The organism is Nonomuraea sediminis (assembly GCF_018531495.1).
GTDB classification, from domain to species: Bacteria; Actinomycetota; Actinomycetes; order Streptosporangiales; family Streptosporangiaceae; genus Nonomuraea; species Nonomuraea sediminis.
The window spans coordinates 57672-113346 of the sequence record NZ_JAHDTI010000016.1 but is presented as its reverse complement, the minus strand read 5'-3'; the positions used below and the strand labels follow the sequence as shown (position 1 = coordinate 113346).

Annotated in this window: 51 protein-coding genes (2 of these 51 only partly in view); 27 read left to right on the top strand and 24 right to left on the bottom strand. The window is 71.4% G+C overall.

Features of this window, described 5'->3' with window-relative positions:
- Positions 1-498, bottom strand: partial view of an HAD family hydrolase gene (locus KIK09_RS47535; protein WP_214326173.1) — the 5' portion only. Its footprint begins 150 nt before the window's first position; only the first 498 of its 648 coding nucleotides appear in the window; the start codon lies at positions 496-498; its stop codon lies off the left edge, out of view.
- An 11-nt stretch (positions 499-509) separates the two neighbouring features.
- Positions 510-1094 (bottom strand): PadR family transcriptional regulator, encoded by a 585-nt coding sequence (locus tag KIK09_RS47530; RefSeq protein WP_214326172.1) that lies wholly within the window; start codon positions 1092-1094, stop codon positions 510-512.
- A gap of 65 nt (positions 1095-1159) precedes the next feature.
- On the opposite strand from KIK09_RS47530, the gene KIK09_RS47525 reads away from it, so the two are divergent.
- Positions 1160-1597, top strand: a complete 438-nt coding sequence (locus KIK09_RS47525) for a hypothetical protein (protein WP_214326171.1) — start codon at positions 1160-1162, stop codon at positions 1595-1597.
- A gap of 13 nt (positions 1598-1610) precedes the next feature.
- Complete coding sequence (locus KIK09_RS47520; protein ID WP_214326170.1) at positions 1611-3155, top strand: FAD-dependent monooxygenase; 1545 nt, start codon at positions 1611-1613, stop codon at positions 3153-3155.
- A 39-nt stretch (positions 3156-3194) separates the two neighbouring features.
- Here KIK09_RS47520 and KIK09_RS47515 read toward each other — a convergent pair whose 3' ends face one another.
- From KIK09_RS47515 to KIK09_RS47505, 3 genes are read right to left on the bottom strand one after another with little or no spacing between them, the layout of a single operon-like run.
- On the bottom strand, positions 3195-3389 hold the full coding sequence (locus tag KIK09_RS47515) for a hypothetical protein (RefSeq protein WP_214326169.1): 195 nt from the start codon (positions 3387-3389) through the stop codon (positions 3195-3197).
- Positions 3390-3393: 4 nt separating this feature from the next.
- Positions 3394-4206, bottom strand: a complete 813-nt coding sequence (locus tag KIK09_RS47510; RefSeq protein ID WP_214326168.1) for an NAD(P)H-binding protein — start codon at positions 4204-4206, stop codon at positions 3394-3396.
- 19 nt (positions 4207-4225) lie between these two features.
- The gene (locus tag KIK09_RS47505) at positions 4226-5569 is read right to left on the bottom strand and encodes an MFS transporter (protein WP_308164730.1); all 1344 of its coding nucleotides are present in this window, start codon (positions 5567-5569) and stop codon (positions 4226-4228) included.
- Between the two features lie 89 nt (positions 5570-5658).
- Between KIK09_RS47505 and KIK09_RS47500 the strand changes: the two genes are divergently transcribed.
- Positions 5659-6117 (top strand): MarR family winged helix-turn-helix transcriptional regulator, encoded by a 459-nt coding sequence (locus tag KIK09_RS47500; RefSeq protein WP_214326166.1) that lies wholly within the window; start codon positions 5659-5661, stop codon positions 6115-6117.
- Positions 6118-6156: 39 nt separating this feature from the next.
- Here the strand turns inward: KIK09_RS47500 and iolD are convergent, their stop codons facing one another.
- Genes iolD through iolC form a run of 4 tightly spaced genes read right to left on the bottom strand, consistent with a single transcriptional unit; the run spans position 6157 to position 10655 of the window.
- Complete coding sequence (gene iolD / locus KIK09_RS47495) at positions 6157-7989, bottom strand: 3D-(3,5/4)-trihydroxycyclohexane-1,2-dione acylhydrolase (decyclizing) (protein ID WP_214326165.1); 1833 nt, start codon at positions 7987-7989, stop codon at positions 6157-6159.
- Entirely contained in the window at positions 7986-8813 is an 828-nt protein-coding gene (gene iolB / locus KIK09_RS47490) for a 5-deoxy-glucuronate isomerase (RefSeq protein WP_214326164.1), read from the bottom strand. The genes iolD and iolB overlap by 4 nt, the downstream gene beginning before the upstream one ends.
- The gene (locus KIK09_RS47485; RefSeq protein WP_250574940.1) at positions 8810-9718 is read right to left on the bottom strand and encodes a Cgl0159 family (beta/alpha)8-fold protein; all 909 of its coding nucleotides are present in this window, start codon (positions 9716-9718) and stop codon (positions 8810-8812) included. Before KIK09_RS47485 ends, iolB begins: the two co-directional genes overlap by 4 nt.
- A complete protein-coding gene (iolC, locus tag KIK09_RS47480; RefSeq protein WP_214326163.1) occupies positions 9708-10655 on the bottom strand; it encodes a 5-dehydro-2-deoxygluconokinase in 948 nt (315 codons plus the stop codon). Before iolC ends, KIK09_RS47485 begins: the two co-directional genes overlap by 11 nt.
- Positions 10656-10870: 215 nt before the next feature.
- On the opposite strand from iolC, the gene KIK09_RS47475 reads away from it, so the two are divergent.
- Genes KIK09_RS47475 through KIK09_RS60380 form a run of 8 tightly spaced genes read left to right on the top strand, consistent with a single transcriptional unit; the run spans position 10871 to position 20885 of the window.
- Entirely contained in the window at positions 10871-12250 is a 1380-nt protein-coding gene (locus tag KIK09_RS47475; RefSeq protein WP_214326162.1) for an extracellular solute-binding protein, read from the top strand.
- On the top strand, positions 12225-13142 hold the full coding sequence (locus tag KIK09_RS47470) for a carbohydrate ABC transporter permease (RefSeq protein WP_214326161.1): 918 nt from the start codon (positions 12225-12227) through the stop codon (positions 13140-13142). Before KIK09_RS47475 ends, KIK09_RS47470 begins: the two co-directional genes overlap by 26 nt.
- On the top strand, positions 13139-14002 hold the full coding sequence (locus tag KIK09_RS47465) for a carbohydrate ABC transporter permease (RefSeq protein WP_214326160.1): 864 nt from the start codon (positions 13139-13141) through the stop codon (positions 14000-14002). The genes KIK09_RS47470 and KIK09_RS47465 overlap by 4 nt, the downstream gene beginning before the upstream one ends.
- Positions 14002-15066: an ABC transporter ATP-binding protein gene (locus KIK09_RS47460; RefSeq protein ID WP_214326159.1), complete on the top strand. Its 1065-nt coding sequence runs from the start codon at positions 14002-14004 to the stop codon at positions 15064-15066. The genes KIK09_RS47465 and KIK09_RS47460 overlap by 1 nt, the downstream gene beginning before the upstream one ends.
- A complete protein-coding gene (locus KIK09_RS47455; protein ID WP_308164728.1) occupies positions 15063-16238 on the top strand; it encodes a CehA/McbA family metallohydrolase in 1176 nt (391 codons plus the stop codon). Before KIK09_RS47460 ends, KIK09_RS47455 begins: the two co-directional genes overlap by 4 nt.
- Positions 16235-17143 carry a TIM barrel protein gene (locus tag KIK09_RS47450; RefSeq protein WP_214326158.1) on the top strand — a complete coding sequence of 303 codons (909 nt, stop codon included), beginning with the start codon at positions 16235-16237 and terminating at the stop codon, positions 17141-17143. Before KIK09_RS47455 ends, KIK09_RS47450 begins: the two co-directional genes overlap by 4 nt.
- Positions 17140-18213 carry a Gfo/Idh/MocA family protein gene (locus KIK09_RS47445; RefSeq protein ID WP_214326157.1) on the top strand — a complete coding sequence of 358 codons (1074 nt, stop codon included), beginning with the start codon at positions 17140-17142 and terminating at the stop codon, positions 18211-18213. The genes KIK09_RS47450 and KIK09_RS47445 overlap by 4 nt, the downstream gene beginning before the upstream one ends.
- The gene (locus KIK09_RS60380) at positions 18210-20885 is read left to right on the top strand and encodes a glycoside hydrolase family 38 N-terminal domain-containing protein (protein ID WP_214326156.1); all 2676 of its coding nucleotides are present in this window, start codon (positions 18210-18212) and stop codon (positions 20883-20885) included. Before KIK09_RS47445 ends, KIK09_RS60380 begins: the two co-directional genes overlap by 4 nt.
- Positions 20886-20892: 7 nt before the next feature.
- On the opposite strand, the gene KIK09_RS47435 is transcribed toward KIK09_RS60380, so the two are convergent.
- Entirely contained in the window at positions 20893-21501 is a 609-nt protein-coding gene (locus tag KIK09_RS47435) for a TetR/AcrR family transcriptional regulator (RefSeq protein WP_214326155.1), read from the bottom strand.
- A 67-nt stretch (positions 21502-21568) separates the two neighbouring features.
- Between KIK09_RS47435 and KIK09_RS47430 the strand changes: the two genes are divergently transcribed.
- Positions 21569-22528, top strand: coding sequence for an NADP-dependent oxidoreductase (locus KIK09_RS47430; RefSeq protein WP_214326154.1), 960 nt, complete (start codon positions 21569-21571; stop codon positions 22526-22528).
- Here KIK09_RS47430 and KIK09_RS47425 read toward each other — a convergent pair.
- On the bottom strand, positions 22525-23973 hold the full coding sequence (locus tag KIK09_RS47425) for a PucR family transcriptional regulator (RefSeq protein ID WP_308164727.1): 1449 nt from the start codon (positions 23971-23973) through the stop codon (positions 22525-22527). The two genes, KIK09_RS47430 and KIK09_RS47425, sit on opposite strands and share 4 nt — an antisense overlap.
- A gap of 70 nt (positions 23974-24043) precedes the next feature.
- On the opposite strand from KIK09_RS47425, the gene speB reads away from it, so the two are divergent.
- Together speB and KIK09_RS47415 are read left to right on the top strand one after the other, a co-directional pair.
- Positions 24044-24964 carry an agmatinase gene (speB, locus tag KIK09_RS47420; RefSeq protein ID WP_214326152.1) on the top strand — a complete coding sequence of 307 codons (921 nt, stop codon included), beginning with the start codon at positions 24044-24046 and terminating at the stop codon, positions 24962-24964.
- Entirely contained in the window at positions 24961-26475 is a 1515-nt protein-coding gene (locus tag KIK09_RS47415) for a purine-cytosine permease family protein (protein ID WP_214326151.1), read from the top strand. The genes speB and KIK09_RS47415 overlap by 4 nt, the downstream gene beginning before the upstream one ends.
- Here KIK09_RS47415 and KIK09_RS47410 read toward each other — a convergent pair.
- The 3 genes from KIK09_RS47410 to KIK09_RS47400 are packed head-to-tail and all read right to left on the bottom strand — an operon-like array spanning position 26438 to position 28448.
- Entirely contained in the window at positions 26438-27172 is a 735-nt protein-coding gene (locus tag KIK09_RS47410) for an ABC transporter permease (RefSeq protein ID WP_214326150.1), read from the bottom strand. The genes KIK09_RS47415 and KIK09_RS47410 overlap by 38 nt on opposite strands.
- The gene (locus tag KIK09_RS47405; RefSeq protein WP_214326149.1) at positions 27169-27993 is read right to left on the bottom strand and encodes an ABC transporter ATP-binding protein; all 825 of its coding nucleotides are present in this window, start codon (positions 27991-27993) and stop codon (positions 27169-27171) included. Before KIK09_RS47405 ends, KIK09_RS47410 begins: the two co-directional genes overlap by 4 nt.
- Positions 27978-28448, bottom strand: coding sequence for a YceI family protein (locus tag KIK09_RS47400; protein WP_214326148.1), 471 nt, complete (start codon positions 28446-28448; stop codon positions 27978-27980). Before KIK09_RS47400 ends, KIK09_RS47405 begins: the two co-directional genes overlap by 16 nt.
- 111 nt (positions 28449-28559) lie before the next feature.
- On the opposite strand from KIK09_RS47400, the gene KIK09_RS47395 reads away from it, so the two are divergent.
- Positions 28560-29732 (top strand): sensor histidine kinase, encoded by a 1173-nt coding sequence (locus tag KIK09_RS47395; RefSeq protein ID WP_214326147.1) that lies wholly within the window; start codon positions 28560-28562, stop codon positions 29730-29732.
- Positions 29733-29735: 3 nt separating this feature from the next.
- Positions 29736-30380 (top strand): response regulator, encoded by a 645-nt coding sequence (locus KIK09_RS47390; protein WP_214326146.1) that lies wholly within the window; start codon positions 29736-29738, stop codon positions 30378-30380.
- Here KIK09_RS47390 and KIK09_RS47385 read toward each other — a convergent pair.
- Complete coding sequence (locus KIK09_RS47385) at positions 30377-30871, bottom strand: Lrp/AsnC family transcriptional regulator (protein ID WP_214326145.1); 495 nt, start codon at positions 30869-30871, stop codon at positions 30377-30379. The genes KIK09_RS47390 and KIK09_RS47385 overlap by 4 nt on opposite strands.
- A gap of 274 nt (positions 30872-31145) precedes the next feature.
- Here KIK09_RS47385 and KIK09_RS47380 point away from each other — a divergent pair, with 274 nt between their 5' ends.
- From KIK09_RS47380 to KIK09_RS58650, 9 genes are all read left to right on the top strand, one after another.
- On the top strand, positions 31146-32579 hold the full coding sequence (locus KIK09_RS47380; RefSeq protein WP_214326144.1) for a gamma-aminobutyraldehyde dehydrogenase: 1434 nt from the start codon (positions 31146-31148) through the stop codon (positions 32577-32579).
- A 27-nt stretch (positions 32580-32606) separates the two neighbouring features.
- A complete protein-coding gene (locus tag KIK09_RS47375; protein ID WP_214326143.1) occupies positions 32607-33674 on the top strand; it encodes an ABC transporter ATP-binding protein in 1068 nt (355 codons plus the stop codon).
- 45 nt (positions 33675-33719) lie between these two features.
- On the top strand, positions 33720-34913 hold the full coding sequence (locus KIK09_RS47370; RefSeq protein ID WP_250574938.1) for an ABC transporter substrate-binding protein: 1194 nt from the start codon (positions 33720-33722) through the stop codon (positions 34911-34913).
- A gap of 2 nt (positions 34914-34915) precedes the next feature.
- A complete protein-coding gene (locus tag KIK09_RS47365) occupies positions 34916-35767 on the top strand; it encodes an ABC transporter permease (RefSeq protein WP_214326141.1) in 852 nt (283 codons plus the stop codon).
- Positions 35764-36549, top strand: a complete 786-nt coding sequence (locus KIK09_RS47360; RefSeq protein WP_214326140.1) for an ABC transporter permease — start codon at positions 35764-35766, stop codon at positions 36547-36549. Before KIK09_RS47365 ends, KIK09_RS47360 begins: the two co-directional genes overlap by 4 nt.
- Before the next feature lie 164 nt (positions 36550-36713).
- Entirely contained in the window at positions 36714-38108 is a 1395-nt protein-coding gene (locus tag KIK09_RS47355; RefSeq protein ID WP_214326287.1) for an NAD(P)/FAD-dependent oxidoreductase, read from the top strand.
- A gap of 92 nt (positions 38109-38200) precedes the next feature.
- Positions 38201-39082 (top strand): alpha/beta hydrolase, encoded by an 882-nt coding sequence (locus KIK09_RS47350; RefSeq protein WP_214326139.1) that lies wholly within the window; start codon positions 38201-38203, stop codon positions 39080-39082.
- A 9-nt stretch (positions 39083-39091) separates the two neighbouring features.
- Positions 39092-40036: a quinone oxidoreductase family protein gene (locus tag KIK09_RS47345; protein WP_214326138.1), complete on the top strand. Its 945-nt coding sequence runs from the start codon at positions 39092-39094 to the stop codon at positions 40034-40036.
- A gap of 336 nt (positions 40037-40372) precedes the next feature.
- Entirely contained in the window at positions 40373-41278 is a 906-nt protein-coding gene (locus KIK09_RS58650; protein ID WP_214326137.1) for a serine hydrolase, read from the top strand.
- Between the two features lie 244 nt (positions 41279-41522).
- Here the strand turns inward: KIK09_RS58650 and KIK09_RS47335 are convergent, their stop codons facing one another.
- Positions 41523-44060 (bottom strand): PEP/pyruvate-binding domain-containing protein, encoded by a 2538-nt coding sequence (locus tag KIK09_RS47335; RefSeq protein WP_214326136.1) that lies wholly within the window; start codon positions 44058-44060, stop codon positions 41523-41525.
- Positions 44061-44260: 200 nt separating this feature from the next.
- Between KIK09_RS47335 and KIK09_RS47330 the strand changes: the two genes are divergently transcribed.
- Positions 44261-45511, top strand: coding sequence for an MFS transporter (locus tag KIK09_RS47330; RefSeq protein ID WP_214326135.1), 1251 nt, complete (start codon positions 44261-44263; stop codon positions 45509-45511).
- Here the strand turns inward: KIK09_RS47330 and KIK09_RS47325 are convergent.
- The 8 genes from KIK09_RS47325 to KIK09_RS47290 are packed head-to-tail and all read right to left on the bottom strand — an operon-like array spanning position 45501 to position 54832.
- Positions 45501-47003, bottom strand: coding sequence for an MFS transporter (locus KIK09_RS47325; RefSeq protein WP_214326134.1), 1503 nt, complete (start codon positions 47001-47003; stop codon positions 45501-45503). The two genes, KIK09_RS47330 and KIK09_RS47325, sit on opposite strands and share 11 nt — an antisense overlap.
- A gap of 35 nt (positions 47004-47038) precedes the next feature.
- The gene (locus KIK09_RS47320; protein WP_214326133.1) at positions 47039-49840 is read right to left on the bottom strand and encodes an AfsR/SARP family transcriptional regulator; all 2802 of its coding nucleotides are present in this window, start codon (positions 49838-49840) and stop codon (positions 47039-47041) included.
- A gap of 53 nt (positions 49841-49893) precedes the next feature.
- Complete coding sequence (locus KIK09_RS47315) at positions 49894-50640, bottom strand: isocitrate lyase/PEP mutase family protein (protein ID WP_214326132.1); 747 nt, start codon at positions 50638-50640, stop codon at positions 49894-49896.
- Positions 50637-51407, bottom strand: coding sequence for a hypothetical protein (locus tag KIK09_RS47310; protein WP_214326131.1), 771 nt, complete (start codon positions 51405-51407; stop codon positions 50637-50639). The genes KIK09_RS47315 and KIK09_RS47310 overlap by 4 nt, the downstream gene beginning before the upstream one ends.
- 50 nt (positions 51408-51457) lie before the next feature.
- Positions 51458-52150: a DUF998 domain-containing protein gene (locus KIK09_RS47305; RefSeq protein ID WP_214326130.1), complete on the bottom strand. Its 693-nt coding sequence runs from the start codon at positions 52148-52150 to the stop codon at positions 51458-51460.
- Positions 52147-53355, bottom strand: a complete 1209-nt coding sequence (locus tag KIK09_RS47300; RefSeq protein ID WP_214326129.1) for a glycosyltransferase — start codon at positions 53353-53355, stop codon at positions 52147-52149. Before KIK09_RS47300 ends, KIK09_RS47305 begins: the two co-directional genes overlap by 4 nt.
- Positions 53356-53374: 19 nt before the next feature.
- A complete protein-coding gene (locus KIK09_RS47295) occupies positions 53375-54175 on the bottom strand; it encodes a DMT family transporter (RefSeq protein ID WP_214326128.1) in 801 nt (266 codons plus the stop codon).
- 36 nt (positions 54176-54211) lie between these two features.
- Positions 54212-54832: a DedA family protein gene (locus KIK09_RS47290; protein ID WP_214326127.1), complete on the bottom strand. Its 621-nt coding sequence runs from the start codon at positions 54830-54832 to the stop codon at positions 54212-54214.
- A gap of 290 nt (positions 54833-55122) precedes the next feature.
- Here KIK09_RS47290 and KIK09_RS58645 point away from each other — a divergent pair, with 290 nt between their 5' ends.
- Positions 55123-55675, top strand: the 5' portion of a protein-coding gene (locus KIK09_RS58645; RefSeq protein ID WP_214326126.1) for a sensor histidine kinase. 569 nt of this gene lie beyond the right edge of the window; the window shows 553 of its 1122 coding nt (coding positions 1-553); the start codon lies at positions 55123-55125; the stop codon falls past the right edge of the window.

Sequence of the window (55675 nt, the reverse complement as noted above, 5' to 3'; positions counted from 1 at the left end):
CTGCGCCACGTGCACCCACTGCTCCGGCTGGAACGCGGCGTCGAAGCGGTCGAAGTGGTTGTCGGCCGGCTTGTAGGCGCCGGCGTCCTCGGAGGTCACCACAGCCTCGAACGGTACGGGCAGCCGCCGCCGCGTCTCGCCGATCAGGTCCAGGTCGCAGTTGGTGAGCAGCCCCAGGTTCCATCCGGCCTCCCGCAGCGTCGTCAGCTCGGTGGCGACGTCGGGGAAGACCGGCCAGAACGGCAGCGTGACGCCCAGGATCCCGGCGTCGTCGCGCGAGAGCGGCACGCCCTCGTCGGCGCACGCCCGGCGCAGCGTCTCGGCCAGCACGTCCCGGTAGCGCATCGTGGGAGATTCTGCCTGCACCTGTTGCTCATGCCGGATGTAGGCGGCGACCAGCCGTGGTCCCTGCCCGGGCGCCAGCAGGTCGGCGCTGGTGGAGATGCCGTGCCGCCAGTCGACGAGAGTGCCGAAGCAGTCAAAGGTAACCCATCGCATACTTGCCATGATTAATCAGGACCGGCCACCGCTTCCAGTTCCTCCAGCGACCAGCTCAGCCGCCCCCGCCTGATGTCGTCGATGACCGCGCGCAGCCACTGCGCCTCGGTCCTGGCCATCGCGCGCAGGTACTCGCTCTCCAGCACGGCGACCCTCGGCACGTTCTCCGCCTCGGCCAGGCCCGACTCCAGCTCGGCCAGCGACCGGCTGATCGCCTGCTCACGCCGCTCCAGCACCCCGATCGTCTCCTCGGGAGTGAGCAGCATCATGTTCGACAGCGCCGCGGGGAACTGCGGGAACTCCTGCTTGGGTACGGCCAGCATCTCCGTCAGCCACTCGTACACCCGCTCGCGCCCCGCCTCGGTGATCTCGTAGACCGTCCGCTCTGGGTAGAGCTGGTCGCGCCCGGTCTCGCGGACCGTGACGAGCCCGTCGGCCTGCATCCGGTCGATCACCCGGTAGAGCGAGGCCCGCTGGCCCACGTTGACGACCATGTCCTTTCCCCACTGCTTGATGCGCCGCTGGATGCCGTACGGGTGCTGGGGCTCGTAGTTGAGCATCGCCAGGACCGTGAGGGCCAAGGGTGAACTGTTCATGCAGCTGATACTAGCCCCAGAGCTACTAGTTGACGAGAGACTAGTTTCAGTGCAACTATCGAGCCATGAACACGACTGAGCGCATCCACACCGACCACACCGTCATCAAGCGTCTGGGCAACTGGACCACCGCGGGCTCCTTCGAGATCCGCTCCCGTCACGGCCAGACCGTGATCGACCTGCGTTCCCCCGCCCTGCCCTCCGACCTCGACCTGCGGCTCGAGCTCGACCACTCGATGGTCAAGCTGCTCGTCCCCGAGGACGCCACGATCGACCAGTGGGACCTGCGCTGGACCGGCCGGGGCAAGGTCAAGGACTGGCAGGCCCCGGCCCAGGGCGAGCGCCGCATCCGGCTGAGCGGCACGGCGGCCGGGAGCGAGATCCGCGTGCACCGCGGCGGCGTCGCGATCGTCTCCGCGATGCTCACCAGGGAGTACCTGGACGACGCCCGCCAGGCGCGCAGGAACGGCACCTACCCCACCGTCGACGACCCCACCCGCTAGAGAGGAAGCCCCGATGGAGACCACTCCCGTACTGATCGTCGGCGGCGGCTACGCCGGTCTGGCCTCGGCGCTGTTCCTCTCGCACCACGGAGTGCCCTGCGTCATGGTCGACCGCCACTACGGCATCTCGATCCTGGGCCGGGCCCGCGGCATCAACCAGCGCACGCTGGAGATCTACCGCCCGCTCGGCCTGGAGCAGGCGGTCAAGGAGGCCGGCCGGCCGTTCGAGGACGAGTCGGGCGTGGCCCGCTGCGTCACGCTCGACGGCGAGTGGCAGTGGCTCTGGGGCGGCGACGACGAGTCGTCCAGGGCCCTGCCCGAGCTGACGGCGGGCGTGTTCGGCCTGGCCGACCAGAGCACGGTCGAGCCGATCCTGGCCGAGACCGCCCGCAAGGCGGGCGCCGACCTGCGCTTCAACACCCAGTGCCTGTCGGTCGAACCGGACGCCGACGGCGTGACCGTGGTGACCGAGGACCGCGCCACCGGCGAGCGGCGCACGATCAGGGCCGGCTACGTGATCGCGGCCGACGGCTTCCGTGGCAGGATCAGGGAGCAGCTCGGCATCGACCGTCCCGGCCTGGGCGTCCTGCGGAACTTCGTGTCGTTCACCTTCCGCGCCGACCTGTCCGGCATCATCGAGAAGAAGGCGCTGTTCTGGATCATCGGCGGCCCTGGCGCCACGGCCAACGGGGCGTTCGCCTCGCACGCGCTGCCTGACCACTGGGGCGTCGGGGTCACCTACGACCCGGCCGAGGAGTCGCCCGACGACTACACCGACGAGCGCCTCGCGGACATCGCCAGGCAGATGATCGGGCGCGACCTGCCCGTCGAGATCGTGGGCAAGGCCGCGTGGGTGGAGGCCGTGGGCGTGGCCGAGCGCTACCGCGACGGGCGCGTGTTCCTGGTCGGCGACGCCGCGCACGTGTGGCCGGCGGCGCAGGCGATGGGCGCCAACTCGGGCGTGCAGGACGCGCACAACCTGGCGTGGAAGCTGGCCGCCGTGATCAACGGCGGCGCCTCCGACCGGCTGCTCGACACCTATGAGGCCGAGCGCCGCCCGGTCGCGCTCGAGCTGGCCGACCTGACCGTGCGCAGCCAGCAGGCCCGCTTCGGCCCGAACCCTGAGGACGACCCGGTTGACCCGATCATGTGCATCCTGGGCCAGCGCTACCGTTCCACGGCCATGGTGGGTGCCGATCATGAGGGAGTGTTCGGCGAGACCGTCCAGCAGGACGCCCGCCCCGGCACCCGGGCGCCGCACGTCTGGCTCGACCACGACGGCGCCAGGATCGGCGTCCACGACCTGTTCCACGACGCCTTCGTGCTGCTGTCGGCCTCACCGGCCTGGGTCGAGGCGGCCCGGGCGGCCGGGGTGCGGGGCTACCAGGTGGGGCAGGACGTGCTGGACGTCGAGGGCGCCTGGCCCGGCCGCTACCGGCTGGACGGGGACGGCGCGGTGCTGGTCCGCCCTGACGGGTACGTGGCCTGGCGCGCCGAGGGCGCGAGCCCCGATCCCCGCGGCGACCTGGCCGCCGCGCTCGGCACCGTCCTGGGCTGAAGACAGAAACCCCCGCACACGGCAGGCGGGGGTTTCTTCTTATCCGGGGGAAAGCGGGAGTTCGAGCTCCAGCTCGCGCCGGATCGGGATGCCGTCGAGCGCGACGAAGCCGGGCAGTGCGGCGGCGTCGACCGTCTCGCCCCGCCCGAGCGCCACCACGGTGGTGCCGCCCCAGCTCTCCTTCAATACGCGGGTGACCTGGGGGAGATCGCCGGGCTCGATGGAGATCGTCATGGCCTCATGATGCGAAGGCCTCGGCGTGATCGCGTGCCCAGGTGGCGAACGTGCGGGGAGTCCGGCCGGTGAGCGTCTCCACGTCGGAGGTCAGGGTGGCGGGGCGGCCGTCGCAGGACTGCCACCAGTCCAGGAGCGCGTCGGCGTACTCGGGGCGCATGTAGTCGCCCATCGCGGCCTTCCACTGCTCGCGGGTGACGGTCTCGATGGGGATGGCGCGCCCGGTGGCCGCGGCGAGGATCTCCACCTGATCGACGAAGCTGAGCGACTCGGGACCGGTCAGCGTGTAGGGGCCTCCTGCCTTGTCCGGCTCGGTGAGCACGGCCAGCGCGGCCTCGGCGATGTCGGCCTCGTGGATGGCGTCGTTGTGCGCGTTCGGGTACGGCAGGCTGATCGGCCGCCCGGAGCGCAGCGCCCACGCCCAGCCGAGCGCGTTGCTCGCGAACGCGCCGGGGCGCAGCGAGGTCACCTGGAGCGGCGAGTCGAACAGCGCCCGCTCGACCTCCAGGTGGGACCTGGCCAGCGGCTTGCTGTCGGCGTCAGGGGCGAGGACCGAGGCCGAGGACAGCAGCACGACATCGCGGACGCCCGCCGCGACCGCTTCCTTGGCGAAGGTGGCCGGTTGACCGTCGTTGGCGTAGAGGAAGACGGAGGTCACGCCTTCCAGCGCGGGCGCGAACGTGGCGGGATCCGACAGGTTCAGGGTGACCTCGGCGTCGGCGGCGCTCGAGGCGGCGCGGAACGGCAGGCCGCGCTCGCGCAGCAGGGAGATCAGGTGCGTGGCGACGGCGCCACGGGAGCCGGTGACGAGAATCATGGAAAGCCTCCAGAAGGGTTCAGTGACGGCGGGGCAGGAGCCAGACCAGCCCGCAGCAGATGAGGATGGCGGCCGTGACGAGCAGCAGGGCGGCGGTCACGGAGCCGAAGAAGACGGTGATGACGGCGGCGGCGCCGATGGCGTTGGCCAGTTGTTGGACCGCGGTGAGGGCTCCACTGGCGCTGCCGGTCTCGTGCTGGTCGACGTCGCCGATGGTGACGTCGTAGACGGCGGCGAAGCAGGTGCCCATGCCCAGGCCGATGGTCAGCACAGGGAGGGCGAGCAGCCACGCGGGCGGCGTGGGGCCGAGCAAGAGCAACCAGCCCACGCCCGCGAGCGTGATGAGCAGCCCGGCGAGGATCAGGACACGTCCGAGGGAGGCGACGAGCTTCCGGCAGACGATCGAGGAGACGACGATCCCGGCCGCCACGGGAGCCAGGCCGAGCGCGGCTCGCAGCGGGCCGTACCCGAGGCCGTTCTGCATGAACAGCGACAGCACGTACAGCAGCCCGGAGACCGCGGCGAAGAAGACGACGCTCAGCACGAGGCCCCAGGTGAAGCCGCGGTTGCGCAGCAGCGAGGGCACGATGAGCGGGGCGGGCGCGGTGACCTGGCGCCGGCAGAAGAGGGCGAAGCAGACCAGCCCGGCGGCCAGCGAGCCGAGCGGCGGCGCGGACCAGCCGTGGCCGGTGCCGTCGATCAGGCCGTAGAGCAGGCCCAGCATGGCGAGCGCGAGCAGCGTGGCGCCGGGGCCGTCGAGGGTGACCGAGCGGTCGCCCGCGTCGCGGGGGAGCAGGAGGCGGGCGGCGATCAGGGCGCCGCCGCCGAGCACGAGGTTGATCAGGAACATGGCGCGCCAGCCGGTGCCCAGCAGGTCGGCCTGGATCAGGAACCCGGCCAGGATGGGACCGCTGACGGCGGACAGGCCGAGCACGGGGGCGAAGGCGCTGAAGGCCCTGGCACGCTGTTCGCGCGGGAAGACCGCGGTGACAATGCCGAAGCCCTGCGGGACGAGCAGGGCGCCGAACGCCCCTTGGACCAGGCGGGACACGATGAGCATGGCCGGCGTGAGGGCCAGCCCGCACGCGATCGAGGCCACGGTGAAGCCGGTCAGGCCGGTCAGGAAGAGGCGGCGCCTGCCGTACTTGTCGCCAAGGCGGCCGCCCACCACGAGCAGCACGCCGAGCGCGAGGGAGTAGGCGGCGCCGAGCCACTGGATGAGGGTCTCGCCGCCGCCGAGGTCGGCGGCGATGGTGGGGGCGGCGATGTTGGTGATCGTGGAGTCGAGCAGGTCGATCACCGACGCGGAGAGCACGACCGCGAGCACGGCGTACGGGCGGGCGCGAGGTTGCGCGAGTAACACGGGAGTCTCCTGAGCTATAATCGCGACACACATATTGTGTGAAGAATATGTTGTGTGACGCACATAAATATGGACGATCAGGAGGCGCCATGTCAAACAGGAACGACAAGCTGGCGCGGATCATCGCGGAGAGCCAGCGCCACTACGCGGCGTATGTGCTGTTCAACCAGGCCCTGGCGGAGCATCTCGGCCTGCATCCAACCGATCTGCAGTGCGTGTCGCTGCTCGACTCGCAGGAGGAGCCGATGCCCACGGGAGAGATCGCCAAGCTGACGGGCCTGACGCCCGGCTCGGCCTCCAGGCTGGTCGACCGCCTGGAGAAGGCCGGTCTGGTGGTACGGCACGCCGATCCGCACGACCGGCGCAAGGCGCTCATCGGGCTGGTGCCCGAGGCGCGGGCCAGGATCGGCGAGGCGTGGCGGATCCCGGGCACCGCCTATGGCGAGGTGCTGAACCGGTACTCCGACGCCGAGCTCGACGTGATCGCCGACTACCTGCGGCGCGCGCGAGAGGTGGGCGTCGCGCAGGCGGAACGGCTGCGGAAATAGAGTCGCGCCCACCCCCGAGGGGCGGGCGCGACGGCCTGCTTACAGGTGCGGGTGCTGGGAGCGCTTGGCCTCGGTGTAGGCGGCGTGCAGCGGGGAGGTCTCGGCCACCGGCACGTCCCACCACGCCTCGGAGGAGGGCGCGTCGAGCAGCGGGTCGGTCCTGACGTAGATGACCGTGGTCTCCTCGGCCGCCCTGGCCGCCGCCAGGGCCTTGCGCAGGTCCTCGAGCGAGTCGGGGCGCACGACCGTGGCGCCCAGGCTGGCCGCGTTGGCCGCCAGGTCGACGGGCAGCGGCCCGCCGTCGTAGCGGCCGGTGCCGCGCAGGGCGTAGGAGGTGCCCAGGCGCTCGGCGCCGACGCTCTCCGACAGGCGCCCGATCGAGGCGAAGCCGAAGTTGTCGACCAGCACCACGATCAGCTTGATGCCCTCGGCCACGGCCGTGACCAGCTCCTGGGCCATCATCAGGTAGGAGCCATCGCCCACCATGACGAAGACCTCGCGCTTGGGCGCGGCCAGCTTCACGCCGAGCCCGCCGGCGATCTCGTAGCCCATGCAGGAGTAGCCGTACTCGACGTGGTAGCTGCCAGGGCCGCTGGGCCGCCAGAGCTTGTGCAGGTCGCCGGGCATCGACCCGGCCGCGCACACCACCACGCCGTCCTCGCCGGCCGCGGCGTTGACCGCGCCGATCACCGCCGGCTGCGGCAGCGGCGTGCCGTCCAGCGCGAAGGCCGCGTCGACCGCCGCGTCCCACGCGCGGTTCAGCCCGGCGGCGCGGGCCCGGTAGCCGTCCTCGGAGGCCCAGCCGCGGCAGGCCTCGGTGAGGTCCACCAGGCCCTCGCGGGCGTCGGCCACCAGCTGCATGCCCGACAGCTTGGCCGCGTCGAAGGCGGTGATGTTGAGGTTCACGACTGCGGCGTCGGCCCCGAAGATCGAGCGCGAGGCCGTGGTGAAGTCGCTGTAACGGGTGCCGACGCCGATGATCAGGTCGGCCTCGCGGGCGAGCGCGTTGGCCGCCGTCGTCCCGGTCGCGCCGACTGCCCCCACCGCCAGCTCGTGCCCGTACGGCAGGCTGCCCTTGCCCGCCTGCGTCTCGGCCACAGGGATGCCGTAGGTCTCGGCGAAGGCGCGCAGCTGCTCGGTCGCCTCGCTGTAGATGACCCCGCCGCCCGCGACGATGATCGGCCGCCTGGCAGTCCTGATGAGTTCGGCGGCCCGCTCCAGCGCGGCCCGCTCAGGCCTGGGCCGCGGCACGTGCCAGACGCGCCTGGCGAACAGCTCCTCGGGCCAGTCCCACGCCTCGGCCTGCACGTCCTGCGGCAGCGCCAGCGTCACCGCGCCCGTCTCGGCCGGGTCGGTCAGCACCCGCATCGCCCCCAGCAGCGCCGCCGGCAGCTGCTCGGGCCGGTTGACCCGGTCCCAGAACCGGGAGACCGGCTTGAAGGCGTCGTTGACCGAGATGTCGAGGGAACGCGGATCCTCCAGCTCCTGCAGCACCGGGTTGGCCACCCGGGTGGCGAACACGTCACCGGGTAGCAGCAGCACGGGCAGCCGGTTGATCGTCGCGCCCGCCGCCCCCGTGACCATGTTGGTCGCGCCTGGCCCAACCGAGGAGGTGCAGGCCAGCGTGGACAGCCGGTTGCTCGCCCGCGCGTAGCCCGCCGCCGCGTGCACCATCGCCTGCTCGTTGCGGGCCAGCCGGTACGGCAGGCCGTCCTGCGGCGAGGTGGCCAGCGCCTGCCCGAGCCCCGCCACGTTGCCGTGCCCGAAGATGCCGAACACGCCGCCGAACAGGCGATGCTCGACCCCGTCCCGCTCGGTCCACTGGCCGGCCAGGAAACGCACCACCGCCTGGGCGACGGTCAGTCGCGTCATGGGTTCCTCCCGAAGGGCAGTCGAGGGTCGATCGCCTGGCCGGCCCAGGAGCCGCGGATCCAGGCGTGGGCGGGGTCGTCGCAGAAGGCCATCGACCGCTCCCCGGCCGGGCCCGCCAGGACGTTGAGGTAGTACAGGTCGTAGCCGGGAGCGGCCATCGACGGGCCGTGGTAGCCGTAGGGGACCAGCACCACGTCGCCGGGGCGCACCTCGGCCAGCGTGTCGATGTGGCCGCGTTCGGAGGTGTAGACGCGCTGGTAGCCGGGCCCGCCCTCGAAGTAGTAGATCTCCTCGAGCACGGCCTCGCCCGGGTTCGGCGTGTCGTGCTTGTGCGGCGGGTAGGACGACCAGTTGCCGCCAGGGGTGAGGACCTCCACGGCCATGAGCTTGTCGCAGTCGAAGACCTCGGGCGAGCAGAAGTTGTTCACCTGCCTGCTCGACTGCCCCGCGCCCCTGATCTCCACGGCGACGTCGGAGGCGGGCACGTACCTGGGCTCGAGCGCGCGGGTGGCCCGGGCGCTGGGCAGGGCGATCCTGCCCTCGCCCGACAGCCGCACGTGCGTGCCGATCGGGAGGTAGGCGAAGTCGGAGGGGCCGGAGAAGACGGATTCGCGGCCCTTCAGCTCGAAGGTTCCCTGGCCGTGGGAGACCGTGCAGGAACCCGCCAGGGGCAGGACCAGCATCTCCTCCTCGCCGGTGTCGAACTCCACCGGCTCGCCCAGGTCGATCACGCGCAGGCCGGAGTAGGTCCAGCCCGCCGCGGAAGGGGTGATCTCGACCGACCACGGGTCGCGGGCAGCCTTGCCGTACGGGATGTAGGTCATGGACTCACCTCACGGACCAGGGCGGCGGCGGCGTCCACGGCGGTGGCGACGTCGTCGTCCGGTGGGTAGAGCAGGGCCCTGCCGACCACCAGGCCCCGCACGCCGGGCAGTTGCAGTGCGCGGCCCCACTCGGCGTAGGCCGCGTCGATGTCGGGCGGGTCGCCGCCGAGCAGCAGCGCCGGCAGCGTGGTGGCCGCCATGACGCGCTCCATCTCGGCCACCGCCGGGATCTTGAGCCAGGTGTAGGCGGAGGTCACGCCGAGCGCCTGGGCGATGCTGATCGCGCGGATCACGGCGTCGGGCGACAGGTCGTTGCGGACCGATCCCGTCTGCGTGCGCCCCGACCAGAACGGCTCGACCATCGCCACCAGGCGCCGGCGGGCCAGGTCGGTGACCGCGCGGGCGCACGACTCCAACGTGGCGACCGTGGCGTGGTCGGCCGGGTCGATGCGGCACAGCATCTTGCCGCCGTCCAGGCGCATGGCGTCGATCGACGGCGCATCGAAGCCGGTGAAGCGGTCGTCCAGCTCGAAGACCGAGCCCTGCAGGCCGCCCCTGTTCATCGAGCCGAAGGCCAGCCTGCCCTCCAGGGCGCCGAGCAGCAGCAGGTCCTCCAGCACGTCGGGCGAGGCCAGGATGCCGTCGACGCCGGGCCTGGACAGCGCCACCTGCAGGCGGTGCAGCAGGTCGGCACGGCTGGCCATGGCCAGCGGCCTGTCACGCACCGCCAGCGCGCCGCGGGCCGGATGGTCGGCGGCGATGATGAGCAGCCGCTCGCCCTCGCCGGGCAGGCCGCGCCGCTCGCGGCGGGCAGCGGCCTCGGCGATCGCCTCGGGGTTGGTGGCCCTGATCCGGGTCAGGTCCTCGTAGCGGGCCGGTCGGGGAAGCGTGGTCTCAGTCAACATCCGCTCCGGCGGTCTTGAGGAGGGTGAGCACCTCGTCGGTGGTGGGCATGGCATCCGAGCAGGCCAGCTGCCCGGCGACAAAGGCGCCGGCGGCGTTGGCGAAGCGCACCGTGCGCTCGAGCGGCCAGCCGCGCATCAGCCCCAGGCTGACCGCGCCGCCGAAGGCGTCGCCCGCGCCCAGGCCGTTGACGACCTCGACCTCGACGGGTTCGACCAGCGCGCGCTCGTCCGCGCTGCGCGCGAGCACGCCGCGCGGTCCCATCTTGACGATCGCGACCTTCATCCCGGCATCGAGCAGCGCCTGCGCGGCCGCCTCCGGGTCGCGGGTGCCGGTGACCACCTCGACCTCCTCCAGGTTGCCCACCGCCACGTCGGCGTGCCGCAGCACCGAGCGGTAGACCTCGGGCGCCCTGCCGGGGGAGTCCCACAGCATCGGGCGGTAGTCCAGGTCGAACACCGTCCACCCGGAGGTGCGGGCCTCCAGCGCGGCGTGGTGCGCCGCCAGGCTGGGCTCCTGGCTCAGCCCTGTGCCGGTGAACCAGAACACCCCGGCCCCTGCGATGGACTCCAGGTCCAGGCTATCCGGGCTGACCTGCAGGTCCGGTGGATGCTCGCCGCGGTAGAAGTACAGCGGGAAGTCGTCGGGCGGGAAGATCTCGCAGAACGTGACCGGCGTGGGCGGGCCGTGCACGGTGCCCACGTAGCGATCGTCCACGCCGTATCCGCGCAGGGCCTGCCGTACGAACTCACCGAAGGGATCCGCTCCCGTGGCGGTGATCACAGCGGAGCGCAGCCCGTGCCGGGCCGCGGCGACCGCCACGTTGGTCGGGCTGCCACCGAGGAATTTGCCGAACGTCTCGACGCGGGGCAGGCCCACGCCGGTCTGCAACGGGTAGATGTCGACGCCGGAGCGGCCGATCGTGATCAGGTCGAACAACGCACCTCCTGGGACGGAGCTTCCACCACACTATGACACATTGTCATGACATACTCATGTCCCCTATGTGACTGTTTGTAGCGAAACGGGCGGGTGCGGCGCCTGGGACGTATGGACATGCTCCTGAAATATGGCCCGGTCTTTACGTCATATGAATGTCATGACATATTGGCCCACGGGCTTCCTCCCCCTCAAGGACGTGTCGGAGGCTATGAATGGGATTGCGAAACACGGTCGCCGTCCTCGGCGTAGCCGCTCTGGCGGCCGCCGGATGTGGCGGCTCCTCGGGCGGCAGCGGTGACACGATAGAGCTCACGATCGCGCAGAACGCGATCGCGGGCGGCAAGAACGCCGCGGCGGCGGACTTCGTGGCCAACTGGGTGATCCCCAAGTTCGAAGCGGCCGAGAAGGCCAAGGGGAAGGACGTCAAGGTCAAGTTCGTCCCCAGCGGTGTCGACGACGAGCAGTACAAGACCAAGCTCTCCCTGGACCTCAAGTCCGGCAAGGGCGCCGACGTGATCGACATCGACGGCATCTGGGCCGGCGAGTTCGCCGAGGCGGGCTACATCAAGCCGCTGTCGGACCTGGTCGGCGCCGCCGCGGACAAGTGGGACGGCTGGCAGCAGATCCCCGAGTCGGTCCAGGGCCTGGCCACCTTCAACGGCAAGAAGTACGCCCTGCCCATCGGCACCGACGGCCGCCTCCTGTACTTCAACAAGACGCTCTTCCAGAAGGCCGGGCTCCCGGCCGACTGGCAGCCCAAGAGCTGGCAGGAGATCCTGGACGCGGGCGCCAAGCTGAAGACCGCGGGCATCCCGACGCCGATCCAGATCAACGCGGGCACCGCCATGGGCGAGGCCACCTCGATGCAGGGCGTGCTGCCGCTGCTCGCGGGCGCGGGCGGCGAGGTGCAGAAGGACGGCAAGTGGACCGGCGCGTCCCAGCCGCTCAAGGACGCGCTCGGCCTCTACCAGAAGATCTACGGCGGCAGCGGCCTCGGCGACCCCAAGCTCCAGCAGGAGGCCAAGGGCCGCGACAAGTCCTTCGCCGAGTTCGCCGAGGGCAAGATCGGCATCCTGATGGAGGGCGACTACTTCTGGCGGGGCGTCATCAACCCCAAGGACGGCGTCGCCAAGATGGCCGACCGCGACCAGACCGTCGGCTACGCCCTCATCCCGGCCATCGAGCCCGGCAAGGGCCTGCGCGGCCAGGACTTCGTCAGCATGTCGGGCGGCGCGCTGCGCGCGGTCAACCCCAACAGCAAGCACCCGCAGGAGGCCTTCGAGCTGGCGGCCTTCACGCTCTCCCCTGACGCGCTGAAGGAGGAGACCAAGAACGGCAACGTGCGCATCACCCCGCGCACGGACGTCAACAAGGAGATCCTCTCCGGCGAGCCGCTGCTGTCCTTCATCTCGGACAAGGTGCTGCCCCTGACGGCCTACCGGCCGCCGGTCGCGGTCTACCCGCAGGTGTCGGCGGCGCTCCAGGAGGCCACGGCCGAGGTCGTCGGCGGCAAGACGCCCGACCAGGCGGCGGCCGACTACCAGCAGAAGCTCGAAGGACTAGTCGGTGGCGCTGGCAACATCGCCTCCTGAGGCACCCGCGAAGGGACGCTACAGTTCCGACGCGGCGGGTCTCGGCCGGCTACGCGCGGGCGCGTTCGTCGCGCCCGCGCTGGTCCTCATCGCGATCTTCCTGGTCTTCCCCGCCCTCTGGGTCATCTACCTGGGGCTGACCAACTACCGCCTCACCGGCCTGGCGGCCAGGCACCCCCAGCTGGTCGGCCTCGACAACTTCGGCAACGCCCTGGCCGACGGCTCCTTCTGGAGCTCGACCTGGCTGACCGTCCAGTTCGTGCTCGGCTCGGCCGTCATCGGCCAGGTCGTGCTCGGCTTCACGATCGCCTGGCTGCTGCGCGACAGGACGGGACCGCTCAAGCGGATCGTCGAGGGCCTGGTCATCCTGGCCTGGATCCTGCCGAGCGCGGTCGTGTCGTTCCTGTGGGTGGCGCTGCTCGACCGCGACGGCGGCACGCTCAACCTGCTGCTGCACACCCCCGGCTTCGGCTGGCTGCTGGACCACCCGATGCTGTCGATCGTCGTCTTCAACACCTGGCGCGGCACCGCCTTCTCGATGATGCTGTACGGCGCGGCCCTGGGGAACGTGCCGCCCTCCCACCTGGAGAGCGCCCGCCTGGCCGGGGCCTCAGGCTGGCAGCAGCTGCGGGACGTGGTCTTCCCGCACATCCGCGGGCACATCCTGACCAACCTGCTGCTGATCAGCCTGTGGACGTTCAACGACTTCACCCCGTTCATGCTCACCGCCGGAGGCCCGGACGGTAAGTCCGAGGTGCTGGCCGTCCACGTGTACAAGGTCGCGCTGCTGGGCGGCGAACTGGGCGTGGGCGCCGCGATCTCGACCGTCATCCTGCTGATCAACCTCGTGGTGGCGGTGTTCTACCTACGGCTGTTGCGGAGCAAGAAATGACCCCGCGCTTTGTCGTCGGGAGGATCGGGTTCTACACGCTGATCGCCGTGCTGCTGGCCTTCTTCACGATCCCGCTGCTGTGGCTGATCACCGCCCCGTTCACCTCCGACCCGACCTACCAGGTCGCTGTGCCCGGCTTCACGCCAGACACCGCCGACTCGACCTCCCAGCCCCATCACTTCACGCTGGACAACTTCACCGCGATCTTCGAGCACCCCTACGCGCTGCCCTCGCTGCTGAACTCGCTCGTGCTGGCGGTCGGCACCGCCCTGCTCGTGGTGATCTTCGCGGCGCTGGCCGCCTACGCGCTCAGCAGGGTCCGGCTTCCCGGGCGTGACGCGCTGCTCTACGCGCTGCTGCTGCTCTCCTCGATCATCACCGGCACCGCGGCCATGGTGCCGCTGTTCCAGCTGGCCGTGGAGCTCAACCTGATCGACTCGCAGTTCGGGCTGATCCTCATCCTGACCGGCGGCCTGCTGCCCGCGGCGATCTTCATGCTCAAGGACTTCATGGACTCCACGCCCAAGTCCTACGAGGAGTCCGCCAGGGTCTTCGGCGCCTCGCCGCTGCAGATCGTCCGGCACGTGGTCGTACCGCTGGTACGGCCCGGCCTGGCCACGATCGCGGTCTGGGCCATCGCCAACGTGTGGGGCAACTTCCTCATGCCGTACCTGCTGCTGAGCGACGTGGAGAAGCAGCCCGCCGCGGTGATCATGTACACCCTCTACACCGAGGGCGGGCAGGCCAACCTCAAGCTGCTGTCGGTGTTCGGGCTGCTCTACTCGATCCCCGTGGTCCTGATGTACCTGTTCGTCAGCAAGAAGTACGGCTTCCGCTTCCACGGAGGGATCAAGCGCTGATGGCCGCAATCGAACTGCGAGGCCTGACCAAGGTCTACCCGGGGGGCGTGACCGCGCTCGACGCGCTCGACCTGGCCATCCCCGACGCCGAGTTCTTCGCCCTGCTCGGCCCGTCCGGGTGCGGCAAGACCACGCTGCTTCGCACGATCGCCGGGCTGGAGACCGCGACCGGCGGCTCGGTGGTCATCGGTGACCGCGACGTCACCGGCCTCCAGCCGGGCGCCCGCGACATCGCCATGGTCTTCCAGGACTACGCGCTGTTCCCGCACATGGACGTCACGGACAACATCGCCTACCCGCTGCGGATCAAGAAGATGGCCAAGGCCGCGCGGCACGGCAAGGCGCGCGAGGTCGGTGCCAGGCTCGGCCTGGAGCAGCTGATGGACCGCCGGCCCGGGCAACTGTCGGGCGGCCAGCAGCAGCGCGTCGCGCTCGCCCGCGTGATGGCCACCCAGGCGCAGGCGTTCCTGTTCGACGAGCCGCTGTCCAACCTGGACGCCCGGCTCCGCCTGGAGGCGCGCACGTTCCTGAAGAAGCTGCAGCGCGAGCTGGGCGTCACCACCGTCTTCGTCACCCACGACCAGGCCGAGGCGCTGGCGATGGCCGACAGGATGGCGGTCATGGAGTCCGGGCACATCCGGCAGATCGGCACCCCGGCCGAGGTGTTCCAGCGGCCCGCCAACACCTTCGTCGCGGGATTCATCGGCTCGACACCGATGAACCTGCTCGACGCGGTGGTCCGGGGTGACACGCTGGAGGTGGCCGGGTGCAAGGTGCCCGTTCCGGTCTCCGCGCGCGGCCTGCTCACCGACGGGGAGAAGATCGTGTACGGCGTGCGGCCCGAGTACAACGCCTACTCCGCCGAGCCGGTCGACGGCTCGCTGGGCGGGAAGGTCGCCATCGTGGAGAACCTGGGCGCCTCCCACCTGGTGACGCTGGAGGTCAACGGCGTCGCGGTCCAGACCACGGTCCCCGAGGGCGACGAGCCCGAGGTGGGCGCGGAGGGGCATGCCGTACCGAGGGCCGACAGGGCGCTGGTGTACCGAGACGGAGAGCTGGTGTGATCAGGGGTCATTGGTCGCTGGAGGACCGGCTGGAGCTGGGCCTGCGGGAGGTGCCGTTCGAGGTGCCCGCGGGGGCCGGGGCGGTGACCGTCAGGCTGGGGTACGACCGCTCGCGCGGGGTGCTCGACCTGGGGTGCGGCTCGCCCGGCGGGTTCCGCGGCTGGTCGGGCGGCGCGCGCGACGAGTACACGATCACCGCCGGCTGGGCCACGCCCGGCTACCTGCCGGGAGACATCGAGCCGGGCGGCTGGCAGGTCTGGCTGCGGCTGCACAGGATCCCGCCCGAGGGGCTCGACTACACGCTCGACATCTCCTTCGACGTCCCCGAACGGCCGGTCGCCGCCGAGCCGCCGGTCGGCGAGCGCCCGCCACGTCGTGAAATTCCGGAAATCGACGGCATGCGGTGGTACGCGGGGGACTTTCACTCCCACACCGTGCACAGCGACGGGTCGCTGACCATCGAGGAACTGGCCGAGCTGGCCAAGTCCCGCGGCCTGGACTTCCTCGCCGTCACCGACCACAACACGGTCAGTCACCACCCCTGGCTCGCCAAGATCGACCGGGGCATCACGCTGCTGCCCGGCCAGGAGGTCACCACCGACCGCGGCCACGCCAACGTCTTCGGCGACGTCGGCTGGGTCGACTTCCGCGAGCCCGCCGACTCCTGGGTACGGCACGCCGCGCGGGAGGGCGGGCTGATCTCGATCAACCACCCGCTGGGCGGCGACTGCGCCTGGCTGCAACCGCTGACCGAGCGGCCCCGGATCGCCGAGGTGTGGCACTCCGGCTGGTGGGACCGCCGCTGGGGCGCCCCGCTGGCCTGGGCGCAGGCCTGGCGCGACGACGTGATCCCGATCGGCGCCAGCGACTTCCACCGCCACGGCGACGACGGCCCGCCCGGCTCGCCCACCACCTGGGTGCTGGCCGAGGACCCCAGCCTCGCCTTCGAGGCGGTGGCCGCCGGCCGTACCGCGATCTCGGCGGGTCCAGGAGACCCGCTGCTGGTCAGGCTGGGCGACGAGCTGCTCGCGCTGGACGCCGACGGCCTGGTCCTGGTCCGACCCGGCGGCGCCCGCCAGGTGATCCGCGGCGACCGCGCCCGGGTGCCCGCCGAGGCGGGAACGCACCGATTGGAAACCTACGAGAACGAAGTGATGGCGATATGCGCATGAGGAAAGTTGCCAACGCCCCGGTCAGCTTCGGTGTGTTCGAGCTCAGCGACGCGCCGCCGCCACTGACGGCCGACGAGATGGTCGACGCGCTGAGCGCGGCCGGTTACGAGGGCATCGACTCGGGCCCGATCGGCTATCTGGGCACCGGCTCCGAGCTGGTCGACCGGCTCAAGCGCGCCGAACTGCCGCTGGCCGGCGGCTGGGTCGACCTGCGCTACAGCGACGCGCAGGCTTTCGCCGACGGGCTGCCCGGGCTGGAGGCCGCGCTCGACGTGTTCGCCGCGGCCACCGGCTACTGGGAGGGCGAGGTGCCCGAGCACTTCGCGCCCAGGCCGACGCTGGCCTGCTCCGGCTCGCCCGCGCGCTTCGCCAGGCCCGGCGGCAGCACGCCCGGCCTCACCGCGCAGGAGTGGCCCGCCTACGCCCGGCGGGTACAGCAGGCGACCGACCGCTGCCGCGAGCGCGGCCTCGAGCCCGTCTTCCACCACCACCTGGGCACCTACGTGGAGACGCCGCAGGACGTGGAGCGGCTGCTCGAGCTGACCGACGTGCAGCTCTGCCTGGACACCGGCCACCTGCTGCTGGCCGGCGGCGACCCGGTGACCGCCATCCGCGACTGGGCCGGCCGCGTGGGCCACGTCCACATCAAGGACGGCGACCGCGCCATCCTGGCCCAAGCCCTCGCCGACGGCGTCGACCTGCGCGAGCTGATGGGCCGCGGCGGCTTCGCCCCGCTCGGCCAGGGCGAGCTCGACCTGCCCGGCGTGGTGCGTGCGCTCGACGAGATCGGCTACCAGGGCTGGGTCATCATCGAGCAGGACACCCTGCCGGGCCGCCGGACTGTTCAGCAGAACATCGCCGATCAGGCCGCCAACCGCGAGATGCTGAGGGAGTGCGGGCTATGAAACTGGCGCTGGTCGGATGCGGCGCTGTCACACAGGCCGTCTACGTCCCCCTGCTGTCGCGCCGCCGCGACCTGTTCGAGGTGACGGCCGTCTGCGACCTGTCGCGCACGCTGGCCGACGTCGTCGGCGACCGGCTCGGCGTCGCCCGCCGCTACCTGTCGCTGGGCGACATGCTCGCCGACGGCGGCTTCGACGCGGTGGTCATGCTGGCCTCCGGCTCCCACGGCGAGGCCGTACGGCAGGCCCTCGCGGCCGGCTACGCCGTGCTGTGCGAGAAGCCGCTCGCGCTGACCAGGGCGGAAGTGGCCGCGCTGCCCGAGGGGCGGCTGATGGTCGGCTACATGAAGCAGTACGACCCCGCGGTGCTCAGGGCGGAGCAGGAGCTGGCCGCGCTCGGCGGGCCGGGGGCGATCAGGACGGTCGAGGTGACCGTGCTGCACCCGAGCGGCGAGTCGCAGCTGGCCTTCGCCAACCTCGCCCAGGCCCGCGACGTGGACGTGGCGCCGCTGCGGGCCGCCGAGGACGCGCTGGTCTCCCAGGCGCTCGGTGCTTCCGCGCCGCCCGCGGTCCGCGCGCTGTACGGCGTCAGCCTCGGGTCGATCTGCCATGACCTGTCGCTGCTGCGCCGCTTCACCGGGTCTCCCGCGGACATCGGGCACGTCGCCACGTGGGGGCCTGGGCCCGGCTCGATCGAGATCTCGGGCGCGCTGACGATCAGCGGGCGCTTCTCGATCCGCTGGCACTACCTGGAGGACTACCCGGCCTACCGGGAGACCGTGGCCATCCACCACGACAAGGGCTCGCTGGAGCTCGTCTTCCCCTCGCCGTACCTGCTCAACGCGCCGACCACGCTCACGATCGTGTCGGGTGGCGAGAGCCGTACCGAGGTCAGGGACGTCACCGAGGCGTTCGAGACGCAGCTGGTGGCCTTCCACGCCTTCGTGAACGAGGGCAAGCCGCCGCTCACCGGCAAGGACGGCGGGCTGGAGGACATCGTCACCGCGCAGCGCATCGCCGCCCGCTACGCCGTACTCAACGACCTTCCTATCGCAGGAGAAGCAGCTCCGTGAGCGACATTGTCGTCGTCCCGCACACGCACTGGGACCGGGAGTGGTACGAGCCGTTCCAGCGGTTCAGGCTGAGGCTGGTGGCGCTGCTCGACGAGGTGCTCGAGCGGATGGAGCGCGATCAGGACTACCACTTCACCCTCGACGGGCAGCTGGCCTGCGTCGACGACTACCTGGAGGTCCGGCCGGAGAACCGCGGCCGCATCGCCAAGCTCGTCGAGTCCGGACGGCTGGCCGTCGGGCCATGGCAGATCCTGCTCGACGAGTTCCTCTGCTCGGGTGAGACGATCATCCGCAACCTGGAGCTGGGCATGGCCGGGGCGGACGAGCTCGGCGGCGCCATGCCGGTCGGCTACCTGCCGGACATGTTCGGTCACACTGCCCAGATGCCGCAGATCCTGCGGCTGGCCGGGCTCGAGCACGCCTGTGTCTACCGCGGGGTGCCGTCGTCGGTGGTCACCGACGCCTTCGCCTGGGTCGCCCCCGACGGCACGGCGGTGCGCACGCAGTACCTGCCTGCCGGGGGATACGGCAACGGGGCGCACCTGTTCGAGGCGCCCGAGCAGCTGGGCAAGCGGGCCAGGCGGTTCACCGCCACGATGCGCGAGTGGCACGGCCCGGTCGGGCCGCTGCTGGCCATGTACGGCACCGACCACTCGGCGCCGGTGGCCGGGCTGCCCGCGATGGTGTCCGAGCTCGGCGCCCGCATGGACACGCTGTCCGGCTACATCCTCGCCATCGAGGACTACGGCGCGCTGCCCGAGGTCGCCGGCGAGCTGCGCTCGCACGCCAGGGCCAACATCCTGCCCGGCGTGATCTCCATCAGGCCGCACCTCAAGCAGGCCATGGGCCGCGCGGAGCGGATGGTCGAGCGGTACGCCGAGCCGCTGGCCACGCTCTGGGGCAAGGACTGGCCCGGCCGCTTCCTGGACATGGCGTGGTGGCGCCTGGTCGACGCCAGCGGCCACGACTCGATCACCGGCTGCGGGGTGGACGAGACGGCACAGCAGGTGGCCGCCCGCATCGCCGAGGCGGAGCACCTGGGGCAGGCCGTCCGCGACATGGTCACCGCCGAACTGGCCAGGACCGTGCCGACCGGCAGCACGCTGGTCGTCAACCCGACGCCCGCCACCCGCCGCGGCGTCGTCCTGATCGACGTGCCCGGGTACGACCAGCTCGAGGACGCGGCCGGCCTCGGCGTGCACAGCCAGCCGCTGATCCAGCACCCGACGCTGCTCCTCGACGAGCGGATGGACCCGGCCACCGCCCTGACCTTCGTCCACGGCACCGAGCTGTACGGCCAGCAGATCACCGGCTGGGGCATCGACGGCGACACGCTGGTGTTCACCGTCGCGCCAGAATCGCAGGCCGCCTTCGACGTCGAGGAGGTGCGCAAGCACATCGCCGGGCTGACGCGGGTCCGCATCGAGGCCCAGCTCAGGCGCACCGTGGCCGCGCTCGTCGAGGTGCCGCCGCTCGGCCACGCCGCCGTCCGCCCCACCCAGGCCGACCTGCCGCGCCCCGCCGGCGCCTTCGCGCGCCGCAAGGAGAACGTGCTCGACAACGGGCTGGTGAAGGTCACCGTCGAGGAGGACGGCACGCTCACGGTCACCAGCGCCGACGGGGTGACCGTCAAGGGCGCGGGAAGGATCGTCGAGAGCGGCGACGTGGGCGACACCTACAACTTCGCGCCGCCCGAGTCGGATCTGTTCGTCGAGTACCCGGCCACGGTCGACGTGGAACCGCTGTCGTCGGGGCCGCTGGTGGCCGAGCTGCTCGTCCGGCGGGTCTACCACTGGCCGGCGACGACCAAGGACGAGGGCGCCGAGTTCCTGCCCGGCGTGCGCCGCAAGGGCGCCGAGCGCGTCGGCGTGGAGATGCGGGTCGAGCTGCGGGCCGACGAGCCGTTCGTGCGGCTGCACGTGGAGTTCGACAACCGCTCGGACGACCACCGGGTCAGGCTGCACGTCCCGCTGCCGGAACCGGCGACCTCGTCGTTCGCCGAGGGGCAGTTCGCGGTCGTGGAGCGCGGGCTCACCGCGGAGGGCGGCTGCGGCGAGACGCCGCTGCCCACCTTCCCAGCCGCCTCCTGGGTGGCGGCCGGGGGAGTGGCGGTGCTGCTCGAGCACGTCACCGAGTACGAGCTGACCGGTGACGAGCTGGCGCTGACGCTGCTGCGCTCGGTCGGCTACCTCTCGCGCAACCGCAACCCGCTGCGCCCGGAGCCCGCGGGGCCGCAGCTGCCCACCCCGGCGGCGCAGTCGCGCGGGCCGCGCTCGGTGTCGATGGCGATCATGCCCTACGTCGACGCGACCGAGGGCCGCTGGCCGTCGGTCACGCCATGGAAGAAGGTGGCGGCGGCGGCCGAGGTGTTCAGGCACGAGCTGGTGGTCGTGCCGGGCACGGGCGACGCCTCGCTCCCGCTGCCCCAGCCCGCCGCGGGCCTGTCGGTGAGCGGGGACGGGGTCGTCATGACCTCGCTGCGCCGCCGCGACGGCAGCAAGGAGCTGCGGATGCTGGCGCTCGGCGACACCCAGGCGGTCGTCGAGGGCGACTTCACCCAGGCCCGCCGCGCCGACCTCCGCGGCCGTCCCGGCGAGCCGCTGCAGGTCGCCGACGGCCGTCTCACCCTGCCCATGCGCGCCTGGGAGATCGCCACCGTCCAGCTGTCCTGACCCGCCATCAGGGTTGGGGAGCGAAGTCCCTGCTGGTGGGAGGTGGGACGGGGAGGGGATGCGCGGCCTCGGCGCGGAGGCCGTCGAAGATCATCGCGAGGTAGCGGCGCCAGAGCCCGGGCACGGCGTCGCCCACCGGCAGGGCGGCCTGCGCGGCGGCACCGAGCAGGAGCACGATGTCGTGACCGGTCACGTCGGGCCGGACGACGCCCGCCCGCCTGGCCCGGTCGGCGAGAGACTCCGCCACACCGGCCAGGCGGTCGCTCGCGGCCCTGACGGCCGGATCGCTCCGCGACATCTCCGCCGTCACCTGGCAGAACGACCTGTCGGCCGCCGTCAGCTCGACGCCCGCCGTCATGAACGCCAGCAGCGCCGCCCCGGGATCCTCCGCCTCCAGCAGGCCCGTCCCGGTGGCCGCCAGCCCGTCGAGCTGGTCGCAGAAGATGGCGGTGACCAGTTGCTCCTTGCTGTCGAAATGTCGGAACACGGTGCCCTTGCCCACTCCGGCCCGCGCCGCGATCCGCGCGATCGACACGTCCATCCCGTTCTCGGCGAACTCCGCCGCTGCGGCATCCAGCAGCAGCCTCCTGTTGCGCGCGGCGTCGGCCCTGATCATGTCCTCATCCTAACTAACCGGACCATGCGGTCATGTTAAATGCTAACCTGACCGCATGGTCCGTTTCATGCATGCGCTCGTCGCCAGGCAGTACGGCGAGCCCGACGTCCTGGCACTCGAAGAGATCCCGATCCCCGAGCCCGGCCCCGGCCAGATCCAGGTCCGCATCGCCGCCGCCGCGCTCAACCCTGCTGACCTGCGCCTGCTCAGCGGCGTACTGCGCGGGTCCGCGCCGCTGACCTTCCCGCACGTCCCAGGCAGCGACTTCGCCGGTACGGTCACCGTCACCGGCCCCGGCGTGACCCGCTTCGCTCCCGGCGACAAGGTGTTCGGCCTGGGCCTGCCCAGGCCGACGGCGGCCATGGCGGAGATCGTCTGCACACCGCCCTCGCTGACGACCGGCACCATGGCCGAGTACGCCGTCTTCGACGCCGACGCCCCCGCCATCGCGCCCCGCCCCGCCCACCTGGACCCGGTGGCGGCCGCGGCGATCCCCATGGCAGGCCTGACCGCGCTGCCGCTGCTGCGCGCGCTGAAGGCCGAGCCCGGAGACCCGGTCCTGGTCATCGGCGCCGCCGGAGGGGTCGGCACGGCGGCGGTGCCGCTGATGGCCGCCGCGAAGACGCACGTCATCGGGACCGCCCGCCCGGAGGACGAGGAGTTCGTGCGGGACCTGGGCGCGGCCGAGGTGATCGGCTACCGCGACGTGGACACCGTGGCGGAGACGCTGCGGCGCCATCCCGGGGGCGTGGCGGCGCTGGTCAACCTGGCGATGCCCGGAGACCGGCTGACCGAGGCCGCCCGGGTCGTCCGCCCGGGCGGCCAGGTGCTGAACATCGCCTACCCCCAGCCGGATCCCGCCGTCATCGAGACCGTCTTCACCGCCGCGCGCCCCGGGGACCTGGCCGATCTCGCCACCCGCCTGCCGCTCGTGCCCGCCAGGCAGTACCCGCTACAGGAGGCGGTCAGGGCGTACGCGGATCTGGCCGGCACACACGTCAGGGGCAAGCTCGTGGTGACCGTCTAGAGCATGCCGAGCTGGTCGGCCGCGCGCAGGGCCAGCCACACCTCGGCGAAGGCCGTCGTCGAGGTGAGGTCCCTGCCGGTCAGGGTGGAGAAGCGACGCAGCCGATAGGCCAGCGTGTTCGGGTGGACGTGCAGGGCGGCCGCCGCCTCCTCGGTGCGGCGGTCGCGCTCCATCCAGGTGCGGACCGAGGCCACCAGGTGCGAGTCGTGCGCCGCGTCGTAGCCGAGCACCGCGCCGAGCACGTTGTCGACCAGGGCCGACAGCGTGGAGGCGTCGTCGGGCAGCCACCTGCCCGTGGGGTCCTCGCCGTAGCCGACCAGGGTGCGGCCCGCCTCGACGGCCCGGGCGGCGGCCCACATCGCCTCCCGCTGGGCCACCCGCATCGACTCGCCCGGCGGGAACGGCCTGCTCATCCCGACGTGCACGCCCTCCAGCGCGGCGGCGGCCGTACCGAGGGCGGGCGGGCCGAGCAGGACGTGGTCGTCGCCGCGGCGCAGCACGAGGTGGGGGCGGCCGTCCAGGGCCCGGCGCAGCGTGTCGTCGGGCGCGCCGCGGACCACCAGCAGCATCACGTCGGCCTCCAGCGGGATGCCCATCCTGGCCAGGCGGCGCCGCGCGGCCGGCGGGTCGAGCAGGTCCTGCAGCAGCTCCGCCAGCGTCTCTGCGCCCTCGCGGCGCAGCGTCTCGCGCTCGTGCCTGGCCATGGCCACCTGCAGCGCCGCCACCGTGGCGATGTGCTGGACCACGGCCAGCCCGGCCGGGCGGGCGCCCTCCCGTTCGAAGGCCACCACGAATCCCGCGGGGCCGCCGGGCGCGGGCACCGGCAGCACGAATCCCCCGGGGATCGTGGGCGGCGCGTCCGGCTCCGACGGCAGCACGTCCAGCGCCGGCACCGGCACCCCGGGCAGCAGCGGCCTGCCGTACGGCGTGCAGAGGAAGACGTCGTAACCCGACAGCCGCTCCAGCCGTTTGAACAGCGTGGCGGTGTCGAGGTCCTCGGCGGCCAGCCAGCGCAGCGCGCCGAAGACCTGCAGCTGCGCGCTGAGCCGGTGGTCGCCGTGGACGGAGGCGGCCACCTCCTGCGCGACCGCGATGAACGGCACGGCCAGCGGCACCTCGAGCACCGGCATGCCGCGCTCCTCGGCGGCGTCGAGGAAGGCCCGGTGCAGGGGCGGCACGTGCAGCTGGGCCGACAGGGCGAGCGCGGAGACGCCGGCGTCGTCGAGCCGTTCCAGGTAGGCGCGCTGGCGGGCGGCCGGGCGCGGCACGCCGATGCCCGTGGTCATGATCACCTCGGCGCCGAGCAGCCAGGGCGTGGGGTCGTCCAGCTCGCTGACGTGCGCCCACGACACCGACCTGCCCAGCCCGGCCTCACCGGCCAGCAGGCGCAGCTGCAGGGCGGGTGAGCGGAGCAGATCCTCCACGGTCAGTTTGTGGTCGGCCACAAAACACACCGTCCCTCTCCGTGACTGAGACAATTGTCGCAGCTCAGGGGCGTGACGAACACTGGCACCCATGAACAGAGGTCCCGTCGACTCCAGCCAGGTCCCGCGCTTCGCCGGTCTCGCCACCTTCGCCCGCCTGCCCAGGCTGGACGAGGTCGAGCGGGCGGACGTCGCGGTCGTGGGAGTGCCCTTCGACAGCGGCGTCTCCTACCGGCCTGGCGCCCGCTTCGGTCCCGCCGCGGTGCGCGAGGCGTCGCGGCTGCTGCGGCCCTACCACCCGGGCCTGGATGTCTCGCCGTTCGAGCAGGCGCAGGTCGTGGACGCCGGCGACATCGCCGTCAACCCGTTCGACATCCACGAGGCCATCGAGACGATCGAGGCGGCGGCCGACGGGCTCGACGCCCGGCTGGTCACCATCGGCGGCGACCACACGATCGCGCTGCCGCTGCTGCGCTCGGTCGCGCGCGAGCACGGGCCGGTGGCGCTGCTCCACTTCGACGCCCACCTGGACACCTGGGACACCTACTTCGGCGCCGAGTACACGCACGGCACGCCGTTCCGGCGGGCGGTCGACGAGGGCATCGTCGACACCGAGGCGCTCAGCCACGTCGGCATCCGCGGCCCGCTGTACGGCAAGAAGGACCTCGAGGACGACCGGCGCATGGGCTTCGGGATCCTGACCGCCGCCGACGTCCTGCGCCAGGGCCTGGACGAGGTGATCGACCGGCTCCGGCAGCGCATCGGCGACCGGCCGCTGTACGTCTCGGTCGACATCGACGTGCTCGACCCCGCCCACGCGCCCGGCACCGGCACCCCCGAGGCGGGCGGGCTCACCTCCAGGGAACTGCTGGAGATCCTGCGCGGCCTGGCCGGCTGCCGCCTCGTCGGCGCGGACGTGGTGGAGGTCGCGCCCGCCTACGACCACGCAGAGATCACCTCCGTGGCCGCCTCCCACGTGGCCTACGACCTGGTGAGCTTGATGACCCTATGAGCATCACCGAGGTAGAGGTCCACGGCGTCGACCGCATCCCCGACGCCGACCGCGACGCCACGCCGTTCGACCTGTTCCGCCTGGCCTTCGGCGGGGCGAACACGTTCGCCACCTGCGTGCTCGGCGCCTTCCCCATCCTGTTCGGCCTGTCGTTCTGGCAGGGCGTGGGCGCCACGTTGCTCGGGCTGGTCGTGGGCGCGCTGATCCTGGCGCCGCTGTCGCTGTTCGGGCCGCTGAACGGCACCAACAACGCGGTCTCCTCCTCCGCCCACCTGGGCGTGCACGGGCGGGTCGTGGGCTCGTTCCTGTCGCTGCTGACCGCCATCGCGTTCTTCTCGATCTCGGTCTGGTCCTCCGGCGACGCGCTGGTCGGCGGGGCGCACCGGCTGGCCGGGCTGCCCGAGTCGGACCTGGCGTACGGCGCGGCCTACGCGCTGTTCGCCGGGCTCGTGCTGATCGTGTGCGTCTACGGGTTCCGGTTCATGCTGTTCGTCAACAAGATCGCGGTGGCGGCGGCGTCGCTGCTGTTCGTGCTGGGGGCCCTGGCCTTCGCCGGGGACTTCGACCCGTCCTACCCGGGCACGCTGGCGGCCGGTGACCCGCTGTTCTGGCCGTCGTTCATCGGGGCCGCGCTGATCGTGCTGTCCAACCCGGTGTCGTTCGGGGCGTTCCTGGGTGACTGGTCCCGCTACATCCCGGCGAACACGCCGCGCAGCCGGATCATGGGCGCCGCGTTCCTGTCGCAGATCGCCACGATCCTGCCGTTCCTGTTCGGCCTGACCACGGCCTCGATCATCGCCACCCAGGCGGCCAAGTACGTCGATCCCGCCGCGCCCAACTACGTGGGCGGGCTGCTGGCCATCTCGCCGACCTGGTACTTCGTGCCGGTCTGCCTGATCGCGCTGATCGGCGGCATGTCCACGGGCACGACCGCGCTCTACGGGACCGGGCTGGACTTCTCCAGCGTGTTCCCGCGCTTCTCCCGGGTGCAGGCGACCGTGTTCATCGGCGTGCTGTCGATCGTGTTCATCTTCGTCGGCCGTTTCGCCGCCAATCTGACGCAGAGCATCTCCACCTTCGCCACGCTCATCATCACCTGCACGGCGCCGTGGATGGTCATCATGATGCTCGGCTACGTCACCCGGCGCGGCTGGTACGACCCGGAGGCGCTGCAGGTGTTCAACCGGCGCCAGCGCGGCGGCCGCTACTGGTTCACCCACGGGTGGAACTGGCGCGGGCTGTCGGCCTGGCTGGTCTCGGCGGCGGTGGCGCTGATGTTCGTCAACCTGCCCGGCCAGTTCGTCGGCCCGCTCGGCGACCTGGCAGGCGGGGTGGACATCTCGCTGCCGCTCGGCCTGGCGCTGGCCGCCGTGCTCTACCTGGCGCTGCTGGCCGTCTTCCCCGAGCCTCGCGAGGTGTACGGCCCGGCGGGGCCGCGCCTGGTGCGCGCGGCCGACACCCCCGTCCCGCCGATCATTCCGGCCGCGGATCCCATCGGAACCGGCGGATAGCCACCAGCGCCCCCGCCAGGCCCCAGACGGCGAGCACGGTGAGGCTGTGCCAGCTGGGCCCGGTGAGCAGGGCCTGGTTGAACGGCCGCACCGGCAGCATGTCCGAGACCGCGTTCAGCGCGTCGGAGTGGATCGGCAGGTAGGTGCCCGCGATGAACACCAGCGGGAACTGCACGAGCTGCACGACCGCGGGCGCGGCCTCGGCGTTGCGGATCAGGGAGGCCACGGCCACGCCGAGCGCGCAGAACGCGGCCGCGCCGAGCACGAGCGTGGCCACCAGGCCCGGCAGCCGCGCCGGGTCGGGGAACGGCACGCCGTACAGCCTGCCGACCAGCGAGATGAGCAGCACGTCGACGATGCTGACCAGCACGCAGTGGGCCAGCAGGCCGACGAAGTAGACGCGGGCGGGCAGCGGGGTGGCGCGGACGCGCTTGAGTATGCCGTCCTGGCGCCTGGCGGCCAGCACGATCGCCAGCTGGCTGAAGCAGGAGCCGAGCACCGACACCGCGGCGATCGTGGGCACGTAGTACTGCAGCGCCGACATGCCGTAGAAGTAGTCGCCCGCCTCGACGCCGCCGAACAGCGCGCCGAAGATCGTGATGACCACGACGGGGAAGACGAACGTGAAGAACGCGCTCTGCGGGTTGCGCCAGAACGACAGCTGCTCGTAGCGGATCTGGTGCCAGATGAGTCTCATGATCGCGTCAGCTCCAGGTAGACGTCCTCCAGGCTGGGCCGGTCCACGGTCAGCCCGTCCAGCACGACGCCGCTCCAGATCAGCTCCCTGAGCGTGCCGGTGGGGTCGGTGGTCTCGAGGACGACGGGGCCCTCGGGGCTCGTGTAGCGGATGCGGGTCTTGGCCGAGTCGCGCCCGCCCAGCGTGGCCGGGGTGCCGCTGGCGACGATCCGGCCGCCGGACATCACCGCCACCCGGTCGGCCAGCTCCTGCGCCTCCTCCATGTAGTGCGTGGTGAGCACGATCGTGGTGCCCGAGTCGCGCAGGTTCCTGATCAGCTCCCAGGCGCCGCGGCGGGCGTTCGGGTCGAAGCCGGTGGTCGGCTCGTCCAGGAAGAGCAGGCTGGGGTCGCCGATCACGCCGAGCGCCAGGTCGAGGCGGCGCTTCTGGCCGCCGGACAGCGCCTTGACCTTGCGCCGCGCCTGCGCGCGCAGGTCGACCAGGTCGATGACCTCGTCCACGTCGCGCGGCGCCGGGTAGTAGCCGGCGTTGCGCGCGATGGTCTCGCGCACGGTCAGGTACGGCTCGACCGCGATGTCCTGCAGCACCAGCCCGATCCTGGCGCGCAGCGCCGGGTCGCGCGGGTCCATGCCGAGTACCTCGACGACCCCGGCGTCCTTGACGCGGAAGCCCTCGATGATCTCCAGTGTGGTGGTCTTGCCCGCGCCGTTCGGGCCGAGCAGCGCGAAGATCTCCCCGTGCTCGACGCTGAAGCTCACCTCCCGTACGGCCCGCACCGCGCCGTACCGTTTGGCCAGCCCTTCCACTACGAGCGCAGGCACGTGACCTCCACCCGGACGTCGAGGTGGCGCGCTGCCAGGCCGCGGTAGGCGGTCACGCCGAACTCGGTCCTGTCGACGCGCGTGGTGGCCACGACGGTGAACGAGCCGGGCCCCACCTCCGTCCGCTCGACGGTCAGCGCCACCGGCCAGGTGACGTCCCGCACGGTCAGCGTCCCCTCCAGCGAGCCGTTCGCGCGGAAGGTCATGACGGGGAAGCGGTCGGTGTCGAGCAGGCGGGCAGAGCGCACGCTGTCGTCGCGCCGGTCGTTGCCGGTGTGGCAGCTCCCGGCGTCGATCTCCACCTCGACGCGCGAATCGGCGATCGGCTCGGCGACGTCCACGGTCCCCGACCGGATGGCGAACGTGCCCCGCACAGGGGCGAGCCCGAACAAGTGGCGGGTTCCGAACGTGATCGACCCTGAATCGATCTTGTAACGGCCCAGTTGAGGTGTCATGCCGTCCATTGCACGGCCCGGCACCCTGCCTCCGGCAGGGCAGGCAGTAGGGACTGGGATGCGACTTTCGTAGGTACCTCGCCCTTCACTCGATGTCATAGCGTTGGCGGCATGATGCGCAGGCACTGGCTCGCCGTGGATGTGGCGATCGCCATCGCCTTCGCGCTGCTGGACACCTTCCTCACGCTGACGTACGCGTCCTGGTGGCCGGAGAAGCCCGGCACGCCGGCCTGGGTCCTGCTCGGCGTGCAGGCGCTCGCCTGCCTGTCGCTGGCGGCGCGGCGCAAGGCGCCGCTCACCGTGCTGGCCGTACTGGCCGCGTACACCCTGGTCGTGACGCTGCTGATCTGGCCGTTCGGCGTGATCGTCCCGGCCGACCCCGACAGGGTGTGGGCGCCGTTGGCCACGTCGCTGGCCGCCTACGGCCCGCTCTTCTACTGCGGCGAGAACCGCCGCAGGTCCGTCCTCGCGCTCGCCGTCCTCACGCTGATCGTCGTGCGCCCGTGGCAGCCGTCCGTGATGATCATCACGCTCGGCGTGGGCCGCGTCGCCGTCGGCCCGCTGCTCGCGCTCTACTTCGACGCCCGCAGGCGCCTGGTGCTGGCGCTGACCGAGCGCGCGGAACGGGCGGAACGCGAACGTCACCTGCTGGCCGAGCAGGCCCGCACCGAGGAGCGGGCCCGCCTGGCCGGCGAGATGCACGACGTGGTCACCCACCGGGTCAGCCTGATGGTGCTGCAGGCGGGCGCGCTGCGCATGACCGCGGGCGACGAGGAGACCCGCAGGCAGGCCGAGGAGCTGCGGGCGGCCGGCGTCCAGGCGCTGGACGAGCTGCGTGACCTGGTCGGTATCCTGCGCACGGCGCCAGAGGGCGAGGAGACGCCGTCGGTGGCGGGCTTCGCCACGCTCGTGGCCGAGTCCACGGCGGTCGGCAACCCGGCCGAGCTCGTCGAGGAGGGCGACCCGGCGCTGGCCTCGCCCGTCGTCGGGCGCACCGCCTACCGCATCGTCAGGGAGGGGCTGACCAACGTGCGCAAGCACGCCCCGGGCGCGCAAGTGACCGTCCGCGTCGAGTACGGCGAGGCGCAGGTGCGCCTGTCGATCCGCAACACCCCGCCCACCCGGGCACCCGGCGAGCTGGCCGGCACCGGGTCGGGGCTCGGCATCGCGGGCCTGCGCCAGCGCATCGAGGTCGTGCACGGCACGCTGCGCGCGGGGCGCGAGCCCGACGGCGGCTTCCGGCTGGAGGCCACCCTGCCCGCCTACGTTCCGACCGGGGTGTAGCCCGTGATCCGTGTGGTGGTGGTCGACGACGAGCCGATGGTGTGCCGGTTCCTGAGCACGATCCTGGGCGCCTCGGGCGACATCGAGGTGGTCGGCCAGGCGCACGACGGCGCCGCCGGGGTCGAGGAGGTCGTCAGGCAGCGGCCCGACGTGGTGCTGATGGACCTGCGCATGCCGGGCGTGGACGGCATCACCGCGATCGAGCGGCTCGGCCGGCTCCCCGATCCGCCGCCGATCGTGGTGCTGACCACCTTCGACGCCGATCAGTACGTGCTGCGCGCGCTGCGGGCGGGCGCGTCGGGGTTCCTGGTCAAGTCCACCCCGCCGGAGGAGCTGATCGGGCTGGTCAGGGTGGCGGCCGAGGGCCACACGGTGCTGTCGCCCGCCGCCGCCCGCCGCCTCATCGCGGCCTCCGCCGAGACGCACACGGCCGGCGACCGGGCCAGGCAGCTGGTCGGTTCGCTCACCGAACGGGAGATCGAGGTCCTGGCGCTGCTGGGCAAGGGGCTGTCGAACGCGCAGATCGCCGGCAGGCTCTACCTGGCGGAGGCCACGATCAAGGGATACGTGTCACGCATGCTGGACAAGCTGGGCTGCGCCAACCGCACCCAGGCGGGGCTGATCGCCCACGACGCCGGGCTGGTCTAGCGGGTGCCCCAGGAGTAGGTCTGCTTGCGCAGCTTCAGGTAGACGAAGGACTCCGTGGCGCGAACGGCCGGGATTGCCCGAATTTTGCTAAGAATTTCCAACAAGTGGGCGTCGCCCTCGCAGACCACCTCGACGATCACGTCGAAGGAGCCCGCGGTCAGCACCACGTAGTCGATCTCCTCGATGGCCGCGAGCTCGTCGGCCACGGACTCCAGGTCGCCCTCGCAGTTCACGCCGATCATCGCCTGGCGGGGGAAGCCCAGCGTGAGCGGGTCGGTGACGGCCACGATCTGCATGACCCCGGCATCCTGAAGGCGCTGCACACGCTGGCGTACCGCGGCCTCGGACAGGCCGACGGCCTTGCCGATGGCCGCGTAGGGCTTGCGGCCGTCTCCCTGCAGCTGCTCGATGATCTGCTTGGACAGCTCGTCGAGCACGAACGCCGCGGGGGAAGCGTCGTTGTTGCGGCGTACGCGGGGCGGCGTCGTCATTGCGAGGGGTCCTCCTGCTGGCTATCGGTCCGGCGTTACGTTCGCGTTCCCGCTTCGTTGCCGTCCTGCTGCGACATGTTGTCAGTTCTGGGCGCTCTGTCAAGCGAATTCGTAGCAATTTGATATCTTCACCACGAAATCCCTTGTCGAGATGCGTCTGCTCTGTAAGAGTCGCGGCATCTCAGCCACCTCACCAGGAGGTCGTCTTGACCGAGCTCGCCGAGGTCAAAATTAAATACGTGACCTTGGTCATGGGACCGACGAAGGAGGGCGCGTGACCACCCGTCTGCAGAACTTCATCAGCGGTGAGTTCGTGGACGCCAAGAGCGGGCGTTACTCCGACGTCATCGACCCCTGCACGGGCGAGGCCTACCTTCAGGCCCCGATCTCCGGTGCGGAGGACGTGGACGCCGCCTACGCCGCCGCGGCAGCCGCGTTCGAGTCGTGGGGCCAGACCACACCGGGCGAGCGGGCCAACCTGCTCCTCAAGGTCGCCGACGCCATCGACGCGCGAGCCGACGAGATCAACGACGCGGAGTGCAGGAACACCGGCAAGCCTCGGGCCAGGATGGCCGAGGACGAGACGCCGCTCGCGGCCGACCACTTCCGCTTCTTCGCCGGCGCCGCCCGCACGCTCGAGGGGCCCACGTCCGGGGAGTTCCTCGCCGACCACACCAGCGTCATCCGGCACGAGCCTGTCGGTGTCATCGGTCAGGTCACGCCGTGGAACTACCCGATGATGATGGCGGTCTGGAAGATCGCTCCGGCGCTCGCCGCGGGCAACACGATCGTGCTCAAGCCGTCGGACACCACGCCGGCTTCCACGGTCAAGCTCGCCGAGATCGTCGGCAGCGTGCTCCCGCCCGGCGTCTTCAACGTCGTCACCGGCGACAGGGAGACCGGCGCCCTGGTCGTCGGCCACCCGACCGCCTCGATGGTGGCCATCACCGGCTCCGTCGGCGCTGGCATGGCGGTGGCCAAGAGCGCGGCCGAGGATCTCAAGCGGGTGCACCTCGAGCTCGGCGGCAAGGCGCCCGTCGTGGTCTTCGAGGACGTCAAGGACCTGAAGAAGGCCGCCGGCGACATCGCCACCGCGGGCCTCTACAACGCGGGGCAGGACTGCACCGCCGCCTGCCGCGTGCTGGTACAGGAGAGCGTGCACGACGAGTTCGTGGCAGCGCTCACCGAGGCCGCCGCGGGTACGGTGACCGGTGACCTGTCCAACGAGGAAGCTCTGTACGGCCCGCTCAACAACGCCAACCAGCTCGCCCGGGTCGAGGGCTTCGTCGAGAGGACCCCGGCGCACGCCAAGGTCCTCACCGGCGGCCACCGGGTCGGCGACAAGGGATACTTCTTCGCCCCGACCATCATCGACGGTCTCAAGCAGGACGACGAGATGGTGCAGCACGAGGTCTTCGGGCCCGTCATCACCGTCCAGACGTTCACCGACGAGGCTGACGCTCTGCTTAAGGCCAACGACGTACAGTACGGACTGAGCAGCTCGGTCTGGACGTCCGACCACGGCCGGGCGATGCGGATGTCGAACAAGCTCGACTTCGGCGTGGTCTGGGTGAACACGCACATCCCGTTCGTCAGCGAGATGCCGCACGGCGGCTTCAAGCACTCGGGATACGGAAAGGACCTTTCGGTGTTCGGTCTGCACGACTACACCAGGGTCAAGCACATCATGCACTTCATCGGCGAATAGCAAAGATAAGTTGGGATAAGCCTGGATATGACCGATCTATCTGCCATCGAGCTAGAAGACGTCGTCAAGGAGTTCACCTCTCACGGCGAGGTCGTTCAGGCTGTCAAGGGCGTAACGCTCGACATAGCCGAGGGGGAGTTCTTCTCCCTCCTCGGCCCCTCCGGTTGCGGCAAGACCACGACCATGCGGATGATCGCGGGGTTCGAGGACCCCTCGCGAGGCGTGGTCAAGCTGCACGGGAAGGACGTCACCAACATCCCGCCGAACAAGCGGGACGTGAACATGGTCTTCCAGTCCTACGCGCTGTTCCCGCACATGAACGTGTGGGACAACGTGGCCTTCGGGCTCAAGCAGCGCAAGGTCGACTCCGCAGAGATCCAGCGGCGGGTCGCCGAGATGCTGGAGATCGTGGCCCTGACCGGGCGCGAGCGGCGCATGCCGCGCGAGATGTCCGGCGGCCAGCAGCAACGTGTCGCGCTTGCCAGGGCCCTGGTGAACAAGCCCAGGGCGCTGCTGCTCGACGAGCCGCTCGGCGCGCTGGACCTCAAACTGCGTCAGGCCATGCAGATCGAGCTCAAGCGCATTCAGCGCGAGGTCGGCATCACGTTCGTGTATGTCACGCACGACCAGGGCGAAGCCCTGACCATGAGCGACCGGATCGCTGTCATGAACGACGGCCTGGTCGAGCAACTCGCCAACCCGCGAGAGATCTATGAGAGGCCCTCCACGGCGTTCGTGGCCGGCTTCATCGGCACCTCCAACCTTCTCGCCGGGACCGCAACGTCCGGCGTGCTGAAGATCGGCGGCGGCCGCGTTCTGGTCCCCGGACGTGACGGCGACGTGACGGTCACCGTACGCCCCGAGAAGATCACCATCTCCACGGAAGAACCCGAGGGAGAGCTGAGCACGGTGGCCGGCACCGTTTCTGAGCTGGTCTATCTGGGGACATATAACAGTTACACCGTTGCTTTGCCCGACGGGGGCGAGATCACGGTGTTCCAGCAGAATGCGCACGACTCCTCGATCACCGCGGAGCGGGGCGACTCCGTCTGGCTTTCGTGGCAGGCGCAGCATTCATACGTGATTGGAAGTTGACAGTCGCTCATGGACTTCAGGAACGACCCCGCTTTCCTGCGGGGCATGACGCAATCCCGGACCCGCCGTGACTTCTTCAGGGTCGCCGGCTTCTCCGCAGCAGGGCTCGCCATGGCGGCGTGCGGTGTCCAGGGACAGAAGGCGGCTCCGCCCAAGGCCGACGCGGTCAAGGAATACTGGGCCAAGCAGCAGAAGCACGGGCACCTGGTCTTCGCCAACTGGCCCGAGTACATGCCGCAGGACCAGGCTCCGCTGAAGGAATTCACGAAGAACACCGGCATCTCCGTGGAGTACAAGGAGGTCATCCAGGACAACGCCGAGTTCTTCGGCAAGTCCGACCCGGTGCTCCGCGCTGGACAGTCGCTCGGGTACGACATCGTCGTCATGACCAACGGCACCCAGCTCCAGCACATGATGGACCTGGGCTACATCGTCCCGCTCGACCCGTCGAAGATGCCGAACTTCTTCGCCAACGCCGGTGAGAAGTTCAAGAACCGCAGCTACGACCCGGGCAACAAACTCACCATGCCCTACGCCTCCGGCGTCACGGGCATCGCGTGGAACACCAAGTACGTCACGGAAGACATCACCAGCATCAACTCGCTCTGGGACCCCAAGTACAAGGGCCGGGTCGGGATGATGGACGATCCCCAGGAGATCGCCAACTTCGGCATGTTCGCCCTGGGCATCGACCCGGAGAAGTCGACCGAGGAGGACTGGAAGAAGGCGGGCGCCAAGCTCAAGGAGCAGCGCGACGCCGGCATGGTCCGCAAGTACTACCAGCAGAACTACATCGACGCGGTCTCCAAGGGCGACATCTGGCTGAGCATGGCCTGGTCGGGTGACGTCTTCCAGCGCCAGATCGCGGGCGAGCCGGTCAAGTTCGTGGTGCCCCAGGAGGGCGGCACGATCTGGACCGACAACATGCTCATCCCGAAGGGCGCCGCCAACCCGGTCGACGCGATCACGCTGATGGACTACTTCTACCAGCCCGTCCCGGCCTCCGAACTGGCCGCGTTCATCCAGTACGTCTCGCCCGTCGATGGCGTCCAGGACGTGTTCAAGCAGAAGACCACCACCGCGACGGGCAAGGACAAGGAGACGCTGGAGGCGATGATCAACAGCCCGCTGATGTTCCCGTCCGAGGCCGACCTTGCCAAGCTGCGCGGCTACACCAAGCTGACCACGGCACAGGAGCAGGTGTTCAATCCGATCTTCCAGTCAGTGACCCAGGCATAGTGATGAAACGTCTCACCCCCTATCTGCTCGCGCTGCCGAGCTGGATGTGGTTGGCGATCTTCCTCGTGGTGCCGATGGTGGCGATGCTCTCGGTGTCGCTGCAGACCGGCAACGCCATCGACGGCTACGCCATGACCTTCAGCGTGAGCAACTACACCAACGCCATCAGCCAGTTCAGCACCCAGTTCGTGCGTTCCTTCGTGTACGGCGGGCTGGCCACCCTGGCCATGCTCGTGATCGGGTACCCGGTGGCGTACTGGATCGCGTTCAAGGCCGGGGCACGCAAGTCGATGTACCTGTTCCTGCTGCTCCTGCCCTTCTTCGTGTCGTTCGTGCTGCGGACCATCTCCTGGGGGTTCATGCTGGCCGATGACGGCATCCTGTTCGGGCCGCTGAAGAGCGCGGGGCTGCTGCCGACGGAGTTCCACGTGCTGGCCACCTCGGTGGCGGTGATAGGCGGGCTGACCTACAACTTCCTGCCGTTCATGATCCTGCCGATCTACGTGGCGCTGGAGCGGGTCGACCCGCGGGTGGTCGAGGCCGCCTACGACCTGTACTGCGGCCGCTTCGCCGCCTTCCGGCGGGTCGTGCTGCCGCTGTCGCTGCCTGGGGTGTTCGCCGGGGTGCTGATGACGTTCGTGCCGGCCGTGGCCGACCCCGTCAACGCCCAGATCCTGGGCGGCACCTCCAACACGATGATCGGCAACATCATCCAGACCGAGTACCTGACGAACCTGAACTACCCGACCGCCGCGGCGCTGTCGTTCACGCTGATGGCGGTCCTGCTGGTGGGCATCTTCCTGTACGCCAGGGCACTCGGGACCGAGAACGTGCTTGAGGCGGCGGCGCGATGAGGGGGGCCCTGCGCGGCAAGCTGCTGCACATCTACACCTGGCTGGTGATCATCTGGCTGTCGTCGCCGATCGCCGTGATGATCCTGTTCGGCTTCAACGACAAGAAGTCGAAGTCGAACACCAGCTGGCAGGGTTTCACGCTCAAGTGGTACCAGCAGCTCTTCGAGATCGACGGGCTCACCACGGCGCTGCGCAACTCGATACTGATCGCGATAGTGGCCACCATCATCACGGTGGTGATCGGGACGATGCTGGGGCTGGCCGTCGGCCGGTACCAGTTCAGGGGGCACGGGACCACCAACTTCCTGGTGTTCGCCGCGATCTCCACGCCCGAGCTGGTCATGGGCGCCTCGCTGCTGTCGCTGTTCGTCTCGGGCAACGTGCCGCGCGACTCGACCACGATCATCATCGCGCACGTGCTGTTCTCGCTGTCGTTCGTGGTCGTGACCGTGCGGGCCCGGGTGATCACGCTCGACCCCTCGATGGAGGAGGCCGCCAAGGACCTCGGGGCCAGCGCGTGGGGCACGTTCCACCAGGTGACGCTGCCGGCGATCATGCCGGGCGTGGCGGCGGGCGCGATGCTGTCGTTCGCGCTGTCGATCGACGACTACGTGGTGACCAGCTTCGTCAACGGTTCCACCATGACGTTCCCGCTGTGGATCGTGGGCTCGGTGAAGACCGGGATCCCGCCGCAGGTGAACGTGATGGGGACGTTGATCTTCGGGATCGGTGTGCTGATCGCCATCGCCAACGCGGTGATGGCGCGGCGCCGCTCCGCCTGAGGTGTTCCGCCGAACCCCCCGCCCGCCGCGGGGGGTTCGGCCTTCTCCGACAAAGAACAGGGAGGCGAGATCGGATTTCGGCGGGGGGAACCCGTGCGCGATCACCTCATGACGATCCGCAATTCGTTGAAAATTGGATAACTTTTCGTAGGGAAGTGGGATTTGTGGATCCGCTGAAGGCGCTTGCTGATGCGGAGCGCAAGCCGTACTGGCTGGACAGCCCGGCCAGACCCGAGCCGCAGCCGCGGCTCATCGGACATACCACCGCCGACCTGGTCGTCGTCGGCGGCGGATTCTCGGGCCTGTGGACGGCCCTGATGGCCAAGGAACGCGACCCGTCGCTCGACGTGGTGCTGCTGGAAGGGCGCAGGATCGGCTGGGCCGCGACCGGCCGCAACGGCGGGTTCTGCATGGCGACGCTCACTCACGGGCTGCACAACGGGCTCGAGCGCTGGCCGGAGGAGATCGACACGCTCGAGCGCATGGGCGTGGAGAACCTCGACGAGATCGAGCAGACCGTGCGGCGTTACGGCATCGACTGCTCCTTCGAGCGCACCGGCGAGCTCAGCGTCGCCACCGAGCAGTGGCAGCTCGACGGGCTCACCGAGTACCTGGACGTGATCGACGAGCACGGGCTCGACTACGAGTTCCTCGACAGGGACCAGGTGCGCGCGCAGGTCGACTCGCCCACCTACCTGGGCGCGCTGTGGGACAGGGCCGGCGGCGCCATGGTGGACCCGGCACGGCTGGCCTGGGGGTTGCGGGAGGCGTGCCTGTCGCTCGGGGTGCGCATCCACGAGCGCAGCCCGGTGCGTTCCATGCACGACGACGGCACCTCGCTGACGCTGCGGACCCCGCACGGGTCGGCGACGGGGGCCCGGGTGGCGCTGGCCACCGGGGTGTTCCCGCCGCTGCTGCGCCGGCTCAAGCACTTCGTGGTGCCGGTCTACGACTACGCGCTGATGACCGAGCCGCTGTCGCCGGACCAGATGGCGGCCATCGGGTGGCACAACAGGCAGGGGATCGGTGACGCGGCCAACCAGTTCCACTACTACCGGCTGACCGACGACAACCGGATCCTGTGGGGCGGCTACGACGCCGTGTACTACAACGGCGGCTTCATCAAGCCGGAGTACGACCAGCGCGACGCCACCTTCGTCAAGCTGGCCGGGCACTTCTACGAGACGTTCCCCCAACTGTCGGAGGCCCGCTTCACCCACCGTTGGGGCGGCGTCATCGACACCTGCAGCCGCTTCAGCGCCTTCTTCGGCCAGGCGCACGGCGGGCGGCTGGCCTACGCCGTCGGCTACACCGGCATGGGCGTCGGTGCGACCAGGTTCGGCGCCAACGTCATGCTCGACCTGCTGTCCGGTGAGCCCACGGCGCGCACGCAACTGCGGATGGTCAGGGAGAAGCCTGTGCCGTTCCCGCCCGAGCCGCTGCGGTCGGGGGTGATCCAGTTCACCCGCTGGTCGATCGCCCAGGCGGACCAGCACGAGGGGCGCCGCAACCTCTGGCTGCGCACGCTCGACCGGATGGGTCTCGGGTTCGACTCCTGAGGATCGGCCTGCTGGGCGTTCCGCGCCCAGCAGGCACTCGGAGGATCTGGCGCTCGCACTGGTCATCACTCCGGCGCTGGGAGGATGGTCACATGAGAGTGGAGTTCGGCGATGGGCTCGTGGGTGAGCTGCGGGTGCCGGAAGGCGACGGGGCCTTGGCCGCGCTGGTGTTCACCGGGCCGTTCACCGGCGTGCGGCAGCAGGTGACAGGGCTGTACGCGGAGAGGCTGGCCGGGCACGGGTTCGCCACGCTGGCCTTCGATCATCGCAACTGGGGCGAGTCGGCGGGGGAGCCGCGCTGTCACGAGGACCCCCAGGGCAAGCTGCGGGACCTACGGCAGGCCGTATCCTTCCTGCGTTCCAGACCTGAGGTGGATCGGGATCGGATCGGTGCGGTGGGCATCTGCCTCGGCGCCGGATATGCCCTGAAATTTGCGGCTTTCGACCCTCGGGTGCGGGCGTTCGCCGGCATCGCCGGCGCGTACAACAACCCGTACACGATGCGGTCGGGCATGGACTACCAGGCCGTGCTCGGCGACTTCGCCAGCGTTCTGGAGCAGCAGGACCTGGGTGGGCCGGTGGAGTACCTGCCCGCCGTCGCCGCCCCGGGCTCCGGCGATGTCGCGATGCCCGGCGAGGAGCCGTACGCCTACTACGGCACCGCGCGCGGGGCGAGCGCGACCTGGCGCAACGAGGTGACCAGGGCCAGCATCCGCGAGCTGATCACCGTGGACAACATGATGGGCGCCGACTTCCTGTCGCCCAAGCCCGCCCTCATCGTGCACGGCGTGGTCGACGCCTACTGCTCGCCGGAGGGCGCCGAGGAGGCCTACCGCCGCCTCGACCAGCCCAAACGGCTCCTCTGGCTGGACGCCAAGCAGCACGTCGACCTCTACGACCGCGAGCCGTACGTCACCCAGGCCGTCGAGGCGACCGCCGACTTCATGCGGGAGAACCTGGGTAACCCCTCGTAAGGGGGAATCATGCGCGCTATCCAGTTTGCTCGTTTCGGGGGTCCCGAGGTCCTCGAGGAGGTCGAGCTGCCCGACCCGGTGGTGGGGCCCGGCCAGATCCTCGTCGAGGTCGAGGCGGCGGGCATCAACTTCGCCGACGTCCGGCAGATCGCGGGGCTGTACTCGCCGCCCAAGAGCCTGCCGCACATCCCCGGCTCGGAAGTGGTCGGGCGGACCCGCGACGGGCGGCGGGTCATGGGGTTCACCGCCAACGGGTACGCCTCCAAGGCCGTGCTGTCCGAGCGCGACGCCGTCTGGCTGCCCGAGACCCTCGGCGGCGGGGCCGCGCTCGCGCTGCTCGTGCAGGGGCTGACCGCCTGGCACCTGCTGCGTTCCTCGGCCCGGCTGCGCGAAGGGGAGACCGTCGTGGTCAACTCGGCCGCCGGCGGCGTCGGCAGCCTTGCGATCCAGCTGGCCAAGGAGTTCGGCGCCGGGCGCGTCATCGGCACCGCCTCGACCATGGACAAGCAGGCACTGATCACCTCGCTGGGGGCCGACGTCGCGATAGACGGGCGGGTCGAGGGGTACGCCGAACGCATCATCGAGGCCAACGGCGGGCGGGCGGCGGACGTCATCCTGGACGCCGTCGGCGGGTTCGTCTTCGACGCCGCGCTGGGCGCCCTGACCACCTTCGGCCGCCTCATTACCTACGGGTCGTCCTCCGGGCAGGCCGCCCAACCCGTCGAGCCCGGCCGGCTCACGGCGCTCAACATCGGCGTGGCCGGGTTCTGGCTCCGTCCGCTGCTCGCCGAGGGCGGGGTCGACGGGCCGCCCATGCAGGAACTCCTGTCCCTCACGGCCTCCGGCCGCCTCCGCCCGCTCGTCGGCGGCGAATACCCCCTCTCCCAGGCCACCAAGGCCCTGACCGACCTCGCCTCCCGCCGCACCGTCGGCAAACTAGTCCTAGTCCCCTAACCCCACCCTCTACCCCCCACCCTCTACCCCCCACCCTCCTCCCCGCACCCTCACCCGCAGCCCCGCCTCGCCCCCCTCTGCTTGTCGCCCCGCGCTCCTGCGCCCCGCGCTCCTGCGCCCCGCGCTCCTGCGCCTCGCGGTCCCGCGCCTCCCCTCCGCGTCTCGTGTCTGTTGTGCCGCGTCCTGGTGTCGGGCGCTCGTATGATCACCTCTCGGGCCTGCGGCCGCACGGTGTGGTGGGGCGTGCCGTAGGGCGGGGGATTTTGGGGTGTGACGTGGGGATCTTATGGGCAGGAGATCATCCGAACCCCCGGTGAAGATCGCGGGGGTGGCGCGGTGCGTGTGCGGTGGTGGGCCGGGGTGGCGGCTCTGGTCGTGGTGTCGGGGTGTGGGACCGAGCGGGCCCTGGAGATACCGTCGGCCGTGCAGGAGCCCAAGGTCCGTGACTGTGTTCTGAAATATCGGGATCGGGTGGCCGAGGCACAGGCCCGCACCCGCCTGCGACGCGAGATCGCCGACTACGTGGCCAGACAGCCGGGCCGCATCGCCTACAGCGCGCACGACCTGGTCACCGGGATCACGCTGGGATATCGCGAGCACGAGGATCAGATGATCACGGCCAGCGGCGCCAAGGTCGACGTCCTGACCGCACTGCTGCTGCGACACGGCAAGCTCGGCGCCGAGGAGCGCGACCTGGCCTCCCGCATGATCAGTGAGAGCGACAACGCGGCCGCCGACGCGCTGTGGAGCCGGGTGGGCGCCGCATACGGCATGAACCGGTTCTACCGCCAGGTGGGCCTGCGGCAGACCCGGCCGGGGTCGAACCGCTTCTGGAGCGGCACGAACACCAGCCCCGCCGACCGTGTGCGGCTGCTGCGCCTGCTGGTCAAGGGCGGCTACGGTCTGGCACGCGCCCACCGGGACATGGTGCTCGGCCTGATGAGCCGCGTCGAGCCGGACCAGGCCTGGGGCGTCAGCGCAGCCGCCCGTCCAGGTGACCAGATCGCGCTCAAGGACGGCTGGACGCCCCGCCCGTTCGACCACCACACCTGGACGGTCACCAGCTACGGCCGCATCACGGGCCCGGGCAGGGACCTCCTCCTGTCGATCCAGACGGACCTCCAGCCGGGCGAGGGCCAGGGCATCCAGGCCATCGAGGGCCTGGCCAAACTCATCGGCTACCGCCTGTCATCCCTCCACCAGCTCAAGACCCGCCCCTGCTCCGGCACCCCCTACGTCTGAACCCCGCTCAGCGGAACCGCTCACCTTCTCCGGGAACAGGACATCGGGACTGTCCGATCTCCGCCCCACGGGGAGACCCACCCGGGAGGTAGCCGCAGGTCGTGCGGTGCCCGCCCGGCCAGGCAGGAGGGTGGTGCGGTGTCTGCCCGGGACGGCGGAGGGTGGTGTGGCTGGAACGGGGATGGAACGCCTTGAGGGTGGCGTGGCGTCCCGATGACGACCCCCTCGGGGCGCCACAGCCCGCTCAGGCGAGGGGCATGACCGTGCCCGACGTGCCGTCGAGCGTGACGGTCTGGCCGGTCGCGATGGAGTCGGTGGCCCGGGGCACGCCCACCACGGCGGGGATGCCGTACTCGCGCGCCACCACCGCCCCGTGCGAGTTGGCCCCGCCCATCTCCATCACCAGGCCGCCCGCGGTGAGGAACAGCGGCGTCCAGCCGGGATCCGTCGACGGGCAGACGAGGATCTCGCCCGGCTCCAGGTGGGCGCCGACCGGGTCGAGGACCACCCGTGCCACGCCGGTCACCTGGCCGGGTGAGGCGGGCGACCCCTTCAACGCGCCCTCGGGCGAGTCGGCGGAGGCGACCGCCTCGGGCTCGGTGCCGTCGGACAGCATGACCCGCGGCACGTGCCTGCGCCGCAGCTCCCGCTCGTAGGTCTCGCGCCGCTCGGCCACCGTCGCGCGCAGGTCGCGCCCCGAGCGGGCCTCGGCGAGCGTCACGAAGAACACATCGGACGGTACGGCCAGCAGCCCCTGCCGGGCCAGCTCGGCACCCACCTCCATCAGCTGGCGCCGCATCGCGGCGAACACCCGCACGAGGACGAACTTGGGCAGCTCCCGCACCCCGACCAGCGCCCTGGCACGCCCCAGCGCGAAGCGGACGATCCGCCCCCGCAGGCCGCCCACCCGGCGGCCAAGCTCCGCGATCATGGCTTCGGCCTCGGCGGCCCCGCGGGCGAACAGCGCGTCGGGGGCCAGCGCAGGATCCTCCAGCCGCAGGTAATTGGCGAGCATGCCGAGCACGTGGGTCGGGTCCTCCGACCAGCGCGGCAGCCCGAGGTCGATCTCCGCCACGGCACGGTCACCGTAGACCGACAGGAACTCGCGCACCTCGGCGGGCAGCGGCTCGCGGGCCAGCTCAGCGGGCGGCACCGACAGCAGGCGCGCCTGGTACTCGGGGCTCACCCGCCGGGCCAGCCGCCACAGCGCCAGGTCCATCTCGGTGGTGACGTTCCGCGGCGCGCCGCGCAGCACGGTCTGCAGCTCGTCGCCGGTGGCCCGGTCCCCGAGCAGCCGGGAGGCCAGCACCAGCATCGGCAGCGCCCCCGCGGCCACCGGGAAGATCCGCGGCACCACCGGCAGCGTCCTGTTGGCCAGCACGCCGGTCACGTGGTCGACGCGCTCGGCCACGGAGGCGCCGGGCGGCGGCGCCAGCCGTAGGAGGAGATCGTCGGCCAGCGCGCGGGCGCGGCGGTCGGCCCGCACCGGGTCCGCCAGCGCGGACAGCAGCGTGACGGGGACGCGGTAGCGCAGCAGCACCCGCGCGAGCCGCCGCAGGAACGGCCGCCGCGAGGTGATCGTCACGCTCAGCCGCGGATCGTCGAACATACCCCGCATGACCTGCGCCGACCTGGCCTCCATCAGGTCGAACACGCGCGGTACCAGCGCCCGGCCGACGCGGCTGCGCATGACCGTGGTGAAGTCGAAGAACAGCCGCCCGCCCGCCTCGCGGAAGGCGGCAGCCCCGGCGAGCGGCTCGGCCACCGGGATCCCGAACAGCTCCGACACCGCCGACGACACCACCCGGAACGCGGCCATCCCCATCGGCGTCAGCGGCCGGAACACGCCCTGCGCGACGCTGAAGCAGAAGTAGGCCCGCAGCCCCTCCCTGTGCTCCTCCGGCAGCGGGAACAGCGTGGTGATGGGCCGCGCCTGCGTCAGCCAGAGCCTGCCGCCGGGGTCGAAGGCCCATTCGGTGTCCTGCGGCGCGCCGTACACCTGCTCGACGCGCGCGCCGAGCGCGGCCAGCTCGCCCAGCTGCGCGTCGCTGAGGCAGGGGGTGTCGAGCTCGTCGCCGTCGACGTGCTCGACACCGCCGCCGGGCAGCGACCGTACGGCGAGCCGCTTGTCACCCAGGTGGCGCGCCAGGATCCTGCCCGAGTCGAGGTCCACCTCGAAGTGGTCGGGGTTGACCGCGCCCGACACGACCGCCTCGCCAAGCCCGGGAGCGGCGTCGATGACGGCGCGGCGGCGGGTGCCGGTGACCGGGTTCGCGGTGAACATCACGCCCGCGGTCTCCGACTGCACCATTCGCTGCACAACCACGGCCAGGCTCACGGTGCGATGGTCGATGCCGTTGGACGCCCGGTAGGCGTAGGCGCGGTCGGTCCAGAGCGAGGCCCAGCACCTGCGGACCGCGTCGAGCACCTCGGCGGCGCCGATCACGTTCAGGTAGGTGTCCTGCTGCCCGGCGAAGCTGGCGTACGGCAGGTCCTCGGCCGTCGCCGACGACCGCACGGCGACGGGGGCGCCGTCGAGCTCGGCGGTGATCGCCGCCTTCAGCGCTTCGGGGATCTCCGTCTCGAGGATCTGCTTGCGGGCGGTCGCCGCATCCGTGACGTCGACGCCCCGGGCGACCAGACGGTAGGCGTCGGTCGTCACGCAGAAGCCATCGGGGACCGGCAGGCCCGCCCGGGTGAGAACGCCGAGGTTGGCCGCCTTGCCGCCGACGCGATCGAGCATCGAACCATCGATGTCCGCGAACTTCAGAATCACATCCATGACCGCCTCCTGAACCTCACGGTAGATCTCAACGCCGTTGAAGTCAACATGCGATGAATTATCCCGAGCCCGGAATTCGAGGCCATATCATCGTGGTTGTCCTATTTGATTGACCGCTCGGCGGCCGACCTCATCCCCCGTCGGTATCACCCCGGTCGAAGCCCACCACGACGGTGCGCTCCTCCGGGAGGGGCTCCGTCTTGACCTGGACGGAGACCATGAAGTCCTACCTCGACGTGCTCGCCACCCCCGGCGTCTGGCGTTTCCTCGTGCCCGCCCTGGTGGCGCGCCTGCCGTACGCGATGATGCAGCTGGGCGTGCTCCTGCTCGTCCAGTGGTCGACCGGCTCGTACGGCGCGGCCGGGATGGCCGCGGCGGCGGCCGCCGTGTCGCAGGCGCTGGTGGGCCCGCAGACAGGTCGGCTGGCCGACCGTTACGGCCAGACGAGGGTGCTGCTGCCGCAGGTGGCGCTGCACGGGCTGGCGCTCGGCACGCTGCTCGCGCTGGCCGCCGCCCACGCGCCCGTGTCGCTGCTGGCGATCACGGCCGCGCTGACCGGGGCGTCGGTGCCGCAGGTGGGGGCGATGGTCAGGGCCCGCTGGGCGCACCGGCTCGGCGGCACGGCCAGGCTCAACACCGCCTTCGCGGTCGAGTCGATCACCGACGAGCTGACGTTCACACTGGCGCCCGTGCTGCTGGTGGCGCTGTCGACCGGTTTCTCGCCGGTGGTGGCGCTGCTGGCCGCGCTCACCCTGATCGTCGCGGGCACCGTGGTGTTCGCCACGGTACGTACCGCGATGCCCGAGCCGATGCCGGTCCGGATGCGCTCGGCAGGCGGGGTGCTGCGGCTGCGCGGCGTGGCGCTGCTCGCGGGGGCGTTCCTGGCGATGGGCTCGGTGTTCGGCAGCCTGCAGGTCGGGATCACGTCGCTGACCGCCGCGCTTGGCACGCCCGCCTCGGCGGGTCCGGTCTACGGCACGTTCTCCGCGGCCAGCGTGCTGGGCGGGCTGCTCTACGGCGCCGCCCGCTGGCGGGTGGCCGCCCGTTCGCGGCTGGTCGCCGGGCTGGCGCTGCTGGCCGTCGCCACCAGCGCGCTCACCCTCGCGGGCTCGATCCCCGCCCTGTACGGCGCGGCCGCCCTGGCGGGCCTGGTGATCGCCCCCGTGGTGATCACCGGCTACACCATCATCGACAGGCTGGTCCCCGCCGACGTCAGGACCGAGGCGTTCACCTGGCTCAACGGCGCGATCGGGCTCGGCATCGCCACCGGAGCCTCGCTGGCCGGGCAGCTCGTCGACCACTCCGGCCCGTCGCTGGCCTTCGTCGTGCCGCCCATCACGACCGGCCTGGCCGCCCTGCTGGTGCTCACCCGTATCAGGAGCCTGCGCCCCCTGCCCGACGAGCCCACCGTGATCACCAGCGAGAGCGCCACCGCCTCCATCAGCGGGTGAGGACCTCCTCCTGGATGACCTTCGGCACGCCGCGCAGCCCGGCCAGCGCCAGCACCGCCACGACCAGCAGCACCACCCCGGTGGTGAACCCGGTGACGTGCACGCCCGCCACGAACGCGGCACGCGCGGCACCGGCGAGCTGAGCGGCCTGCTCGGCGGGCAGCCCGGCGGCCGTGGTGAGCGCCCCGGCGATCGACTCGCGGGCGGCCTCTCCCGGCACCCCAGGCGGCAGCACGAGGTTGTCCCGATAGGTGGTGGTCAGCACCGTGCCGAGGATCGCGATGCCCAGCGCGCCGCCCAGTTCGAAGGCGGTCTCCGAGATCGCCGCCGCCGCGCCCGCCCGGTCGCGCGGCGCGGTGGCCAGCACGTTGTCGTTGTTGACGGTGAAGGTGAAGCCGATGCCCAGGCCGCCCACGACCATCGCGACCAGCAGCGCCGGGTAGCTCAGCTGCTGCCCGAGCGTGCCGTAGTAGAAGAACGAGCCCGCCGTCATGGTGAGCCCGAGCGCCACCACACCGTTCCTGCCGAGGACCCGGATCAGCTGCCCGGCCAGGATCCCGCCCGCGGCCCCGCTCAGCCCGCCCGGCAGTCCCGCCAGCCCCGCCTGCAGCGGGGACCAGCCCAGCACGAGCTGGAAGTACCAGGCGAAGAACAGCGACATCGCGGTCATCGCGAAGATCGCCAGCAGGTTCGTCGTGATCGAGGCGGTGAACGCCCTGCGGCGGAACAGCCGCACGTCGATCAGCGGCTCGGGCAGCCTGGCCTGCCGTACGCAGAAGACCACCAGCGCGGCGACCCCGAGCACCCCGGACACGGGCACGTCGAGCCGGGTGAGCCCGTCGTGGGCCGCCACCTTGATCGCGTAGATGACCGCGACCACGCCCGCGAACGACAGCACCACGCTGGGCAGGTCGATCCGCCCGGGGGACGGGTCGCGCGACTCCGGCAGCACCAGGTAGCCGCCGACCAGCACGACCGCCATGACCGGCAGGTTGATCAGGAACACCGAACCCCACCAGAAGTGGTCGAGCAGCAGCCCGCCGACCACCGGTCCCACCGCGAACCCGGCGGCGCTCATCCCGCTCCAGACGCCGATCGCCGCGGTCCGCTCCGCGGGATCGGTGAAGACGTTCCTGATGATCGACAGCGTGGACGGCATGATCGTGGCCGCGGCCACGCCGAGCAGCGCCCGCGCCGCGATCAGGAGCTCGGGACTGGGCACGTAGGCGGTCACGGCCGAGGCTGCGCCGAACGCCGCGGCCCCCATCAGCAGCAGCCGCTTGCGGCCGATCCTGTCGCTCAGGTTGCCCATCGTGACCAGCAGCCCGGCCAGCGCGAACCCGTAGACGTCGCCGATCCACAGCAGCTGCGTGGAGGTCGCGCCCAGGTCGCCGACCAGCCGGGGCAGCGCCAGGTGCAGCACGGTCATGTCCAGTGACAGCAGCAGCGTGGCCAGGCACGCGATGGCCAGACAGGCCCATTTCCTCGTCATGCGGGCCAGCCTCGGCCCGCCTGCTGACCGCCCGCTTACCACGCGCTGACCAGCTCGGCCAGCGCCTTGCCGATGCGCTCGCGCAGCCCCTCGGAGGCGAACCAGTTCTGCCGGCACTCGGCCAGCGCCCGCTCCATCAGCTCCCGCGCCCGCTCGGGCTCGCCGCGCAGCGCCGCCACTTCGCCCAGTCCCAGGTGCGCCCTGGCCATCCCGTCGGCGTCGCCGGTACGGCGGGCCACCTCGAGCGCCCGCCGGTACCCGGCCTCGGCGGCGTCGGGGTCGCCCAGGTGGCGCAGGCTGTCGGCCCTGCGCGACAGGTACTCGGCCAGGTCCACCATCGCCCCGAGCTGCTCGGACAGCTCCAGCGCCCGGGTGGTCAGCGACAGCGCCGTCGCGTGGTCGCCCCGCCAGGTGGCCACGTCGCCCAGCCCGCCCAGCACCATCGTCATGCCCCACCGCTCGCCGAGCGACTCGAACACGGCCAGCGCGCGCCCGAACTCGGTCTCCGCCTCGTCCATGCGGCGCGCCTCGTGCAGCAGGAACGCCGCCCCCGAGTGGGTCAGTCCCGACGTCCACGGCGGCAGCGTCGGCCTGATCCTGTCCATCTCCCGCATGGCCTGCTCGTAGTCGTCGGGCGGCCCGGTGAACATCGACAGCAGCATGGTCAGGAACTCCAGCCCGGCCGTCAGGTTGTCCGTCGGCGAGACGAGCTGCGGCAGCCCGTCCAGATGGGCGCGGATCCTCTCGTCCGGCCGCCTGCCCCAGGCGGCGATGAGCACGCACATCGCGTACTCCTCGGTCAGCCCGCCGGGCGGCCCGTCGACGCGGCGCAGCAGGTCGGCGGCCAGGCCCGAGCTGGTGATCAGGTGACCGCGCATCCACCAGAAGCAGGCGGCCCGCCCCACCAGCCGCAGCGCCGGCTCCACCCGCCCCGACTCGACCGCCCAGCGCAGCGCCGCGTACACGTCGTCGGACTCGGCGTCGAGCCGGGCCAGCCACTCCAGCTGCTCGCGCGTGCGCAGGTGCGGGTCGGCGGCGGTCACCAGGTCCAGGTAGTACTCGGCGTGGGCCTGCCTGACCATCTCCGCCTCGCCCGCCTCGGCCAGCCGTTCCGCGCAGAACGCGCGGATCGTCTCCAGCATCCGGTAGCGTCCGCTCGCCAGCTCCACCAGCGACTTCTCCACCAGCGAGGCCAGCACCTCCTCCGGCAGCCCGCACACCCGCTCGGCCGCCTCCAGGCTCGCCCCGTTCACGAACACGGTCAGCCGCCTGGCCATCCGCTGCTCGTCGCCGTCCAGCAGGTCCCAGCTCCAGGCGACCACCGCGCGCAGCGTCTGATGCCTGGGCTGTGCCGTACGGCTGCCGCGCGCCAGCAGCCCGAACCGGTCGTCGAGCCGGGTGGCGATGTCCTCGAGGGAGAGCGTGCGGAGCCGGGCGGCGGCCAGCTCAATGGCCAGCGGCAGCCCGTCGAGCGCCCGGCACACGGCGGTCACCAGCGCGGCGTTGCCCGCGTCGACGGTGAAGCCCTGCAGTACCGAGGCCGCCCGGTCGGCGAAGAGCCTGGCGGCCGGGTAGTCGAGCGGGTTGGCCGCGTCGGGCGGCGGCAGCATGAGCGGCGAGACCGGCACGATGGTCTCGCCGACGATGCCGAGGGCCTCGCGGCTGGTGGCCAGCACCCGCAGGCCCGGGCAGGCGGCCAGCAGCAGGTCGGCCAGGTCGGCGGCGGCCGCGACCAGGTGCTCGCAGTTGTCCAGGACGAGCAGCAGTTCGCGGCCGCTCAACGCGCCGACGAGCCGTTCGACGGGGTCGCGCAGCGGCGGCTGGCCGCGACCGCCGACGATCACCCCGTCCCTGACGTCCAGCGCGGCCAGCACGGCGTGCGGCAGCTCGCCCGGCTCGGTCACCGGTGCCAGCCCGGCGAGGCAGACGTCGCCGCGGACCCGCTCGGCCGCCTCGGCGGCCAGCCGCGTCTTGCCCGCGCCGCCCGGCCCGACCAGGGTCACCAGGCGGGTGCCCGCCAGCAGCCCGCCCAGCTGGTCCAGCTCGGCGTCGCGGCCGACGAAGCTGGTCAGCTGCGCGCGCATCCCCCGCCTGTGACCGGGCGCCGGCGGCTCGGCCGGGGTGGACCGCAGGATGGCCAGGTGGGCCTGGACCAGGTCGGGGCCGGGGGTGACGCCGAGCTCGTCGTCGAGCAGGCGGCGGCCCTCCTCGTAGACCGTCAGCGCCTCGGCCTGGCGCCCGCCGCCGTGCAGGGCGCGCATGAGCTGGGCGCGGGGGCGCTCGCGCAGCGGGTGGTCGTCGAGCAGGCGGCGCAGCTCGGCCACGACCTCCCTGTGCAGCCCGAGCGCCAGGTCCGCCTCGACGCGGTCCTCCGTGGCCGACAGCCGCAGTTCCTCGAGCCCGGAGGCGGCGGCCGCGGCGTGCGGCGCGTCCGCCAGGGCGGCGCCCCGCCACAGGCCGAGCGCCTCGCGCAGCAGCCCGGCGGCCGTCCGCGGGTCGCCGGAGTCGAGCGCCCGCCGGCCCGCCGCGGCCAGGCGTTCGAAACGGTGCGCGTCCACCTCGTCCTCGGCCAGCGCCAGCCGGTATCCGCCGGGGTGGAACTCGACCAGATCCCTGCCGAGCGCCCTGCGCAGCCGGGACACCTGCGACTGCAGGGCGTTGGCCGCGGCCTCCGGCGGGTGCTCGCCGTACAGGCCGTCGATGAGCTGCTCGGTGGTGACGATGCGGCCCGCGTGCAGGGCGAGCAGCGTCAGCAGCGCGCGCACGCGCGGCCCGCCGAGCACCGCCTCGCCGCCCGCGCCCAGGGCCCTGGTGGGTCCCAGGATCTCCACCCGCATGTCTCGATTATCCGGGCTCGCGGGCAGGCGCGGCGATCCTGTCAGGCCGACCCTTATTGGGGGGCAGGCAGGATTGCGGCGATCTCCCCGTAGGTCGGCATCGCCGGGGCGGCCTTGTCCTGGATGGCCAGCAGCGAGGCCAGCGCGCCGTGCAGCGCGGCGCGGTAGAGCAGCGAGCCGGTGCTCACCCTGGCCACGCCGACCCCGGCCAGCTCGGCCAGCGTCGGGCCCGTCGGCTGGTAGAGGACGTTGAGCGGCAGGTCCGTGGCCTCGACGACCTCCGCGATCTCGGCCAGCCCGCTCAGCCCGGGCACGAACAGGCCGTCGGCGTGCCCGTAGGCGCGCACCCGCTCCAGCGTGTCACCGGTCTTCAGCCAGGCGGTGTCGGTGCGGGCGTTGACGAACACGCCGTGGCCCATCGCGGCCTCGATGATGCGCTGATGCAGCTCGATCGGGCGCAGGGTGCCGTCGGCGCGGCCGTCCTCCAGGTTCACCCCGGCCACGCCGAGCGCAGCCAGGCCCGCGACCAGCTCGGCGACCTCGGCCGGGTCGTCGCTGAAGCCGCCCTCGATGTCGACGGTGACGTACACGCCGAGGTCCTTCATCGACTCGGCGAGCTCGATCGTCTCCGCCCTGGTCGCGCCGGCCGCGTCGGGCTTGCCGTGCACGGCGGCCACGCCCAGGCTGGTCGTGCCGATCGCCGGGAAACCCTGCGCGGCCAGCATCGCGGCCGAGCCGTAGTCCCAGGCGTTGGGCAGCAGCAGCGGGTCGCCCGGGCGGTGCAGCTCGCGGAACGTCATGGCAGGAGTCCTTCCAGGATGCCCGCGGCCAGCGCGAGGGCGTGATCGGAACCGGGGCAGGGACGCACGCCGTACCCGAACGTCAGGTGGGGCGTCTGCCCGCGGCGCAGGTCGAAACGGGCGGGTTCGGGGAAGACGTCGGGATCGTGGTTGGCCCGCACCAGGTCGATCGTCACCTCGCGGCCCGTCTCGCGGTCGAGGCGTCGGGTGGCCTTGAGCGGCGGATCGTGGCGCAGCGTCTCGTGCAGCAGCTCCATGGGCGGGTCGCCCGGCTCGGCGTGCGCCAGCGCGTTGCGGACCAGCCCCTGCGTCGCGGCGTGCCCCTGCAGGAGCAGGCTGATCCTGGCCACGGTGGTCGCCTCGTCGCCCGTGTCGAGCAGCTCCAGGAGTACGGCCACCGCCGCGTCGGTCTCCTGGGTGGTCTCGCCCGACAGGTAGCCGGTGGAGGCGGCGTCGACGGCGGGGAGCAGGCGGTCGTCGGTGACGCCGAGAGCCTGGCCCAGCACGGACGTGGGGATGCCGGTCAAGTCGCGCCCCTCGGCAGCGGCCTCCCTGGCGGCCTTGCGCAGGGCGTCGGGGTCCAGCATCGCCAGTTGCTCGGACACCAGGGCGCGCCGGGCCGCGTGGACCTCGCCGGTGGCGAAGCGCGACACCTGCGCGCGGAGCCATGCCAGGGTGCCGCGCGGGGCGCCCTGGGGTACCGGCGGCGGGACGTAGCGGGTGTCGGAGAGCACCGCCCTGGCCTCGGCGTGACGTGTGATGTCCATGGACATCACGTTATGCCAGGGAAATTTCGCCGCTCGTCGAAGGATCCCCGCTAGGCGGCGACCCGGTCCCGCGGCCCGCCGGGAGCCTCGTCGCTCGGGGACATGTCAGGGGACAGGCGCACGGCGGGGGAGCCGGCCGCGATCCGCGTGCGGGCCGCGGCGACCGCCATCGTGGCCAGCAGCACGATCTCCGCCAGCACCAGCGCCCGCTCGAGCAGCCCGTAGTAGGCAGACCCGCCGATGAGCGGCGAGGTGATCGAGGCGGGATGTGCCGCCAGGTAAACCGCCAGCGTCAGCGCCGACGTCACGCTGAGCGAGCGCACCCAGCTCCAGCGCGGGGCGGGGGTGCGGCCGCGGGCCAGTGCCCAGCCCGCCACCGGCAGCGAGGTGAACACGACGGCCGACGACCAGCGGTGGATCTCTCCGGGCAGCGTGCTGATGGCCGCGCCGCCCGGGTCGGTCGGGAAGACCGCGCTGAGCATCAGTCCCGCCCCCGCGGCGAGCAACAACAGCCGGGTGGCCGCGGTGCGGGCGGGTTCGCGGGCGGCCATGCCGTACGCCAGGATGACGCAGCCGAAGGCCAGGCCCAGCATGCCGACCAGGACGGGCAGGGCCCCACCGGGGACGAGCGCGTAGTCGCTGATCAGCTGCTGGCGGGGGAGGGCGAACTCGGCGTAGCCGAGGGCGAGCGCCGCCACGAGCCCTGCGCCGGCCGCGGCCCAGCTCGTGCCGGATCCTCTCATCGGGCCACCTCATCGTAGATCTGCTCGAACCGGGCCAGGGAGCTCTGGTGGTCGTGGGTGAGGGCGAGCTCGCGGCTGGCCTTGCCCATCCGGACCCGCAGCTCGTCGTCCGTCAGGAGCGTCGTCAGGTGCCTGGCCAGCTGGATCACGTCGCCGGGGGTGTACAGGAAGCCGTTGCCCTGGACCAGGTGCGGCAGCGCCATCGCGTCGGCGGCCACCACCGGCACCCCGGTGGCCATGGCCTCCAGCGTCGCGATGCTCTGCAGTTCGGCGATGCTCGGCATGGCGAACGCGTCGGCCGCGGCGAACACCTGCGGCATCTTCTCGTCAGGCACGTAGCCGAGGAAGCGCACCCGCTCCCCGACGCCGATCCTGCTCGCGAGCCGCTCGAGCGCCGGCCGCTGGTTCCCCAGCCCGACCAGCGCCACCTGCGCCTCGGTCTCGTTGAGGACGTACGGCAGGGCGCGGACGAGCTCCTCGAGGTGCTTCTCCTCGTCGAGCCGGCCCACGAACAGCACGGTCGGCAGGTCCGGCAGGTCGAACGACTTGCGGGCCCAGGCCTTCGGCTCGGCGTGCGGGTGGAAGCGGCTCAGGTCGATGCCGCAGGAGACCGGCTCCACCTGACGCTCGAAGCCCTGGTCGGCCAGCAGCCCGGCGGCCAGCGGCGTGGGCGTGGTGATGTGGTCGGCCCTGTCGAAGATCCGCCCGAAGTCGCGCCAGGCCATCCGGCCCGCCGCCATGCGCAGCCGGTCGGGGATGCGGCCGAACTGGAAGAGGTTGTCGGGCATGAAGTGGTTGGTGGCCACGATCGGCGTGCCCCGGCGGCGCGCGGCCCCGATGGCGGCCCTGCCGACCACGAAGTGGCCCTGGGAGTGCAGCACGTCGGGGTCGATGGCGGCCATCAGGCGGTCGAGCCGCGTCGGCACCGTGACCCGCATGGTCGGGTGGACCAGCAGGGGCGCAGAGCGCAGCCGGTGCACGATCACGCCGTCGACCACGTCGGACTTGGCGGGACCCGTGTCGGACGCGCAGATGACGTGCACCTCGTTGCCCCGCTCGGCCAGCCCGGTGGCCAGCCGGTGGGTGAACACGGCCGTGCCGTTCACGTCGGGCGTGTAGGTGTCGGTGGCGATCAGCACGCGTCGTGGCCGGACGGAGACGGGCTCGAGCTGGGCGGTAGCGGTGTTCGGCAGCGGCATGGCCATGGCGGCAACTCCAGAAAAGTCAGTGGTTCTCAAGGGGACTGGTACGGGCGAGTGCGACGGTTCCGACGGCGGTCAGCGCGGCGGCCGCCACGGGCAGCAGCCCCGAGGGCAGCGGCTCACCCAGCAGCAGGGCGCCGAACGCCACCGCGGTGAGCGGGTCGGCGATCTGCAGCGAGGCGAAGGAGACTCCGAAGTGCCCGACCGCGTAGGCCCGCTGCAGGAGCATCAGCGCCAGCAGCGCGGGGACCGGCAGCGCGAGCAGGTACCACCAGTTCCACGAGCCGTCGACGACCACCCGCATCAGGGTCGCGGTGGCGCCGTAGAGCACCCCCGCGCTGGTGGCCAGCAGGGCAGCGCGCCCTGCGGGGGAGGCCACCTTGGAGCCGGCCCACAGCAGCACCGCCGCCACACCGGCGACCGCGAGCAGCGTGGCCAGGCCCGTGGGGCTGAGGTACGTCGGTCCTGCCGACGGGGGAACCAGCAGGACCAGTCCGATGAGCCCGGCGGCCACCACGGCGGCGGCCGAGAGCTCCCGGCGTGAGGGTCTGCGGCCGTGCAGCGCGGCCGCGATGGGCAGGGCGAACAGCAGGCTTGCCACTCCCATCGGCTGCACGATGGTCAGCGGTCCGAGGCCGAGAGCGACGATGTGCAGGCCACCACCGGCCAGGATGGAGGCGCCGCCCGCCAGCCAGCGGGGACGGCGGAGCAGGGCCAGGAGCCCCGGCTTCGCCGAACCGACCGCTTCGAACTGCTGAAGGGCCGCACCGAGCGCGAAGAACAATGAACCGACCAGGGCAATGGCCGCGGCCAGCACAGTCATGCGCACTCCTCTCAGGTGGATGGTCGCCAGGTAGGGTCAAACGGACGTGTCCACAGGGAGACGGTCTGCCGAATCCTTCGTGGCCGAGCGGCGCTTGCGGACCCAGCGCACGCCTTCGACGATCCCCGTGATGGACAGCGCGATGCCGAGTCCGAGCAGCAGACCCTTGATCGGGTCGTTCTCGAAGGCCATCCCGCCGAAGAAGCCGATCAGGCCCGAGTACACGGCCCAGGAGGAGGCCGCGATCGCGTCGAAGAACGAGAACGAGCGCAGCGGATGCCGGACCGCGCCCATCGTCAGCGTGGTCGCCGTGCGGCCGCCCGGAATGTAGCGGGCCACCACCAGCACCATCCCGCCGCGCTCCTCCAGCGCGCCGCGGGCCCACACCAGCGCCTTGCGCTCGCGCAGCCTGCTTCCGCCCTTGTAACCGATCAAGTAGGAGACGTGGTCGCCGGCGAACGCGCCCAGCCCCGCCACCACGATGACCAGGGCGAGGTTCGTCTGGCCCGAAGCCGCGAACACCGCTGCCGTGATCACCGAGGTCTCCGCGGGCACGACGGGGAAGAACCCGTCGAGCAGCGCGAGCGCGAAGAGCGCGACGTACAGCCATGGTGACGACATCACCTGCTGAACCAGCTCGAGGATGGCATGCGACATGCCTGCACTCCGATCTTCTAGGGCTCTCTCAGCCTGTCTGTGAGAGGTGTCGCGGGGCATCGGGGATGCCCCGGGTCGAACGCGGGCCCGTCCCCTAGGAGGGTCAGGGGCCGCCACCCCATGAAGGTAGAAATTCCGCAGGTCATGGCACATCGGACTATCGGCACTCACCACCCCCTACTTTCGTCAGGGGTGGTGGGCGCTCACCTACGATCAAAGCGGCCGTCGCGGCCGAGCACAGGAGTGCGGCTACCCGCATTCAGGGTGGACCTAGCACTACCTTTCATGGGGTGAGACGCACCACCCCGCGCCAGACCGTGAACGACGTGATCCTGTGGATCCTGCTGTCGATCTGCGCCGCCGCGACGGGGCCCGACCCGTTCACGGACCCTGCCGGGTTCGCCGCGACCACCCTGCCGCGGATCGCGCTGGCGGCGGTCGCCGTGCTGGTGGGCAGGCCGTGGCCGCTGGCGGCGGTGCTCCTGCTGCTGCCGCTCGGCCCGTGGAACTTCGCCGAGGGCCTGGCCACCACCAACCTCACCTGGCCTGTGCGGCTGCCGGAGGTCAAGCTCTTCCCGCTGAACGCGCCCTCGCTGTTCGTGATCTGGTACGCCTACCTCACCGGGCGCCGGATGGCCCGCACGTGGCCGGCTCTGGCCGCGTTCTGCGTGATCGCCGTGACCGGGGCGGGGGTCGTGCTGTACCGGGGTGGCGGGCTCGCCTCCTGGATCACGCTGGTCAGCGCGCTGGTGGGCGCGTACGCCGTGCCGTACCTGCTGGGAGTGCTGCGCAGGCGGCTGCTGCAGCAGCGGGAGCAGAACAGGCTGTCGGTGGAGGCGCAGG

Excerpts from the sequence above, each read along its gene's own strand:
- KIK09_RS47360 (WP_214326140.1), top strand. The coding sequence starts at position 35,764 with ATGAGGGGGGCCCTGCGCGGCAAGCTGCTGCACATCTACACCTGGCTG.
- KIK09_RS47530 (WP_214326172.1), bottom strand. The coding sequence starts at position 1,094 with ATGAACAGTTCACCCTTGGCCCTCACGGTCCTGGCGATGCTCAACTAC.
- KIK09_RS47460 (WP_214326159.1), top strand. The coding sequence starts at position 14,002 with ATGGCCGCAATCGAACTGCGAGGCCTGACCAAGGTCTACCCGGGGGGC.
- KIK09_RS47335 (WP_214326136.1), bottom strand. The coding sequence starts at position 44,060 with ATGGATGTGATTCTGAAGTTCGCGGACATCGATGGTTCGATGCTCGAT.
- KIK09_RS47350 (WP_214326139.1), top strand. The coding sequence starts at position 38,201 with ATGAGAGTGGAGTTCGGCGATGGGCTCGTGGGTGAGCTGCGGGTGCCG.
- KIK09_RS47485 (WP_250574940.1), bottom strand. The coding sequence starts at position 9,718 with ATGTTGACTGAGACCACGCTTCCCCGACCGGCCCGCTACGAGGACCTG.
- iolB (WP_214326164.1), bottom strand. The coding sequence starts at position 8,813 with ATGACCTACATCCCGTACGGCAAGGCTGCCCGCGACCCGTGGTCGGTC.
- KIK09_RS47510 (WP_214326168.1), bottom strand. The coding sequence starts at position 4,206 with ATGATTCTCGTCACCGGCTCCCGTGGCGCCGTCGCCACGCACCTGATC.
- KIK09_RS47415 (WP_214326151.1), top strand. The coding sequence starts at position 24,961 with ATGAGCATCACCGAGGTAGAGGTCCACGGCGTCGACCGCATCCCCGAC.
- KIK09_RS47345 (WP_214326138.1), top strand. The coding sequence starts at position 39,092 with ATGCGCGCTATCCAGTTTGCTCGTTTCGGGGGTCCCGAGGTCCTCGAG.
- KIK09_RS47290 (WP_214326127.1), bottom strand. The coding sequence starts at position 54,832 with ATGTCGCATGCCATCCTCGAGCTGGTTCAGCAGGTGATGTCGTCACCA.
- KIK09_RS47445 (WP_214326157.1), top strand. The coding sequence starts at position 17,140 with ATGAAACTGGCGCTGGTCGGATGCGGCGCTGTCACACAGGCCGTCTAC.
- iolD (WP_214326165.1), bottom strand. The coding sequence starts at position 7,989 with ATGACGCGACTGACCGTCGCCCAGGCGGTGGTGCGTTTCCTGGCCGGC.
- KIK09_RS47500 (WP_214326166.1), top strand. The coding sequence starts at position 5,659 with ATGTCAAACAGGAACGACAAGCTGGCGCGGATCATCGCGGAGAGCCAG.
- KIK09_RS47395 (WP_214326147.1), top strand. The coding sequence starts at position 28,560 with ATGATGCGCAGGCACTGGCTCGCCGTGGATGTGGCGATCGCCATCGCC.
- KIK09_RS47515 (WP_214326169.1), bottom strand. The coding sequence starts at position 3,389 with ATGACGATCTCCATCGAGCCCGGCGATCTCCCCCAGGTCACCCGCGTA.
- KIK09_RS47320 (WP_214326133.1), bottom strand. The coding sequence starts at position 49,840 with ATGCGGGTGGAGATCCTGGGACCCACCAGGGCCCTGGGCGCGGGCGGC.
- KIK09_RS47375 (WP_214326143.1), top strand. The coding sequence starts at position 32,607 with ATGACCGATCTATCTGCCATCGAGCTAGAAGACGTCGTCAAGGAGTTC.
- KIK09_RS47475 (WP_214326162.1), top strand. The coding sequence starts at position 10,871 with ATGGGATTGCGAAACACGGTCGCCGTCCTCGGCGTAGCCGCTCTGGCG.
- KIK09_RS47365 (WP_214326141.1), top strand. The coding sequence starts at position 34,916 with ATGAAACGTCTCACCCCCTATCTGCTCGCGCTGCCGAGCTGGATGTGG.
- KIK09_RS47310 (WP_214326131.1), bottom strand. The coding sequence starts at position 51,407 with ATGGACATCACACGTCACGCCGAGGCCAGGGCGGTGCTCTCCGACACC.
- KIK09_RS47370 (WP_250574938.1), top strand. The coding sequence starts at position 33,720 with ATGACGCAATCCCGGACCCGCCGTGACTTCTTCAGGGTCGCCGGCTTC.
- KIK09_RS47300 (WP_214326129.1), bottom strand. The coding sequence starts at position 53,355 with ATGGCCATGCCGCTGCCGAACACCGCTACCGCCCAGCTCGAGCCCGTC.
- KIK09_RS47450 (WP_214326158.1), top strand. The coding sequence starts at position 16,235 with ATGAGGAAAGTTGCCAACGCCCCGGTCAGCTTCGGTGTGTTCGAGCTC.
- KIK09_RS47520 (WP_214326170.1), top strand. The coding sequence starts at position 1,611 with ATGGAGACCACTCCCGTACTGATCGTCGGCGGCGGCTACGCCGGTCTG.
- KIK09_RS47325 (WP_214326134.1), bottom strand. The coding sequence starts at position 47,003 with ATGACGAGGAAATGGGCCTGTCTGGCCATCGCGTGCCTGGCCACGCTG.
- KIK09_RS47315 (WP_214326132.1), bottom strand. The coding sequence starts at position 50,640 with ATGACGTTCCGCGAGCTGCACCGCCCGGGCGACCCGCTGCTGCTGCCC.
- KIK09_RS47295 (WP_214326128.1), bottom strand. The coding sequence starts at position 54,175 with ATGACTGTGCTGGCCGCGGCCATTGCCCTGGTCGGTTCATTGTTCTTC.
- KIK09_RS47430 (WP_214326154.1), top strand. The coding sequence starts at position 21,569 with ATGCATGCGCTCGTCGCCAGGCAGTACGGCGAGCCCGACGTCCTGGCA.
- KIK09_RS47465 (WP_214326160.1), top strand. The coding sequence starts at position 13,139 with ATGACCCCGCGCTTTGTCGTCGGGAGGATCGGGTTCTACACGCTGATC.
- KIK09_RS47435 (WP_214326155.1), bottom strand. The coding sequence starts at position 21,501 with ATGATCAGGGCCGACGCCGCGCGCAACAGGAGGCTGCTGCTGGATGCC.
- speB (WP_214326152.1), top strand. The coding sequence starts at position 24,044 with ATGAACAGAGGTCCCGTCGACTCCAGCCAGGTCCCGCGCTTCGCCGGT.
- KIK09_RS47525 (WP_214326171.1), top strand. The coding sequence starts at position 1,160 with ATGAACACGACTGAGCGCATCCACACCGACCACACCGTCATCAAGCGT.
- KIK09_RS47410 (WP_214326150.1), bottom strand. The coding sequence starts at position 27,172 with ATGAGACTCATCTGGCACCAGATCCGCTACGAGCAGCTGTCGTTCTGG.
- KIK09_RS47305 (WP_214326130.1), bottom strand. The coding sequence starts at position 52,150 with ATGAGAGGATCCGGCACGAGCTGGGCCGCGGCCGGCGCAGGGCTCGTG.
- KIK09_RS47385 (WP_214326145.1), bottom strand. The coding sequence starts at position 30,871 with ATGACGACGCCGCCCCGCGTACGCCGCAACAACGACGCTTCCCCCGCG.
- KIK09_RS47400 (WP_214326148.1), bottom strand. The coding sequence starts at position 28,448 with ATGACACCTCAACTGGGCCGTTACAAGATCGATTCAGGGTCGATCACG.